This is a genomic window from Duganella alba, assembly GCF_009674495.1.
GTDB lineage: Bacteria > Pseudomonadota > Gammaproteobacteria > Burkholderiales > Burkholderiaceae_D > Rugamonas > Rugamonas alba.
Window position 1 is genome coordinate 1 of record NZ_WKJN01000039.1, and the last position, 47,273, is coordinate 47,273.

Sequence of the window (47,273 nt, forward strand, 5' to 3'; positions counted from 1 at the left end):
CGCCGGCCTCCGCCGATGCCACCGTCGGCGCCGCCCTGGCGCCTGCCGCTGCGGCGCTGCTCGCCAGCGACATCAGAGCCTTGCCCGGTCGCGGCGTGGCCGCGACGGTGGCGGGCACGCGCCTGCTGCTGGGCAGCACGCGGCTGATGCAGGAACAAGGCATCTCCCTGCAAGCGCTGTCTGCCCGCGCCGAAGAACTGGAACGCTCCGGCCACACCATCTCCTGGCTGGCCGACGCCGATGTCCATCGCCTCCTTGGCCTGCTGGCCTTCGGCGACCGCATCAAACCGCAAGCCCGCGCCGCCATCGCCGCGCTGCATGCGATGAATATCCACACCGTGCTGCTCACCGGCGACAACCAGGGCAGCGCCGACGCCGTCGGCAAGGAACTCGGCGTGCAGCGCATCGTCGCCAACATGCTGCCGGCCGACAAAGCCGCCGCCATCGCCGCGCTGAAACAGGACGGCGCCACCATTGCCATGGTCGGCGACGGCATCAACGACGCGCCGGCGCTGGCGGCGGCCGATGTCGGCATCGCCATGTCCAGCGGCACCGACGTTGCCATGCACGCCGCCGGCATCACGCTGATGCGCGGCGACCCGGCGCTGGTGGCGGCGGCCATCTCGATCTCGCGCCGCAGCTACAGCAAGATCCGCCAGAACCTGTTCTGGGCCTTCATCTACAACCTGATCGGCATACCGCTGGCCGCCTTCGGCCTGCTCAATCCCATGGTGGCGGGCGGCGCGATGGCGCTCAGTTCCGTCAGCGTGATCAGCAACGCGCTGCTGCTGCGGCGCTGGAAACCGGAGGACGCATCATGAACATCGGCCAAGCGGCAAGCGCCACCGGCATCTCCGCCAAAATGATCCGCTACTACGAAAGCATCGCCCTGATCCCGGCCGGCCGGCGCACCGACGCCGGCTACCGCATCTACGCCGACAATGACCTGCACACGCTGCGCTTCGTCAAACGCGCGCGGCTGCTGGGCTTCTCGCTGGACCAGATCCGCGACCTGCTGTCGCTGTGGCAGAACAAGGAACGCGCCAGCTCGGACGTGAAGACCATCGCCATGGGCCATGTGGCGGAACTCAACCAGCGCATCGCCGAACTGACGGAAATGCGCGACACGCTGCAAACCATGGCCAGCTGCTGCCACGGCGACCACCGGCCCGACTGTCCCATCCTCCAAAGCCTGGCTGATTAACGTATAATTCCGTCACGTTTTGGTGCTCGCGCGTCCGCCCGGAGGCGCAGTTAAACGGGAAACAGGGAGCCTTCGCCGGCCAACCTGTGCTGCCCCCGCAACGGTCAACAAGCGTCGTCCACGACGACAATCCGCCTCGCTACACCACTGTGCCTCGTGCATGGGAAGGTCCGGCGGATTCGCTTGCCAGCCCGGATACCGGCCAAACAGGTGGAAGTGCCGCAGGCATTTCTGTTCAATGCGCTCACGGGGAGGTGAGTGGATTGCTCCCGTAGTCGAATCATCTTGCTGCATCCAGATCGCGTGTGACGGCCTTGCCGTGATGCGCCGGATTCGCTACGCCAACCGAAAGACCAGAATGTTCAGTAAATCGATTGTCGCCCTGTCGGCCCTGTTGCCGCTGGCCGCCCATGCGGACCCCGTGCCCGATGACACCACCGTTGAAGTGCGCGGCCATTACGACAACGGCATCGGCACCTCCAACGCCGCCAGCCAGGGCGCGGTGACAGCGGAGTTGATCGCCAATCGCCCGGCCCTGCGCGCAGGTGAATTGCTGGAGTTTGTGCCCGGCGTGATCGTCACCCAGCATAGTGGCGATGGCAAGGCGAATCAGTACTTCCTGCGCGGCTTCAACCTCGATCACGGCACCGATTTCGCCACCTTCGTCGACGGCATGCCGGTCAATATGCGCACCCACGCGCACGGACAAGGCTACACCGACCTGAACTTCCTGATACCGGAACTGGTCGACCGCATCAACTACAAGAAAGGCCCGTACTACGCGGACGAAGGCGACTTCGCTTCGGCCGGCGCGGCGCACCTGACGCTGGCGAACAAGCTGAAAGAAAACACCGCCAGCGCCACGGTCGGCGAGAATCAGTATTACCGTTCGGTGGTCACCGGTTCGACGCCGCTTGGGGCGGGCAACCTTGTGTACGGCGCGGAGCTGGGCCACAACAACGGCCCGTGGGTGGAGCCGGAAGCGTTCCACAAAAGCCTGGGCGTGCTGCGCTACACGCAGGGCGCCAGCGACGACCAGTTCAGCGTCACCGGCATGTTCTACAAGGGCGCCTGGTACGCCAGCAACCAGATCCCGTTGCGCGCGGTGCGGAGCGGCGAGATCGATCCGTTTGGCGCCATCGATCCGAGCGACGGCGGGCGCACGTCGCGTTACAGCCTGTCGGCGGCCATGCGCAAGCGCAGCAGCGATACGCTGTTCCAGGCCAGCGCCTACGTGGTGCAATCGAGCCTGACGCTGTTTAACGACTTCACCTACTTCCTCGATGATCCGGTCAACGGCGACCAGTCGCGCCAGACCGAGAAGCGCCGCATGACCGGCTTCGATGTCGCGCAGACCTGGTTCAGCCACTGGGGCGGCCTGGATGTCAGCAACAAGGTCGGCGTGCAGGGACGCTACGATGACATCTCGCCGCTGGGCCTCTACAAGACGGCCAACCAGCAGACGCTGGCCGTCATCACCGAATCCAAGGTGAAGGAGGCCAGTGTAGGCGCCTATGCCGAGAACACCGTGCAGTGGCTGCCGTGGATGCGTACCACGGCCGGCCTGCGCTACGACCGCTATCGCTTTGACGTGGACAGCAACATCGCCGAGAACTCGGGCAAGGTCAACGCCAACACCACGTCGCCGAAACTGTCGGTGGTGCTGGGGCCCTGGGCCAGGACCGAATTCTTCGTCAACTACGGCGAAGGCTTCCACAGCAACGATGCGCGCGGCACCACCGTGCATCTGACGCCGAAGGAGCGCGAGCCTGTCGATCCGGTGACGCCGTTGGTCAAGACGCGCGGCGCGGAGATCGGCGCGCGCACCGAGTGGCTGCCCGGCCTGCAAAGCTCGATGGCGCTGTGGAAGCTGCGTTCGGAGTCGGAGCTGGTGTTCTCGGGCGACGCCGGCGATACCTCGGCCAGCCGTGGCAGCTACCGTTCGGGCGTCGAGTGGAACAACCACTACATCGCCAATTCCTGGCTGCTGTTCGACCTGGACATGGCGTACTCGCGCGCGCACTACACCGAGCATGATGCGGTGGGCGATTACATTCCCGGATCGCTGGGCAAGGTGGCGTCGTTCGGCGTGACGATGATGGATCTCGGTCCGTGGTCGGGCGCGTTCCAGATGCGTTATTTCGGACCGCGCCCGCTGATCGAGGATAACAGCCAGCGCTCGGCCACCACCGCGATTGCGTATGCGCGCGTGGGCTACAAGATCAACCGCCGCTGGACGGTACAGCTGGACGCCTTCAACCTGTTCGACCGCAAGGCCAGCGATGTGGACTACTACTATGCCTCGCGGCTGCCGGGCGAGCCGGCCGAAGGCGTGGACGATATCCACACCCATCCAGCCGAAGGCCGCACTTTCCGCCTGACCGCCAAGACCACCTTCTAACGCGCTCCGTGGTTTAAACGGCGGTGCTACCATGGCGCCCATGACGACTCCATACCAACTTTATTACTGGGACGGTCTGCAGGGCCGTGGTGAATTTGTCCGGCTGGCGCTGGAGGAAGCAGGCGTGCCATACGTGGACGTGGCGCGGCAGAAGAAGGGCATGCCGGCGCTGACGGCGAGCCTGGATGGCGACAAGGTCGCGCATCCATCGTTTGCGCCGCCGGTGCTGCAGGCGGGCGAACTGCTGATCGGGCAGACGGCCAACATCCTGCAGTTCCTCGGCGCGAAGCATGGCCTGGCGCCGCGTTCGCAGGAAGGCCGGCTGTGGGCGAACCAGCTACAGCTGACCATCGCCGACATCGTCGCCGAAGCGCACGATACGCACCATCCGATTTCCAGCAGCGCGTACTACGAGGATCAGAAGAAGGAAGCCAAGGCGCGCGCCAGGGATTTTCGCGAAGAGCGTATCCCGAAGTTCCTCGATTATTTTGAAGGCGTCATCCAGCGCAATGCGGGACGCGGCGGCTACGCGATCGGCTCGCGGCTGTCGTATGTGGATTTATCGCTGTTCCAGCTGATCGATGGTCTGGTGTACGCGTTTCCGAAAACGATGGCCAAGCTGGCGCCATCGTATCCCGGCCTGTTCGCGCTGCACCTCAACATATCCGAGCGCCCGAACATCGCGGCCTACCTCGCCTCCAAGCGCCGCATCGCTAACAACGAAACCGATATCTTCCGCCGCTATCCAGAGCTGGATAAATAATCAGGCGGCGCTGGTGACTGGGTAGCCGGCGTCGGCGATGGCGGATTTGATCGGCGCCAGCGGCGTTGCGCTGTCGATCTTGACCGATTTGCTGGCCAGGTCGATTTCCACCTTGGCGCCGGGGTCAATGGCCTGCACGGCCTTGGTCACGGCGCCCACGCAGTGGCCGCAGCTCATGTTTTCTACTTGCAGCTGATACATCGCGTACTCCTAAAACAGTTTCGATGCCTACACTCTAATCCTTCCCGTAGTGGGAAGGTCAAGCGGATTTTTGCTGGCATGATTGTCGGAGTTGAGCTTCTGGCCACTGGCGCGACCATGCGCCGTTCCACGGCGGACTCTGGATGCTGGTGGAGATCAATCCTGCGGCGGATCGTCCAGTCGGGCCAGGTCGAGGCTGACCAGGGCCCAGATGCCGCCGGCGTAGTCGGGCTCCTGCGACAGGGTTTCCACCTCGGACGGACGGATTTCGAAAGGCTTGCCTTGTTCGACCAACTGGCCGACGTGGCCGTAGATGGCCTTGGTGGCGTTGCTCATCGCTTTGTCGACGGTCTCGCCCGTAGTCACGCAGCCAGGGATGTCCGGCACTGTGACGCCGTATTTCTTGGCGCCTATCGTTCGCTGGATCAGGATAGGGATGTCCATGATGTCCGCGTAAAATCAATAACTTGGATGTCTAGTGTCATACAGCTTTCCACCAGTTTCAAGCACTTTCGTAGCGCTGCTTTTACCCCTCTGTTCGTGGCTTTTGAGCGATTGACATCCACTATTGCCTAAGATAACATTCTAGTTATGCCCTAAGGCATTTTAAAATTCAGTACAGAAACACCATTCACCACGGTCCCATACCCCCGTACCTGGTTAGGCTTTACCGCTTTTCAACCAATCACCTACAGGGACCACCATGAAATTCGTCAAACTCGCCGCACTTGCGGTCGCACTTGCCTACGGTAGCGCAGAAGCTGCTGTCATCACTTTCCAGACCGGTTATTCGAACGCTGGCGCGCAAACCACTGCGGAAGCCTATCGCAGCATCGTTGATGCGGCTGTTGCCAATTCGCCCTATGGCTCGAAAGTGTTGACGAACTACGACATCGTGTCGAACCAGTCGCTGTTCGGCGCCGGCGCCACCAACATCGCTTTCAAATCGACGATTAACTTCGGCGTCAGCACCGCCGGCACGTATTCGTTCCGCGCCGGGGTGGACTTCGGCAATGGCGGCGCCGTGTTCCTGGATGGCCAGGCGGTGGATCTGAAAACCGGCGATCTGTGGTGGGCGCAGAGCTACGTCAACACCAACTCGGTGCTGTCGGTCAGCGACAAGGCGTTGTCGGCTGGCAATCACACGCTGACCATCTACGGTCTGGAAGGCTGCTGCGACGGTGGCCAGCAGGTGCAGTACTCGGCCAACGGCGGCGCGTTCCAGAGCTTTAGCGCCAACACGCTGCAAGTTGCGGCCGTGCCGGAGCCGGAAACTTATGCACTGATGCTGGGTGGGCTTGGGGTGGTGGGGGCGATTGCCCGTCGCCGCCGTAATAAAAAGCTTGCTTGAACCCCTGACGAAAGGGTCTGACCCCGTTCGGGGTCAGACCCTGGCCGCAGCGGTGTGCGGGTTTTGCCGGTGCCGCGCGCTTTTACACCGCCCCAAAAAACTCAGCCCCGCCGGCATTGCTGCGGGCGGGGCTGAGAAACGAACTAAACTATTTAGCTGATTACAGGACTTCGCTGGCGTGATCCGCCAGGCGCGAGCGTTCGCCGCGCGCCAGTGTCACGTGGCCGCTATGCGACCAGCCCTTGAAGCGGTCCACCACATAGGTCAGGCCGCTCGAACCTTCCGTCAGGTACGGCGTATCGATCTGCGCGATATTGCCCAGGCAGATGATCTTGGTGCCCGGACCGGCACGCGTCACCAGCGTCTTGACCTGTTTCGGCGTCAAGTTCTGCGCTTCGTCGATGATCAGGAACTTGTTGACGAAGGTACGGCCACGCATGAAGTTCAGCGACTTGATCTTGATGCGCGAACGGATCAGATCCTGCGTCGCCGCACGGCCCCACTCGCCGCCGTCCGAATCGGACTTGTTGAGCACTTCCAGGTTGTCGTCAAACGCGCCCATCCACGGCGACATTTTCTCTTCCTCGGTGCCCGGCAGGAAACCGATGTCTTCACCGACCGGCACCGTCACGCGGGTGACGATGATTTCGTTGTAGAGCTTGGTTTCCAGCACCTGCGCCAGACCAGCCGCCAGGGCCAGCAGGGTTTTACCCGTACCAGCCTGACCCAGCAGGGTGACGAAGTCGCATTCCGGATTCATCAGCAGGTTCAGCGCGAAGTTCTGCTCGCGGTTGCGCGCCGTCACGCCCCAGACATTGTTCTTGTTGTGGCTGAAGTCGCGCAGGGTCTGCATGACGGCGGTCTTGCCGTTGATTTGCTTGACCTGGCCATAGAATGGCGCTTCGCCATTCTTCGGCTCCAGGAACACGAACTGGTTGACCAGCAGCGATGGCACGAACGGACCGGTGACGCGGTAGAACGTCGCGCTCTGGCCGTTCTTGTTCTCCTGCCACGACTCCAGATCCTTGCCATGCTTGGTCCAGAAATCGTCCGGCAGCTGGACGATGCCCGAGTACAGCAGATCGGTGTCTTCCAGCACGTGGTCGTTGAAGTAGTCCTCGGCCGGCAGGCCCAGCGCGCGCGCCTTGATGCGCATATTGATGTCTTTCGACACCAGCACGATGGCGCGGCCGGCCTGTTCGGCTTCCAGCGAGCGCACGACGGCCAGGATCTGGTTGTCGGCCTTGCCCACCGGCAGGCCCTGCGGCAGGTCGGCGGTCTGCATGCGGGTCTGGAAGTACAGGCGGCCCTTGGCGTCCTTGTTGCCCAGCTTGGACAGCGGGATGCCGTTCTCGATGGCGTCGTCGTCGGTGTTGGAGACCAGCGCGTCCAGCGTGCGCGAGACCTGGCGTGCATTGCGCGCCACTTCCGTCATGCCTTTCTTGTGGTTGTCCAGTTCTTCCAGCGTCATCATCGGCAGGTAGACGTCGTGCTCCTCAAAGCGGAACAGCGACGATGGATCGTGCATCAGGACGTTGGTGTCCAGCACGAACATCTTGGTGGTGCCGGTCTGGTCGGCGTGGCGGCTGGTGGACGACTTGATCGCCACCTCATTGGCCTTGTGCTTGGCCGGATGCGGCGCTTCATTGGTGATCGGCGTGACCTTGCCGCGTGGCGAAGGCTTGCCTTTGGCTTCGACCGCGTCGGCGGCGGCTTGCAGCACCGCGGGTGCGGCTTTCAGCACGGCGGCAACGGCCTTGGACTTGACCGGCGCCGGGGTCTTGGCGACCACGGGTTTTTTTGCAGGTGGAACGGCTTTGACGGTCGCCGCTTTCTTCGGCGTAGGGGCAGGCTCGGGCGCGATATCGGCCACTGCCGCGAGGGCAGGGGCCGGGCGTGGGCCGGTGGCCTTAGGGTAATCTTTTGCCAACAGTATAGTCGCTGGCTTACTTGGTATTTTTGGCAGTGGCATCAGGATCTCAATCGAAAGATATCTGGAGGAATCCGCCCATAGGAAAACGTCCCGATGGGGTGGATGCTGGGTAAAAGGGAAAAGTAGACTGCCGACGGGCGCTCATCAGGCCCGGTGAAGGTACCGCAAGGTGGCCGGATGGCCACCGAGGAGGGTAGAAATTACAGTGATGACTCAAAATGTTGATGTCGCTCGCTACAGGTTAAGCACACTGGAAGCGCGCATCCGAACAACTCAAGCCTGATGCGCCACAAATTCCAGCACTTCATCGACGTGACCAGCTACCTTCACGCCTCTCCATTCTTTCACCAATTGGCCCGCAGCGTCAATCACAAACGTGCTGCGCTCAATGCCACGGACAGTCTTACCGTACATTTGCTTCATCTTCATGACACCGAACTGCTGGCAGACCTGTTCTTCCGGGTCGGAAATCAGTTCGAACGGCAGGCCGAGCTTGGCGCGGAAGCCTTCGTGCGAGCGCAGCGAATCGCGGCTGATGCCGTAGATTTCGGTGCCGGCCGCCTGGAACTGCTCATACAGGTCGCGGAAGGCCACGTTTTCGGTGGTGCAGCCTGGGGTGTTGTCCTTGGGGTAGAAGAACAGCACGGTGTAACGCGCCGGGCGGCCAGACAGCTGGAAGGTCTGGCCACTGGTCATCGGCGCGGAGAAATCGGTTACTACATCAGCCACAGGCGTCTCCTAGAGGTTATTCGGCGCGGGCAGGGCCTTGAATGATCAGGCGGCCCGAACGTCCCGGCAGCTCGCCCCAGGTGATGGGGCAAACCGGCAGCGGCAGGTCGTGTATCTTCCGATGGTAGTCGGCCATGGACGCCAGTTGGTATCCTTGTGCTTGCCACCCTGCCAATAGCTGCTCGAATATGGGGGCGAGTTTCTGTCCTTCAAGCTCGGCGTGCAAAGTATAGACGTGGTCGCGCGTGGCGCCTTCGGTCAGCTTCAGCAGCAGCGCCGCGATATTGCCGGTGGTGATGGTCACGCCGTCGATCTCGCAGCCCAGCACTTCGTCCAGCGTCGGCAGCGTGGTCGGCATCTGGATGTGCCGGAGCACCTGCTTGCCGTCGGACAGGCGGTGCGGGCCGTCGGCCGGATTGGCCAGCGCGCCGTTTGCCGTCAGCACGCAGCGGCCGTCGGAGGCGTAGGCGTAGCCGGCGCTGTCGTGTTCATGGAAGGCGGCGTTGTTCATCTGCCAGCCGGCGGCGCCATGGGTCTTGGGCGCCACGCCGAACACCTGGGTGAAGCGGGCGGCGGCCTGGCGCATCATGCCGGTGGCCCAGCCGGCGCTGCTCTTGGCGACGTTGTCCTGCCACTTGACGTGGTCCCAGGTGTGGATGCCGCATTCGAAGCCGGCGTCCTGTACCGCGCGCATGTCGGCGGCGCAGTCCTTGCCGATGTCCGGACCGGGCAGCAGCACGCCGTACATCAGCGTCTTGATGCCGTAGTGCTCGACCACCGAGGTGCGCGAGACCTTGCTGAAGAAGCCCGGACGCAGCGCGCGGCGCAGCGCCCAGCCGGTATGGTCCGGTCCCAGCGAGAACAGGAAGGTGGCGCCGGCGTTGTGCGCCTTCAGCATGCGTACCAGGTTGGGGACGCCTTCACGGGTGCCGCGATAGGTGTCGACGTCGATCTTCAACACCATCAATGGTTTTTGATTCAATGCTTAGTCCATCAGTTTCTGTGCTTCGGCCACTTGGCCACGGTAGGCGTCGAAGATTTTCTTCAGCGCCTCGGCCATGGTGGTGGTGGGTTTCCAGCCCAGTTCTTCGCAGGTGTTGGTGATTTTCGGCACGCGGTTCTGCACGTCCTGGTAGCCGGCGCCGTAGTAGGCGCCCGAGGTGGTTTCGACGATCTGTACCTTGGCGGCGCCTTCGGCGTACTCAGGGTATTGCGGCGCCAGTTCCAGCATCATGGCGGCCAGTTCGCGGATCGAGAAATTGTTGACCGGGTTGCCGATGTTGTAGATCTTGCCGGTGGCGGCGCCGTTCTTGTTCTCGATGATTTTCATCAGCGCGTCGATGCCGTCGTCGATGTCGGTGAACGCGCGTTTCTGCGCGCCGCCGTCCACCAGCGAGATGTTCTCGCCACGCACGATGTGGCCGAAGAACTGCGTCACCACGCGCGACGAGCCTTCTTTCGGCGTGTGGATCGAATCGAGGCCGGCGCCGATCCAGTTGAACGGACGGAACAGGGTGAAGTTCAGGCCTTCCATGCCGTAGCCCCAGATCACGCGGTCCATCAGCTGCTTGGCGTTGGAGTAGATCCAGCGCGGCTTGTTGATCGGACCGCAGATCAGTTCCGAGTTCTCCGGATCGAACTCTTCGTCGTGGCACATGCCGTACACTTCCGAGGTCGACGGGAACACCAGGTGCTTGCCGTACTTGGCGGCCGAACGCACGATCGGCAGGTTGGCTTCGAAGTCCAGTTCGAACACGCGCAGCGGCGCCTTGACGTAGGTCGACGGCGTGGCGATGGCGACCAGCGGCAGGATCACGTCGCACTTCTTGACGTGGTACTCGACCCATTCCTTGTTGATGGTGATGTCGCCTTCGAAGAAGTGCATGCGCGACTTGTAGGACTCATTCTCCAGCAGGTCGGTGATACGGTCGGTGTTCATGTCCATGCCGTAGACATGCCAGTCGGTCGTTTCCAGGATGCGCTTCGACAGGTGATGGCCGATGAAGCCATTGACGCCGAGGATGAGTACTTTTTTCATGTGAGTGTGTCCAGGTAATGTTTAGTGCTGCCGCCGCTTCAAGCGCGCGCGGCCAGGCGAATAGCGAGCTGCTCCGCCGTGATGGGTTCACCATCGGCGGTCAATGCGGAAATCGTCAGCATGCGGCCATCGCCGCAAACGCCAAAGATGCAATTATCTACTACTGTCAAGCCCGGTGGCAAACTGAGCGAAACAACATTGCCAAAGTTGCCATGACCGGTGCCGGCGATGCGGGCGCGCTGGATGACGTAGCGTACCCCGTCGATGTCGGTAAAGGCGCCCGGATAGGGCGGCGCCACGGCGCGGTGCAGGTTGTAGACGTGCTGGGCCGGCCAGCTCCAGTCGATGCGGCCGTCCTCGGGCTTGCGGCCGCCGAAGTAGCCGCCCTTGCTCAAATCGTTGGGCAGGCGCGGCGCGGTGCCGGCCAGCAGCGACGGCAGCACGCGCCACAGCGCCTGCTCGGCCGCCACCTGCACCTTGCCGAACACTTCGTGCGCGGTGTCGTCGGGCAGGATCGGCACGTCCATCTGGGCCACGATGGCGCCGGCGTCCGGCTTGACGGTCATTTCGTGCAGCGTGGCGCCGGTGACGTTGGCGCCGTGCAGCACCGCCCAGTTGACCGGCGCGCGGCCGCGGTATTCCGGCAGCAGCGAGCCGTGCATATTGAACGCGGGCGCCACTTCCAGCAGGTCGGCCGGCAGCATGTGGCGGTAGTAGAAGCTGAACATCAGGTCCGGCCTGGCGGCCTTGACCTGTTCCAGCAGTTCCGGCGACCTGGCGTCGGCCGGCGTGATGTAGGGAATGCCTTCGGCCTGGCACAGTGAAATCACCGATTCGAACCAGATGTTTTCGCTGGCGTTGTCCTCATGCGTGACCACCAGCGCGACGTCGACGCCGCCGGCCAGCAGGACCTTGAGGCAGCGCACGCCCACATTGTGGTAGCCGAAGACGACGGCGCGCTGGCGTGCTGGGGTATCAGTCATGCGGGCGGCCCACGGTGCGTTTCTCGACGCCGGGCGGCAGCGCCGGCAGGTTGTCCTTCTGTTGCAGGATGGTCTGCACCACGTAGCGCGGACGCGCGCGCACCTGCTGGAAGATGCGGCCGACATACTCGCCCAGCAAACCGATGCCGAACAGGATGATGCCCATGAAGAAGAAGGTGATGGCAAACAGCGTGAACACGCCTTCCGCTTCCGCACCGAGGAACAGGCGGCGCGCCACCAGCACCACTACCAGCAGCGCCGACAGCAGCGACATCAGCATGCCCATCATCGAGTAGAACTGCAGCGGCACCAGCGAGAAGCCGGTGACCAGGTCGAAGTTCAGGCGGATCAGGCTGTACAGCGAGTATTTCGACTCGCCGGCCGCGCGCTCTTCGTGCTCGACCACGATTTCGGTCGGGTTGCGGGCGAAGCGGTAGGCCAGCGCCGGCACGAAGGTGTTGACTTCCGCGCACTGGTTCATCAGGTCGACGATGTTGCGGCCGTAGGCGCGCAGCATATTGCCCTGGTCGGTGATCTTGATGTTGGTGATGCGCTCGCGCAGGCTATTCATGGCCTTGGAGGCGTAGGTGCGCCAGGCCGAGTCCTGGCGCTTGCGGCGGATCGAGCCGACGTAGTCGTAGCCTTCGCGCATCTTGGCCACCAGGTTGCCGATTTCTTCCGGCGGATTCTGCAGGTCGGCGTCCAGCGTCACCATGATGTCGCCGCGCGACGCCTCGAAGCCGGCCAGGATGGCCATGTGCTGGCCGTAGTTACCGTTGAACAGCACCACGCGGGTGACGTCGGGACGCTGGCGGAACTGCTCGGCCAGGATCGACACCGAATTGTCGCGGCTGCCGTCGTTGACGAACACGATTTCGTAGCTGGCGCCGAGCGCGTCGAGCGCCGGGTACAGGCGCGCGAACAGCGCGGCCAGGCCGGCCTGCTCGTTGTAGATCGGGATGACGACGGAAATTTCCGGTTTGTTCAGGGAGACGCTCATTTGATCAGGATCGCTTTCACGGCTGCGACCGCGCGGTCGACGTCGGCAAAGGTCATGGCGTAGAACATCGGCAGGGTCACGGTCAGGTAGCCGAGTTTTTCGGCGACGGGGAACATGCCTTCCTTGAAGCCGCGCTCGCGGTACAGGGTGAACAGGTGGATCGGCGAATAGTGGTAGCCGGTACCGATGTTGAAGCGCTCCTTCATGGCGTTCATGAAGTCGGCGCGCGTGGCCGGACCGTGGTCCGGCAGGATGATCTGGAACAGGTGGTAGTTGCTGCTGTCGAACGCTTGCAGCGGCAGCTGGGCGCCGGACTGCGTTTCGAAGTCGGGACCGAAGGCCTCGTAGTAGCGGCGCGCCAGCGCGCGGCGGTGCGCGGTGATCGCTTCGATATTGGCGAACTGGCCCAGGCCGATGGCGGCCATGATGTCGCTCATATTGTATTTGCCGCCCAGGACATCGACATCGATGCCGTCGACGCCGCTGCGGGTCACGCCCTGCAGCCGGTATTTCTCGGCGATCTTTGCTTCTTCCAGGTTGTTCAGCACCAGCGCGCCGCCTTCACCGGTGGTGAGGTTCTTGTTGGCCTGGAAGCTGAACGAGACGAAGTCGCCGAACGCGCCGATGCGCTTGCCCTTCCATTCGGAACCGAAGGCCTGCGCCGCGTCTTCCACCACGCGCAGATTGTATTTCTTGGCGATCGCGTACAAACGGTCCATGTCGACCGGCAGGCCGGACAGGTAGACCGGGATGATGGCCTTGGTGCGCGGCGTGATCGCGGCTTCGATTTTATCGAGGTCGATGTTGCGGGTGATGGGGTCGATGTCGGCGAACACCGGCGTGGCGCCCACTTCGATGATGACGTTGGCGGTGGCCACCCACGAAATCGGCGTGGTGATCACTTCATCGCCGGGACCGATGCCGGCGATGCGCAGCGCGATTTCCATCGTGCAGGTGCCGGAGTTGAAGGTGCGTACCGGGCGGCCGCCGAAGTATTCCGACATCCGGGCTTCGAACGCCGCGACTTTCGGGCCGCTGGTGATCCAGCCCGAACGCAGGACTTCGCCCACGGCGGTAATGGTGGCCTCGTCGATCGTAGGCTTGGAAAAAGGCAGGAAGGGCTGTTCAGCACTCATGAGGTGATTTGCTCTCTTAATGTATTTTTATCTATAACGTATGGGCGCCATTCTAAATTGTTCGTCAGGTGCGCGCCAGCCATGCCACGCCGACCAGAATGACGAAAATGGCAAGCAGGCGCTGCACCGACAGCGCTTCGCCGAACAGATACCAGGCGCCGAAGGCGGTGACCACATAGCCCAGCGACAGCATCGGATAGGCCACCGACACGTCGACGCGCGACAGCGCGATAATCCACAGCACCACCGACAGCACGTAGCAGGTGAGCCCGCCGATAATGGGCAGCTGCGTGGCGACGCGCCAGCCGACGCTGAACAGATTGTCCAGCGTCAGGTGGATTTCGCCGACGTTGCGGGCGCCCGCCTTGAGCAGCAGTTGCGCCACTGCATTGAGCAGCACGCCGACAACGATGAAGCTAAAAGTTGCAATATTCATTTATGGTTTTATTCATTACAGATTGGTAATGACTAGCCGGCGGCTGTCTTCGGCCACCACGCGCATGGTCACGCCCTTGGTTTTCAGTTCGTCGTAGGCCTCGGGGCTGACGATGGCCAGCGCCTTGCGCTTCTGGGCGCTGTGCTGGTTCCAGCGCGCGATGAAGCCGTCGACGGTCGGGATGGCCAGTTCCGGCTGCTGGCGCAGGCCGAAGGTGAACTCATCCCAGTAATTGACCAGTGTAACCGTTCGGCGCAGATAGAAGGACATCGACTGTTCATACGTGGCGACCGAGTAGATTGGGGTGTCCGCCTGCAGCTCGGGCAGCATCTTGACGGCCAGATCCTTGCCGGCGCGCATATTACCGTAAGGCTCGAAGCCGAGCAGGATCAGCTGCACCGAGGCGAAGCCGGAGATGGCCAGCGTCAGCACGGTCAGGTCGCGGCGCAGCTGGCGCGCATGCAGCATGGCCAGCGCACCGCCGGCGGCGGCGATGATGACGGCCGCCAGCACCCACGGCTGGTAGGCTTCCAGCAGCGCGCGCTCGTCCGGATGCCGTCCCGGACCGCCGGCCAGGTGCGGCAGCGCCACCAGCCCGGCCACGCCGACCAGCACCAGCAGGCCGGCGGCGATCATGCGGTTCTGGCGCGAGGCGTGTTCCAGGTAGGTGGCGATCAGCAGGGCCAGCGCCGGGAACACCGGCAGGATGTAGCCCGGCAGCTTGGAGCTGGAATAGCTGAAGAAGAAGGTGATGAACACCGCCCAGATCACCAGCAGCAGCTTGGGCTGGAACACGCCCGGGGTGCGCTTGATGCCCTGGAACAGCGCCTGCGGCAGCAGGCCCAGCCACGGCATCAGGCCCGGAATCAGCAGCAGCAGGAAGTAATACCAGGCGCCTTCGCGGTGGTGGGTCTTGAGGAAGAAGCGTTCCCAGTGTTCATGGATGAAGAAGAAGTAGGGCTGTTCCGGATTCTTCAGCGCCACCAGCACGAACCACGGCGTGGCGACGGCGAAGAACAGCAGCAGGCCCTTGCCCAGGTGTAGACGTTTCCAAATTGCAATATCACGCGCCAGCGCGGTGTACAGCACCAGCACGGCGCCCGGCAGCACCAGGCCGATCAGGCCCTTGGCCAGCACCGCCAGCGCCATGCCGGCCCAGCAGACCAGCATCCAGTTGCGCTGCTCGCTGGCGGTGGCCTGGTCGCGCTGGGCGATCAGCATCGCGCACAGCACGATGGTCATCATGGCCGACAGGCTCATGTCCAGCGAATCGATCTGGCCGCAGGCCACCCAGAACAGGCTGGAACCCAGCGTCAGCGCGGCGTAGAAGCCGGCGCGCGGGCTGAACACGCGGTGCGCCGCATAGCCGGTCAGCAGCACGCCGCCCAGGCCGCACAGGCCGGTCCACAGGCGCGCCTGCCATTCGCCGAGGCCGAACAGGCCGAAGGACAGGGCGTTCATCCAGGTCTGCAGCGGCGGCTTCTCGAAATACTTGATGCCGTTCAGGCGCGTGGTGATCCAGTCGCCGGTGGCCCACATCTCGCGCGCCATTTCGGCGTAGCGGCCTTCATCGGGCGGCACCAGCGTGCGCACGCCCAGCACGTACAGCCAGACAATGGCAAACGCGGCCAGCAGCGACCAGACGACCTTCTTCGAATTGTACAGATCGTTCATCAGGCGCTGGTGCCCTCGTTGGTGTCGATCACCAGGGCCAGCGTGACCTTGCGGCCTTCGCCCATCAAAATGTTATAGGTGCGGCAGGCGGCCTGGCTGTCCATGCATTCGACGCCGATGCGGCGCATGGTCAGGGCGGCGGTCAGGCGCGGGTGGATGAAGCGCTGCCTGGCGCCGGTGCCGAGGATCACCACGTCCGGATTGTCTTCGCCGATCAGTGCGAAATGCTCTGCGGAAATAGACTCGAAGGTCGGCGCATTCCAGGCGCGCGGCGGCACTTCCGGCAGCACGATGAGGCTGTAGTTGTAGCGTTCGGCGTTGATTTCGACGCCGGTTTCATCGTAGCCGGTAACGGTCTGGTATTTTTGAGTATCGCTTTGGTGGAGCTTCATGTCGGAATGGCGGATGGAATCAGGAAAAAGAGCGGCAAAAGAAGCGTTATTGTAGCGTTTTCAAGGGGCGTCCGGCCTGAAAGGTTGATTAAATCGGCCCCTTTCGGCAGAATGGTTCTTTTCGCATTGCAGCAAGGGCCGCCACCGGCATTTTGGCAGGTCTCAGAAGTTTGCCTCACATAAACAGGATTTTATTTTGCGACCGATTCAAAAATCGAACAAACTGGCGGAAGTCTGCTACGAGATCCGCGGCCCGGTGCCGGAAAAAGCCCGGCAAATGGAGGAGGAAGGCCACAAGATCACCAAGTTGAACATTGGTAACCTCGCGGTGTTCGGCTTCGATCCGCCGGACGAGATCGTCCAGGATATGAAGATCAACCTGTCCAACGCGGCCGGCTACACCGATTCCAAGGGCATGTTCGCGCCGCGCAAGGCGGTGATGCACTACACCCAGGGCAAGAACATCGCCGGCGTGACCATCGACGACATCTACCTGGGCAACGGCGCTTCCGAGCTGATCGTGATGTCGATGAACGCCTTGCTGAACAACGGCGACGAGGTGCTGGTGCCGGCCCCGGACTACCCGCTGTGGACGGCGGCGGTGTCGCTGTCGGGCGGCACGCCGGTGCACTACGTCTGCGACGAGCAGCAGGAATGGTATCCGGACATCGAGGACATGCGCCGCAAGATCACGGCCAACACGCGCGCCATCGTCGTCATCAACCCCAACAATCCGACCGGCGCGCTGTACCCGGTCGAGCTGCTGCTGCAGATCATCGAGCTGGCGCGCCAGCACGACCTGATCATCTATGCCGATGAAATCTACGACAAGGTGCTGTACGACGGCGCCGAGCACGTGTCGATCGCCTCGCTGGCGGACGACATCCTGTTCGTCACCTTCAACGGCCTGTCGAAAAATTACCGCGCCTGCGGCTACCGTTCCGGCTGGATGGTGGTGTCGGGCGAAAAGTCGCACGCCAAAGACTATATCGAAGGCCTCAACATGCTGGCCTCGATGCGCTTGTGCGCCAACGCTCCGGGGCAGTTTGCGATCCAGACTGCGCTCGGCGGCTACCAGTCGATCCACGACCTGGTGGGACCGGGCGGGCGCCTGTTGAAGCAACGCGATCTGGCCTACAAGCTGCTGACGGAGATTCCCGGCGTCACTTGTGTCAAGCCGAAAGCGGCGCTGTACATGTTCCCGCGTCTTGATCCGAAGATCTATCCGATCGCGGATGACCAGCAGTTTGCCTACGAGCTGCTGGCCGAAACAAAAGTGCTGATCGTCCAGGGCAGCGGCTTCAACTGGATCGCGCCGGATCACTTCCGCGTCGTGTTCCTGCCGAACTCGGACGATATGGTGGAAGCCTTCGGCCGCATGGCCAAGTTCATGGAAAGCTACCGCAAGCGCCACGGCGCCAGCTTCTAAGTCAGATCTCTGGAAACACATATGAAACCAATCAAAGTAGGCTTGTTAGGCGTCGGCAATGTCGGCGGTGGCACGTTCGATGTGCTGGAACGCAATCAGGAAGAAATCCGCCGCCGCGCCGGCCGCAGCATCGAAGTCGTGGCCGTGTCGGCGCGCAACCTGGAGCGCGCCAAGGCGCGCACCGGCGGCAAGGTCAAGGTGGTGGCCAGCCCGTTCGACATCGTCAACGATCCGGACATCGACATTGTCGTCGAGCTGATCGGCGGCTACGACCAGGCCAAGGACCTGGTGCTGCAGGCGATCGCCAACGGCAAGCACGTGGTCACCGCCAACAAGGCGCTGCTGGCCGTGCACGGCAACGAGATTTTCGCGGCGGCGCAAGCCAGGGGCGTGATGGTGGCGTTCGAAGCGGCGGTGGCCGGCGGCATCCCGATCATCAAGGCGCTGCGCGAAGGCCTGACCGCCAACCGCATCGACTGGCTGGCCGGCATCATCAACGGCACCACCAACTTCATCCTGTCCGAAATGCGGGACAAGGGCCTGGACTTCGCCACCGTGCTGAAGCAGGCGCAGGAACTGGGCTATGCGGAAGCCGACCCGACCTTCGATATTGAAGGCGTGGACGCGGCGCACAAGGCCACCATCATGTCGGCCATCGCCTTCGGCATTCCGGTGCAGTTCGACAAGGCGCACGTGGAAGGCATCTCCAAGCTCAACGCGGTCGACATCCGCTACGCCGAGCAACTGGGCTACCGCATCAAGCTGCTGGGCATCGCCAAGCGCGCCAAGGTCAACGGCGTGGAGGGCGTGGAACTGCGCGTGCACCCGACGCTGATTCCAGCCAAGCGGCTGATCGCCAACGTCGAAGGCGCGATGAACGCGGTGCTGGTGCAGGGCGACGCGGTCGGCGCCACGCTGTACTACGGCAAGGGCGCCGGTTCGGAGCCGACCGCCTCGGCCGTGATCGCCGACCTGGTCGACATCACCCGCCTGGCCACGGCCGATCCGGAACACCGCGTGCCGCACCTGGCGTTCCAGCCGAACGCGATGACCAACATCGAGATCCTGCCGATGTCGGAAATCACCACCAGCTACTACCTGCGCATGAACGTCAGCGACGAGCCGGGCGTGCTGGCCGACCTGACGCGCATCCTGGCCGACGCCGGCATTTCGATCGACGCCATGCTGCAGAAGGAGCCGGCGGAAGGCGAAACCCGTACCGACATCATCTTCCTGACGCACCAGACGCAGGAGAAAAACGTCACCGCCGCCATCGCCAAGATGGAAGGGCTGTCGACGGTCGGCGGCAGCGTCACCAAGATCCGCCTGGAAAACCTGAGCTAAAAAAAATCCGGTCAGCGTCTACGCACGCTGACCGGAAAAGGGTTCTTCCTACGGTTTAAAGCTGGCTACTCAGGTCTTACTTCGAAGCGACGGTCAGCTCGCTCTTCACTTCTTTCACGCCCGGCACGGCCGATGCGACCTGGATGGCCTTGGTGCCGACGTCGGTGCTGGCGACCGAGCCGCTCAGGGTCACGACGCCATCAGCGGTGGTCACGCCGATTTGCTTTTGATCTGCCAGGGAAGCCTTGATTTTGCTGGTGATGGCTTCGTCATTCGTGGCGGTGCCGGCCTTGGCGGCGCCAGCCATTGCTGCATCCTGTTGGCCAGCGGCGAATGCGGTTCCGGTAGCGGCAGCAGCGGTCAGGGCGGCGGCTACCATCAGGCGGGCGATCAGTTTGTTGGTCATCATGATTTGCTTCCTTTATCGAGTTTGAGGATAAAACGTCGGTGACGTTACCCACTCCTTTGCAAACCCCGTGCCAGCTCCGATTTCCCCTTATCTTTCAACGACTTAATAAGAATTTTCCGTGAGGAATGATGACGTTGCGGCCATATTGCCCGGAATCTGTCGGGAAATGGCGACGGTGCCCTGTCACGGTATGTTAAGTCATTGATTTTTAAGCGGTTCGTCCTGTCGCTCCACGGCGACATCGCCGCGGAAGAGACTTGCATCCAGATTGTGTTTCTGCAGCAGGCGGTAGAACTCCGTGCGGTTGCGCTCGGCCAGGCGGGCGGCGTCGGCAACGTTGCCATCCGCCAGTTTCAGCAGCTGTACCAGGTAATTGCGCTCGAAGCGCAGGCGCGCCTCGGTGTAGCTGAGCACCTCCAGCGACGGCACGCGCAGCGCGCGCTGCACCAGCGACAAGGGGATCAGCGGCGCCGTGGCCAGCGCGCAAACATGCTCGACCACGTTGTACAGCTGCCGCACATTGCCCGGCCAGGATGACATGGTCAGCGCCTCCAGCGCGTCCGGCGCGAAGCCGCGCACGGTCTTGTCGTACTTGGCGGCCAGCGTTTGCAGGAACTGGTTGGCCATCGGCGCCACGTCCTCGCGCCGCTGGGCCAGCGGCGGCAGGGTCAGCGTGATGACGTTGAGGCGGTAATACAAATCTTCGCGGAACTGGCCTTCGCGCATGGCCGCGTCGAGGTCGCGGTGGGTGGCCGACAGGATGCGCACGTCGACCGGCTTGGCCACGTCCGACCCCAGCTGGCGCACCACGCGCTCCTGCAGCACGCGCAGTAGTTTCACTTGCAGCAGCAGCGGCATATCGCCGATCTCGTCGAGGAACAGGGTGCCGCCGTCGGCCGCCTGCACCAGGCCCTCGCGCGCGCCGACCGCGCCGGTGTAGGCGCCCTTGACGTGGCCGAACAGTTCCGACTCCAGCAGCGCCTCGGGAATCGCACCGCAGTTGATGGCGATGAACGGCGCCTTGGCGCGCCGGCTGGCGCGGTGGATGGCCTGCGCCAGCAACTCCTTGCCGGTGCCGCTCTCGCCGCGTATCAGCACGCTGGCGTCGGAGGCGGCCACCAGCCGGGCTTCGGCCAGCAGCTCGTCCATGCACTGGCTGCGGCTGATGATGGCCGAGCGCCAGTCCTCGTCGCCGTCGGTGGCGTGGGCGGCCGGCGCGGCCAGGCTCAGGGCCTGGGCGATGCGCTCCAGCAGCGTCTTGGCGTCGAACGGCTTGGTCAGGTAGGCGTAGGCGCCCAGCGTGGTGGCTTCCACCGCGTCGGGAATGGTGCCGTGCGCGGTCAGCAGGATCACCGGCAACGCCGGGTAGCTGCGGCGGATCTCCTGGAACAGCCACATGCCGTCGCGGTCCGGCAGGCGGATGTCGCTGATCACCAGACGTGGCAGCTCCATCGACAGCCGCGCCAGCGCCGCCTCGGCGCTACCGACAGCGGTGACGCGGTAGCCGTTGGCGGTCAGCCGCATCGACAGCAGGCGCAGCAGGTCGTCGTCGTCATCGACCAGCAGCAGATGGGCGCCCTGGCCCTGGGGCGTGGTGGTCGTCATTTGGTCACCTGTGGTCCGGCTGCCGGACGAACCGGCAGCGTGCGTTCAATGGCTTTCAAGCCTTCCAGCATCTCGCTCAACTGGTCGATGCGGCGCTGATTTTCCTTTTGCTGCGCGGCCAGCTTGTCGGCGTGGTCGTACAGGCGGCGCGTTTCGGCGCAATTGCTGGACAACATCTGCGCCAGCGGCCGGAACGGCGCGGCGTCGGCGTCGGGCGAGGTGGCCACGCTGTCGAGCAGCGCCTGCGCGCGCGCCAGGTCGCCGCCGCCGCGCGTCAGCATCAGCGCCATGCCCATCTGGATCGCCACGCGCGGGCTGCGCTGTTGCAGGCCGAGGCCGCTCAATTCCTTGACCAGCTCGCCCTGGCTCATGCGCCGCAGCGACTGGTGATAACTGAGCAGCGGCCCCACCTCGTCGGGCGGCGGCGGTGGCGGCGTGACGACTTCCACCACTGGCGGCGGCGCCGGCGCGGGCGCCGGCGTGTCGGGAATCGGGGAGTTGAGCGTGCAGGCCGTCAGCGACAGGCACAGCAGCAGCAGGACGGCGGTGAGATTATGTTTCATAAGGCAGTTCAATGCGGAAGTGGGCGCCCCGCGCGGAGGGCATCAGTTGTAACGCGCCGCCATGCGCGGCCACGTATTCCTGGACGATGGACAGGCCGATGCCGTTGCCGCGGCGCGCGCCGGGCGGCTGGCGCTGTCCCTGGTAAAACGGTTCGAAGATGTGGGCGGCGTCGTCCGGCGCCACGCCGGGGCCCTGGTCGACGCAGTCGAGCAGCAGCTTGCCGTCCAGCTCGCCGATGCGGAACGAGATCAGCCCTTGTGGTGGACTGAAGCGCAACGCATTCGACAGCAGGTTGCCGACCGCGATCGCCATCTTGTCGGCGTCGATGGCGATCGGCCGCGCCTTGCCTTCGGTGGCGACGGTGAGCCGGGCGGCCTGCCATTGCAGGCGCTGGCTGTCGATCGCCTGGGCCAGCAGGCTGTCCAGGTCGACCGGCTGGCGTTGCAGGTGCTGGGCGTCGAAGGCGGCGGCGTTGTAGCGCAGCAGCGCTTCGATCTGCGACTGCAGGGCCGCCGTGTTCTGGTTGAGGATGCCGGCGATCTCGCGCTGGTTGGGCGACAGCGCGCCGGCCACGCCGTCCTCCAGCAGCGCCACGCCTTCGCGCAATGCCGCCAGCGGCGTCTTCAGCTCGTGCGAGATGTGGCGCAGGAAGCGCGCCTTGTCCGCCTCCAGCCCGGCCAGGCGCTGGCGCAGCCAGTTCAGCTGCTGGCCCACGCGTTGCAGGTCGCTGGGGCCGCGCACGGCGATCGGCTGGTCGTAGCGGTTCTCACCGAGGATGTCGATGGCCTGCTCGATCTGCGCCAGCGGCCGCGACAGCCACAGGCCGAAGCCGGACGCCAGCACCGCCGCCAGCAGGATCGAGGCGATCACCTGCGCCTTGAGGATGGCGCGGCGCTGGTCCAGTTCGGCCAGCAGCTCGGTGTTGCGGCGTTCGACTTCCTGTTTGACTTCCTCGGCCAGCTGTTCGTTCACCACCGGCAGCGGCGCCAGCGCCTTTTCCAGCGCCTGCTGGCGCGCGCTGTTGCGCGCGCGCGAAGGCATTTGCAGGATGTCCCATGCCTGTTCGCCGCTCTGGCGCCAGCGCTCGAACAGCGTGGGCGGCGTGTTGGGCAGGGCGGCCGCCACCGCGTCCAGCGACACGCGGGCGTCGCGCCAGGCGTCGGCATAGCGTTTGCGGAAGGCGGGATCGTCCAGCACCAGGTACTGGCGCGCGCTGCGCGTCATGGCGACGCTGCGCTCCGCCAGTTGCTGGGTATTTTCAGTGAGCGCCAGGGCGTGGTGTCCGCTGTCGCGGCTGTGGAAGGCAAGACGGTCCAGCGTCCACAGGGCATGCAGCGAGGCGGCGCTCAGCAGCACGGCAATCAGCAAAAAGACACCCAGCAACAACTGGCGAAACGAGAGTTTCGAGAGCATCAGGGCTTAAAAGTTGGCCATATTAACGGAATAATAAGGCCAAACAGCCGCGATAGCCTGTTCGATTGGGCGCGGGGGAAACGCTCAGGAGGCGGGGCCGACGTCCATGCCGTCGTAGGATTCCAGCTGGTGTTGGTCGGCGAACTTGTAGAACTCCTGGTTGCGGGCGTGCAGCGTGTCGACCGTGTGCTGCTCGACTTTTTCGATATGCAGCCACCACAGCGCCGGCGTGCCCGATTCCGGCTTGGAGTCGTAGATGCCGACGATCTGGTAGCCCTGGGCCTTCAGCGGCACTTGCGCGGCTTCCAGCTTGGCCTTGTCGGCGTCGGCGAAAAAGTAACCCCACAGCAGCGGCTTGCTGATATCCCACGGGGCGTTTTGTTTCATGTCGTCGAACAGCGCGACCATTTCTTCTTTGGTAATCATGTTATTCCTTGTTGCGCCGGTAAAAACGGGGGGCGGCGCGTTCTATGTGAGACAGTAGTTCAATATTGTCGATGTGATCGCGGATCGACAAGTCTATTTTGTACGGCAGCAGGAGGTCGTCCAGCGCGGTATCGATCTTCAATAACGTGGGCAGCGACAGGTTGTCCCCTTCGAGGCACAGATCTATATCCGAACCGCGTCTGAAGGTTCCCTTCGCCCGCGAGCCATACAGTATAACTTGTCCGACCTCGGGGAAACTGGCAAAGACCTCGTTGATCTGTTTGATAACCTCGGGCTTCAGGCCAAATTTCAGCGTTTCAGACTCCATGGGATAGCTCCGCCATTTTGGCTTCCAACGCCACAAACAATGTGAAATAGCGTTCCACGACCAGGGCGCCAATCGCGTCCGCTGTTTCCTTGTTCCATGCCAATTCATGGGTGAACTCGAATGCCTTGATCAAGCCTTGTTGTTCAAGTTCGTTTAATTCACCTTGTCGATGAATTTCTTTAGCTGTGCGAGTGCGCGCCGGTAATTCGACAGGCGTTGCAGCCAGCGGATATCTTGCTCGCTCATGATAAAACCTGAGGTTGGCGTGGATAGCGCTATTTTACCGCGTTGAAGGTGATGCGGGCTGTCAGGCCGGGGCCGGGAACGGCGTCGTCGAGGGCGATGGCGGCGTTATGCAGGGAGGCGATGTCGTGGACGATGGCCAGGCCGAGACCGTGGCCGCCCGGATTGCGTTCCAGCGTGGCGGCGGCGCGGTAGAAGGGGGCGAACACGCGTTCGCGCTCGGCGGTGGCGATGCCGGGGCCGTTGTCTTCCACTTCCAGCGCCACGCCGTCGGTGTCTTCCAGCACGCGTATTGTCACCGTGCCGCCGGGCGGCGTGTAGCGCAGCGCGTTGTCGACCAGGTTGGCCAGCATCTCGTGCAGCAGCAGGGACTGTCCGTGCACCACACCATCCTGCTCGGCTTCCAGCGACAGGTCGATATGCCTGGCCACCGCCGCCATCGCCAGTTCCAGTCCGACCTGACGTGCGATGGCGCGCAGCGCGACCGGCGCCGTCTGCTCGGCGCCCTGGTCGCGGTGTTCGATGCGGGCCAAGGTCAGCAGCCGGTTGGCGAGGTTGACGGTGGAGTCGGTGGTGGCCGCCATGCTGTGGACGATCTCGCGCAGCGCGGCCTTGCTCAGTTCCGGATCGGCGCCGGGACGGTCGCATTCGCGCAGCGCCAGTTCGGCCTGCGTCTTCAGTACCGTCAATGGCGTGCGCAGCTGGTGCGAAGCGTCGGCGATGAAGCGCCGCTGGCTGTTGATCAGCAGGTGCATGCGCGAGCGGGAGCTGTTCAGCGCCGCCACCAGCGGTCGCACTTCCTTGTGCACCAGCGCCGGATCGACATCGGAGGCGTCGTTCGGGCCGCGCGTCTCCACCGCGGTTTTCAGCTGCATTAGCGGCCGCAGCACGAGGCGCACGGCGAACCACACCAGCAGCGCCACCGCCGCCAGCAGCAGGGCCTGCCACGTCAGCGTGTCGAACAGGATCTGGTTGGACAGCACGCGCCGCGCTTCCAGCGTTTCGCCGACCTGGATCAGCGCGATGCCGCGCATCGAATCGTCGTACACCGGCTGCAGCAGCGCGGCGATGCGCACCGGCTGGCCGTTGTAGTTGGCGTGATAGAAGCGCACCAGCGCCGGATAGGCCTCCGAGCGCGGCACGTTGACCGGCACCGGCGGCAGGTCGGCGTAGCCGGACACGGTTTCGCCGGCGATGCCGGTGACCTTGTAGTAGATGCGGCCCAGCGTGTCGGTCTCGAAACTGTCCAGCGCCACGTAAGGCACGTCCGCCACCACCTTGCCGTCCACCACCGACACCCGCTCGGCCAGCGCGCGCGTGGAGGCCAGCAGCGAACGGTCGTAGGCGGTATCGGCGGCGTCCAGCGCATTGCGGTAGACCGAGACCGTGTTCAGCGCCACCAGCACCAGCAAGGGCCCCAGCAGCCAGCGCAGCAGCTGGCCGCGCAGGCTGCCCAGCATGTCGGATGGCGCGGTCATGCGCGTCAGGCCGGAGCGCCGACGGCGGCGCGCGGCTGCAGCAGGTAGCCGATGCCGCGCAGCGTGGTGATGACGGCGGCATCCGGTCCGGCGATGTCGAGCTTCTTGCGCACGCGGTGGATGTACAGATCTATCGCGTCGATGCCGGCGTCGTCGCCCAGCGAGAACACTTCGTCGAACAGCTTTTCCTTGGACACGGCGCGGCCGGTGCGCGTGATCAGCGTCTCCAGCACCGCGTGTTCGCGCGGCGTCAGCGCCAGCGGATTGCCGGCATAGCTGAACATGCGCGTGACGGTGTCGAAACTGAGCGCGCCGCAGTTGTGCACCAGCGCCTCGTTGCCGACGCTGCGGCGCAGCAGCGCCTTGACGCGTGCTTCCAGTTCCGCCAGTTCGAACGGCTTGGCGAGATAATCGTCGGCGCCCAGGTTCAGTCCTTGCACGCGGTCTTCCAGGCCGCCGCGCGCGGTGAGGATCAGCACCGGCGTCTTGGCGCGCGCGCCGCCGCGTGCGCGCAGGCGCTTGAGCACATCCAGCCCGTCCATGCGCGGCAAGGTCAGGTCGAGGATGACCAGCGCGTAGTCCTGCGTGTGCAGCAGGGCGTCGGCGTCGGCGCCGTTGTCGGCGCACTCCACCGCCAGATGCGCGTCGCGCAGCGCCTTGGCCAGCCAGTGCTGCAATTCGGTGTGGTCTTCAACTAACAATATGCGCATAGGGTCTTGCCAGTTCGCTTAAATAAGTGCAGGGTAAGGCCAGCATCATGGCGCGCCGGCGCATAAAAGTGAAGTGTCTCCGGCGATTGTGGTGACCAGGAGACATTGAAAGGCAATTGAAAGATTGACCCTCCTATAGTGGAACCCTGATCGCAAAGATCAGATAACACATATAACTATATCTGGAGACAATTTGATGAAGAATACCCCGTTGACCCTCGCGGTCCTGGCGCTGTGCACGGCCGCCGGCAGCGCGCAAGCGCAATCCAACGTCCAGGTCTACGGCCTGCTCGACGTCGGCATGGAAACCGCCACCAACCAGACGCCGACCGGCGGCAGCATGACCCGCGTGATCTCCGGCGGCATGAACACCTCGCGCTGGGGCCTGCGCGGAAGCGAAGACCTGGGCGGCGGCCTGAAAGCCGTGTTCAACCTCGAAGGCGGCATCCTGATGGACACCGGCGCGCAGGACGGCGCGCTGTTCAAGCGCCAGGCCAACGTCGGCCTGGAAGGCGCCTTCGGCCGCGTGGTGGTGGGCCGTTCGTTCACCACCGTGTACGACACCGTGATCGGCTTCGATCCGATGGGCTTCGCGCCGTTCTACTCGTGGGCCACCTCCGGCCCGGCCACCGGCCCAAGCAAATACGGCTTCACCACCCAGTACGACAACATCATCAAATACGCCGGCACCTTTGGCGACTGGCGCATCGGCGCCAACTACGCCGCCGGCGAGCAGACCACCGGCGCGCAGGACAGCGCCAAGACCGGCTTCAGCACCGTGTACAAAATCGGCGGCGCCAACCTGATGGCGACCTGGGAGCGCAACAACGGCAATACCTTGCCGGCCACCGGCAACCGTGACAAGAACACCGTGTGGCACGTCGGCGGCAGCTACGAAACCGGCCCGGTCAAACTGTGGGCCGTGCTGCGCGATTACAAACTGGTGGCCGGCAAGGCGCTCACCACCGACGTCGACGCCACCACCACCTGGGCCGGCATCGCCTACAAGACCGGCGGCGCCACCACGCTCACCGGCGCGGTCTACCACGTCAACGTCAAGAATGTCGCCGCCGGCAAGGACTCCGACCCGACCATGTACGTGGCGCGCTACCGCTACGCGCTGTCCAAGCGCACCGACCTGCACGTGACGGCGGCCTACGCCAAAGCGAAGAACGGCCAGCTCACCGGCCTGTCGCGCGATGACCCAGGCTACGGCACCACCCAGCGCGGCCTGACCATCGGCATGCAGCACCGCTACTGATGAAAATCCTGCTGTCACTGCTCTGCGCACTGCTGTTCGGTGCGGCGGTCCAGGCGGCAGGCCTGGAGTGCGTGGTGCCGTCCAAACCGGGCGGCGCGATGGACCTGACCTGCAAGCTGGCGCAGAAAGGCCTGGCCGGCCTGCGCGAAGCGCCGAATCCGCCGCCGTCGGATATGCATATCAGCTATCTGCCGGGCGGAATCGGCGCGGTGGCGTGGCACTCGCTGGTGTCGGGCCGCCGCACCGAGCCGAATACGCTGGTGGCGTTTTCCGGCGGCTCGCTGCTCAATCTGGCGCAGGGCAAGTTCGGCAAGGTAAAACCATCGGACGTGCGCTGGGTGGCGGCGCTGGGGGCGGACTACGGCATGATCGCCGTGCGCGCCGACTCGCCGTACAAGACGCTGCGCGACCTGGTGGCCGCATTGCAGGCCAATCCGCAGAAGGTATTGATCGGCATGTCCGGCACCATCGGCAGCCAGGACTGGCTGAAGATGGCGCTGCTGGCGAAGAGCGCCGGCATCGATCCCAAGGCCTTGCGCTTCGTCGCGCTGGAGGGCGGCGGCGAAGCCTTTACCGCCATGCACGCCAACTTTGTGCACGTAGTGTCGGGCGACGCCAGTGAGGCGTCGCTGTACGCCAGCGGTAACACGCGTGTGCTGGCGGTGCTGTCCGAACAACGCCTGCCCGGCGTGCTGGCCAACGTGCCGACCGCGCGCGAGCAGGGCTTCGACGTGGTGTGGCCGATCATCCGCGGCGTGTGGATGGGGCCTCACGCGTCGGAAGCCGAGTACAAGCAATGGGTCGCGCACTTTGACCGTGTGCTGGCCAGTCCGCAGTTCGCGCAGATGCGCGCGGCTTCGGGCCTGTATCCCTTCGGGCTGACCGGCGATGCGCTGGCGGCCTATGTCAAGAAAGCCGTGGACGACTACGGCAAGCGCGCCGCCGAACTTGGCCTGGTGCGCTGATTGAATAACCTTTGGAGATTACGATAATGTTGAAAACGACTTTGGCCGCTGCATGCGCCACGCTGTTTGCCGGTTCCGCGCTGGCGCAAGTGCCGGCCGGCTATCCAGCCGACTACCAGAAGATCATCGACGGCGCCAAAAAGGAGGGCAAGCTGGTGATCTACGGCGCCACCGACAGCAAGGCCACGCAGCCGCTGATCAAGGACTTCAGCGCCATGTATCCAGGCATTACGGTCGAATACAACGACATGAATTCCACCGAGGTGTACAACCGCTTCATCTCCGAAGTGGCGGCCGGCGGCAACACCGCCGACGCCATGTGGTCGTCGGCCATGGACCTGCAAATGCGCCTGGCCTCGGACGGTTACGCGCTGGCCTACAAATCGGTGGAAGCGTCCAAGATCCCCGGCTGGGCGATCTGGGACGACAAGGCCTACGGCACCACCTTCGAGCCGGCCGCCATCGTCTACAACAAGCGCCTGGTCGACGCCAAGGAAGTGCCGCAGACGCACGCCGACTTCACCAAGCTGATACAGCAGCCCAAGTTCAAGGACAAGGTCACCACCTACGACATCGAAAAATCCGGCGTCGGCTTCATGTTCATGACCCAGGACGCGCGCGAGAATCCGAAGTTCCAGGATCTGGAAAACGCCTTCGGCATGGCCAAGGTGCGCGTGCAGTCGTCCACCGGCACCATGATGGAGCGCATTTCGTCCGGCGAGAACCTGATCGGCTACAACGTGCTGGGTTCCTACGCGCTGGTGCGCGCCAAGACCGATCCGTCGATCGGCGTGGTGCTGCCGAAGGATTACACGCTGGTGATGTCGCGCGTCTTCTTCATTAACAAATCGGCGAAGAACGTCAACGCCGCCAAGCTGTGGCTGGACTACATGCTGTCGCATCGCGGCCAGACCATCATCGCCAACGACTCCAAGCTGTTCGCGATCCGCGCCGACGTCACCGGCGAGACCACGTCGGCGGAGCTGATCAAGCAAATTGGCAAGGACAACATCAAGCCGGTGCCGGTCCATCCTATCCTGCTGCAATTCCTGGGGCCAGCCAAGCGCATGGCCTTCCTCAAGCAGTGGAAAGAAACCGCAGGCAAGAAGTAAGAGACAATCACCATGCAAACACTCGCTCACTCCGGCCGGCCAGGTATCAACTGGCCGCGCGGCGTGGTCGTAGCGCTGGCTGCCTGCGCTATCTTCCTGCCGCTATTCCTGATCTTCTATCAAAGCTTTTTGAATGCGCCATTCTTCATGCCGGCCAAGGAGTTGGGCCTGGACGCCTACCGCTTCATCTTTGAAGATCCCGATTTCGCCATCGCCTTCAAGAACGCCTTCTACCTGGCGGCCGGCCTGGCCATCATCGCCGTGCCGCTGGGCGGCATGCTGGCCTTCCTGATGATACGTACCGACCTGCCGGGCAAGGGCTTCATCGCGCCGCTGCTGCTGGTGCCGATCTTCGTGTCGCCGATGGTGATGGGCTTCGGCTACGTGGTGTCCATGGGACCGGTAGGCTTCTACTCGCTGTGGGCCAAGGACATTCTCGGTTTCATCCCGTGGAATATCTATTCCTTCACCAGCATCGTCATCATCGCCGGCCTGACGCACGTGCCGCACGTCTACCTGTACGCATCGTCGGCGTTGAAGAGTCTTGGTTCGGACGTGGAGGAAGCGGCGCGCGTGGCCGGCGCCTCGCCGCTGCAGGTGATGTTCAACGTCTCGCTGCCGATGATCACGCCGGCGTTGGCCTACGCCGGCGTGCTGGTGTTCTTCCTCGGCTTCGAAGTATTCGGCCTGGTGCTGGTGCTGGGCGATCCGGAAGGCCACATGGTGCTGGCCACCTATCTGTACAAGCTGACCAACAAGCTTGGCACGCCATCGTATCACCTGATGGCCGCCGTTGCCGTCTGCCTGGTGATGGTGACCATGCCGCTGGTGATGGTGCAGCGCTGGCTGCTGAAGTCGGCCAACAAATTCGTCTCGATCAAGGGCAAGGGCGCGCGTTCCAAGGCCATGCCGCTGGGCCGCTGGAAGTGGCTGGCGTTCGCGCTGATCTTCGGCTGGCTGATGTTCACCATTATCATGCCGATGTCGGGTATCGTACTGCGCTCCTTCGTCCAGTACTGGGGCGAGGGCGTCAAGCTGGCCGACGTGCTGACCCTGCAGCACTTCCGCGAAATCATGGAGCAGCCGGCGCTGATGCGCGGCATCCTGAACACGGTGCTGATCGGCGTGATCGGCGGCGCCTGCGCGGTGATCTGCTACTGCGCCATTGCGCTGGCCATGCACCGCAAGCCGGACATGATCACCCGCTTCCTCGACTACAGCGTGCTGGTGCCGCGCGCCGTGCCCGGCCTGCTGGCCGGCCTGTCGTTCCTGTGGGTGTTCCTGTTCGTGCCGAGCTGGCTGGATGGCGCCTTGAAAGGCATGGACAACGGCGCGGCGCTGTGGCTCAGCGAGAACGCCATCCCGGTGCTGCGCTCCCTGCGCTCGACCATCTTCGCCTTGTGGCTGGCGTATTCTGTGGTGTGGCTGGCCTATGGCATGCGCCTGATCTCGACCGCCTTGCTGCAAGTGGGGCCGGAGCTGGAAGAGGCGGCGCGCGCGGTCGGCGCCACCCGTGGCCGGGTCACGCGCGACGTCACCGTCCCGCTGATCAAATACGGCCTGCTGGGCGCCTGGCTGATGGTGTTCCTGATCTTTGAGCGCGAATATTCGACCGGCGTCTACCTGCTGTCGCCGGGCACCGAGGTGATCGGCGCGATGCTGGTGTCGCTGTGGGCCACCGGCTCCACCGACCTGGTGGCGGCGTTATCGTTCATCAACATCTCGCTGGTGGCGATCGGCCTTGGCGTCGCGCTGCGCTTCGGCGTGAAGCTGCACAATTAAGAGAACATATTATGAAACGAGACATCATGACCAATGAACTGACCGTCAACGACCTGCACCTGGACTACGGCAGCGGCGCCAGCGCCAATCCGATCCTGAAGGGCGTGTCCATGCACCTGCAAAAAGGCGAAGTGGTGGCGTTGCTGGGGCCTTCGGGCAGCGGCAAGACCACGCTGCTGCGCGCGGTGGCCGGTCTGGAAAGCCCGAAGGCAGGCGCCATCAACATCGGCGACCGCAATGTGTTCGACGGCGCGCGCGGCTTCGAGATGCCGGCCGAGCAGCGCAACCTGGGACTGGTGTTCCAGTCCTACGCACTGTGGCCGCACAAGACCGTGTTCGACAACGTGGCCTATGGCCTCAAGCTGCGCAAGCTGGGCGCCAGCGAGATCAAGGACAAGGTCAACGACGTGCTGAAGAATCTCGGCCTCGGCCACCTGGGCGAGCGTTATCCGCACCAGCTATCGGGCGGCCAGCAGCAGCGGGTGGCGATCGCCCGCGCGCTGGTGTACAACCCGCCGGTGATCCTGCTGGATGAACCGCTGTCCAACCTGGACGCCAAGCTGCGCGAGGAAGCGCGCGCCTTCCTGCGCGAGCTGATTGTGCGACTGGGCCTGTCGGCGTTGATGGTGACGCACGACCAGGCCGAGGCGATGGCGATTTCGGACCGCATCCTGCTGCTCAACAACGGCAAGATCGAGCAGCAAGGCACGCCGCAAAGCATGTACGAAACGCCGGACACGCTGTTCACCGCGGAGTTCATGGGCAGTAACAACCGCCTGCCGGCGCGTGTGGCGCAGCGCGATGGCGCGCAGGTGCAGCTGGAGATCAATGGCGCGCGCCTGCAAGCCAGCGCGCGCGGACCAGGTGGCGGCGATGGCGTCACCATCATCCGCGTCGAGGAAGTGAGAATCAGCCCGACGCCGGCCGACAACGCCATTGAGCTGCCGCTGCTGACCTGCATGTACCTGGGCGACCGTTTCGAGTGCCTGTTCAAGAGCGAGGGCGGAACGGAAATCAGCGTGCGCGCCTATTCCAAGTACCGCCTGGAACCGGGCCGCTACTGGCTGCAACTGCCGGCCGACAAGCTCTGGGTGTTCTGAGGCCGCTCAGCGCGCGCAACCGCCCTCGCATATAATGCCTTTTTGATTTATGGCAATGTTACGAGATGACGAAGGCTGCGGTCTGGATGGTCGATGCGAACGCGGTGACGGAGGCCGGGCTGCAACACTGGCGCGGCTGGCTGTCGGCCGACGAGATGGCGCGCCACCAGCGCTTTGTCCGCGCGCAGCGGCAACGTCAGTTTGTCGTTGGCCGCGTGATGTTGCGCATGGCGCTGGGCCGCCTGCTCGGCGTGGCGCCGCAGGAGATCCGCCTGGAAGAACGCGTCGGCAATGCGCCGCGCCTGATCTCGCCGGCGCTGAAGGGCGCTACGCCCGGCTTCAGCATTTCGCATAGCGGCCGCTGGGTGGCGTGTGCGGTTAGCGCACAAACGGCGCTGGGACTCGATATTGAAATGATGGACCCGGCGCGCGACCTGCATGCGCTCGCGGCCCAGGCTTTCGACAGCGGCGAGATGGCGCAATGGGAGCGCATGCAGGGACTGCCCGACGGGCAGCGCGTTGAAGGCTTTTATCGCTTGTGGAGCGAAAAGGAAGCGCGCTTCAAGCTGGCCGTCGTCGGCGGCGGCCATTGCATAGCGCTGCCGCACGCCGAGTTGTCGATCGCGCTGTGCAGCGAGCAGTCGCTCGAACGGCCGCCGCTCATCGAAGTCATCACCCTCGAATAAATCCGCCGCCCGGCAGCGCTAGTCGTTCAGGCTCCAGACATACTGCATTTTGGTCCACGACTGCTGCGGTGCGCCGTCCACGGTGCCGGGTTTGAACTTGCACAGGCTCAGGCCGGCCTGAGCGGCGCGGTCCAGGTCGCGGAAGCCGCTGGATTTTTCGATGCGCGAGTCGGCCACCTTGCCGTCGGTGCCGATCAGCAAGGCCAGCATCACGGTGCCGGTGTCGCCGTTGCGCAGCGCGTTCTTCGGATAATCAGGCTTGGCGCAGGCTTGTGCATCCACCACGGCCGCGGTCACCACTGGCGCTGGCCGCGCCTGCGGCGTCCTGGCGCCGGCTTCGGCCACGCCGCCCATCGGCGGCTGCGCCGGCGGCTGGTCAGTCATGGGCCGCGCCGTGACGGATGGCTGCGATTCAATCACCACATCGGTCGGCGGCTGCGGCACGACGATGTCCGGCCGCGCCAGTTGCGGCTCCTCCACCTGCGGTTCACGCTCCTTCGGCTTGGGCGCCTCGGCCGTCTGCACCAGCTCGACTTCCGGCGGCGCGGACCGGAACACCGTCAGCTTCGAGCCATGCAGGAATACCGCCAGCAATGCAACGTGCAGCAGAACGACGGTACCCATGCCGGTCAGATTCTTCTTTTGGTTCATGATTGCTCCTTGGTGGTGGATGTATTGCTATGTGTTGGAAGTATACTATTCCATGATATAGCAAAATAAAAGCGTTTTTTGAGCAATGGCTCTGTGATATCCTTGGCGTCATGAATGCTTGGGAGTAGAAAATGAAGAAAATACGTGTGCTGCTGGCGGATGATCACCCGATCGTGATGACGGGCTTCGCCATGTCGCTGGAAGGGCAGGGGCTGGAGGTGGTGGCGCAGGCGCGCACGCCGGCGGAGGCGCTGGCGCAGTTCCAGCAACTGAAGCCGGACGTGGCCGTGCTCGACATCCGCTTCGGCGAACAACTGACCGGACTCGACGTGGCGCGGCAGATCCTGGCGCACACGCCATCCGCCGCCATCGTCTTTCTCAGCCAGTTCGACCAGGACAGCCTGATCAAGGAAACCTACCGCCTCGGCGGCCGCGCCTTCATGACCAAGGATTGCGATCCGGCCGACCTGGCGGCGGCGGTGCGGCGCGCGCATGAGGGCGAGCTGTACTTCCTGCCGCACATCGCCGAACGGCTGGCCAACCTGTCGGTGCGCGGCGACGCGTCGCCGCAGTCGCAGCTCGACGAGCGCGCGCTGGAAATCTTCACGCTGATGGCGGAAGGCCTGACCAACGCGGAGATCGCCGAGAAGCTGGACGTCTCCACCAAAACCATCAGCAACATCAGCCAGGCGGTGAAGGAAAAGCTGGGCGTGCACCGGCCGGCCTATATCACGCGGCTGGCGGTCAAGCATGGGCTGATTGAGCCTTGAGGCATTGGCACTGGCGCCACTGGAGCGTGCGCACGCGCCTGATGGCGATGACAGCGCTGCCGCTGGCCTACCTGTTCTGCACCTTCGTCTGGTACGCCTACCAGTCGCGCCTGAGCGAGGTGCGCGAGGAGATGGCCGAGCGCGGCCCGCTGGTGGCCAAGGTGCTGGCCGACAGCAGCGAGTTCAGCCTGGTGTCGCGCCGCTATGACGATCTGAAGCTGACCATCAACGGCCTGCTGCGCGCCGATCCGAGCATCTACCGCATCGAGGTGCTGGACGCCCAGCGGCGCGAACTGGTGCACGCGGCCGCGCGTACCGGCGGCGTTGAGCCGCAGCTCGGCTACTACGAGGCGCCGGTGCTCAAGCGCCTGATGTGGGTGGCGATGCTGGGACCGGACGGCAAGCCGTATCGCAAGGACGGGCCGTCCGGTGCCAGCGGCATGACGGTGGAGACCATGGGCTATGTGCGGGTGACGATGTCGCCGTCGGCGCTGCTGCTCAAGCAGACGCGCAGGTTTTATGTCGAGCTGCTGGTCGGCAGCATCGGCTTGCTGGCCTGCATGCTGCTGGCGTGGCAACTGGCCAAGGGATTGAACGCGTCGCTGTACGCGTCGATGCAGGCGCTGCGCGAGGCCGACGCCGAGAAGCGCCGGCTGATCCGCAAGGTCAACACGGCGGTGGAGGACGAGCGCCAGAGCATCGCGCTGGAAATCCACGATGAACTGAACGCGACGCTGATCGCGGCGCGGCTGGAGGCGCAGCGCATCGCCGACCTTAGTCTGGAAGGCGAGGTACGCGACAAGGCGCAATCCATTATCAAGCTGACCCTGGGCTTGTACAACAGCGGACGCCAGCTGGTGCGCCGCCTGCGGCCGGAAGTGCTGGACATGCTGGGCCTGGACGGCGCGGTGGAGGAGATGGTCCGCCACTACGACAGCGTGCGCAGCGGCTGCCGTTTCGATCTGCAGGCGAAAGGCGACTTCTCGAAGATGGAAAGCGGCATTGCTATCTCCGCGTACCGGATCGTGCAGGAAGCACTGTCCAACGTGGTCAAGCATGCACGGGCGACGCACGCCGAGGTGACGCTGGCGCTGGAAGAGGGCGAGTTGCGCATGCGGATCCGCGACAACGGCTCCGGTTTCGATCTGGCACAGGCGTCCTCCGGCATCGGCCTGGTCGGCATGCGCGAGCGCGTGTATGCCTTCAACGGCCGGATCACGGTCGATACCGGGCTGGCGGCCGGCACGTGTATTCATATTGTCATGCCAATTCGATAAAATTTCTCTTTGAATGTAAACGATTCTCATTTAATATTCGTATTTGGGAATAATTCTCATTCAATAAAATAGGGGAATCAGGGAAATGCGCGTCAAGGTAATGGTGGTGGCGCTGGCCGGAGTCATGGCTGGCTGGGCGGTACATGCGGAAGAAACCGATCCGATCGAGCAGGTCGTGATCACCGGCGACAAGCTGAAACGCACGGAGATCGACAGCAGCGCCAGCGTCGGTGCGCGCAATCGCCGGCAGATCGCGGAGTCCGGCATGACCTCGCTGGACGAGGTGGCCGCGCAGATGGCCAACGTCGGCACCGCCGAAAACCTGTCGATCCGCGGCGTGCAGGCTTACGGCCCGACCGGCGGCGGTGGCAAGACCATCACGCTGGTGGTGGACGGTGTGCCGCAGGACGGCTTCGGCCAGGACATCGCCAACCTGAGCGTGTGGGACGCCGACCGCGTGGAAGTGCTGCGCGGTCCGCAGTCGACCAACCAGGGCCGCAACTCGCTGGCCGGTGCGGTGGTGCTGAAAACCCGCGACCCATCCGACGTGCGCGACTTCAGCTACCGCGTCAGCGCCGGCAACCAGAATGCACATCGCGTGGCGCTGGCTGGCGGCGGCGCGATTGTCGACGAGGTACTGGCCGGCCGCATCACGCTGGAACAGCGCAAGCGCGACGGCGATGTCTACAATCCGACCCGCGACGACAAGCGCTCCAACCACGACGACGGCCATACGCTGCGCGGCAAGCTGCGCATCACGCCGTGGGGCGACAACTACCAGGCGCTGGTGACGCTGGTGGACGACAAGCAGGAGCAGGGCTACAACACGGTGGAGGCTGTGAAGGTGCCGGCATCGGCGCGCGAAAACTTCTCCAACGAGCCGCGCAACACCGAGAACCACACGCGTTCCGCCGCGCTGGAGCAGACCTTCCGCGCCTTCGGTTCCGACATCACGTTGCTGACCACCTATTCGCACAACCGCTACACGCGCATCCAGGATTATGACGGCACGGAGCTGAAGCAGGGCTACCGCGACGGCGAGAACATCGATCGCCAGTGGGTGCAGGAAGCGCGCGCCAATTTCGACACGCAGGTGTTCGGCAACAAGCTGAAAGGCGTGGTCGGCCTGTATTACTCGCAGCAGTACTACGCGGGCGACGATCTGTTCACGGTGCCGGTGTCGTATGTGCTGGGACTGACCGGGCAGTGCCGCGTGCAGGCCACCTGCGACGCCCTGTACGGCGCGGACTTCATCAACCGCCGCCAGATGCAGGACAACGCCAGCAAGACCCGCGCAGTCTACAGCGAGGCCGATTACGTGGTCGGCAAGATGACGCTGACCGCCGGCATCCGTTTCGACGGCGAGCGCCAGAACCGCATCCTGCAATCGGAAACCAACGGCACCTCGGCGCTGGCGAAGCAGGTCTACACGCAGCTGATCCGCGGCGGCATCTTCGCGCCGGACAGCGTGCAGGATCTGAGCACCGACAACTCGGTGTGGCTGCCCAAGTTCGGCGTGCGCTATGCGCTGGCGCCGGAATGGGGGGCCGGCCTGACCGCGCAGCGCGGCTACCGCACCGGTGGCGTCGATTACAGCTACCAGCGCGGCTCGCACTCCTACGGTCCGGAATATACCAAGAACTACGAGGCCTCGCTGAAAGGCGCGATGGACAACGGCCTGGTGGTGTCGGTGAACGCGTATCGCGTCAACTGGACCGACCAGCAGGTTGACGTCGGCGCCAACTCGCTGGATACCTACTTCGTCAACGCCGGCAGCTCGCGCTTGCAGGGGCTGGAGGCGGAACTGCGCGGCAAGGTGGCGCGCAACCTGGAACTTTTCGGCGCAATGGGCCTGGCGCGCACCAGGTTCATCGACTTCGTGGCGCCGGCCGGCGACTACAGCGGCCACCAGTTCGCGCGTTCGCCACGACAGACGCAGTCGGTGGGCTTCAGCTGGACGCCGGGGCGCTGGATGCTGAACATGAACCTGCAACACGCCAGCGGCACCTTCATGGATGCGGAAAACGTCGACCGCAACGACGGCCACACTCTGCTGGGCGGCAAGGCGACCTATGAAGTGTCCAAGGGCGTGACGCTGTTCGCCTATGGCAGCAACCTGACCAACCAGACCTACATCACCGCCAACAAGCTGGTGTCGGTGACCGGCCGCTATAACGTGGCGCTGGGCGCCGCGCGCCAGTTCGGCTTTGGCGTGCAGGGCGCGCTGTAACGGAGGATGAGATGAACTGGATCTGCATCGGTGTCGCGGCGCTGGCCGCGCTGAATCTCTATCTGGCGTCGCCGCACCAGACCCTGTGGCCGGCGGCCTTGCGGCGCCAGGCTTTCCTGCGCTGGCTGGCGGTGCCGCTGGCGGTGGGCTCGGTCGCCACGGCGGTCGATACCTATGGCGGCTGGTGCGGCGTGTGCATCGCGCTGTCCGGCTTCATGACCATGCTGGTGGCGCTGCCATATCTTGATGCGTGGCGCAGGAAGGGAGCGCGCCATGTGGGGTAAGTCGACCGCCGCTGTCTTCCTCGGCATGCCGCTGTCGGTGCTGGTGGTCGGCTTTGCCGCGTTGCTCAGTCATGACCAGGCCAGCACCACGTTGCCATGGCTGCTGTTGTTCTTCCTGGTGTGGATAGCTGTGATGACTTGCACCTTCCTGTTCAGGACCGGGCTGCGCGCCTGGCTGTGGATGGGCGGCCTGACCATTGCCGGCTACGCAGCGCTGCATTTTCTCAAGGCCAGCGGCCTGGTAAGGATCGCCGCATGAAGTCCTCCACTTTACGTACCTTTATCGCGGTGCATACCTGGGTGGGACTGGTGGCGGGCTTCTGCCTGTTCATCGCCTTCTATGCCGGCGCTGTGACGCTGTTCCATGAGGAGCTGCATGCATGGGAGACGCCGCTGCCGCAGGCGGCGGCGCCGCAGCGCGATCCGCAGTTGCTGATCGACGCCGTGCTGCAAGCCAATCCGAAGGCGAAGGAGAACTTCTACGTGCGCATGCCGTCGCAGTTCGAGCCGGAAATGGTGCTGGAATTCGATGAACGCCACTTCCGTCTGGACGCCGGCGGCAAGCTGGAAGAATTCCGCGAACGTTCGCAGCTGGTGGATTTCGTCTACCGCCTGCATTACACGGCCGGCCTGCCGCGCAGCTGGGGCATTTATGTGTTGGGCGTGGTGTGCATCCTGTACGGGCTGGCGCTGGCCAGCGGCGTGATCATCTACGCGCCGACCTTCTTCAAGGACTTGTTCGCGCTGCGCATCGGCAAGAACATCAAGCGCATGTGGCAGGACGCGCACAACGCCATCGGCATGCTGTCGCTGCCGTTCCACGTGATGTATGCGTGGAGCGGCGCGGTGCTGGCGCTGGGGATCATCCTGCTGGCGCCGTTCCAGTACCTGATCTTCGACGGCAAGCTGCTGCAGCTGGTGGGGCCGGACATCACTGCCGCCGCGCCGCCCAGGGCCGCAGGCGTGGCCGCGCCGCTGGCGCCGGCCTTGCAACTGCTGGCCGAAGTGCGCCGCGCCGCGCCGGGCATCGACATCGAAACGCTGGTCTACCACCGGGCCGGCGACGCCAACGCGCAGATGCAGGCCTATGGCCACATGCACCAGCAGACCGTGGCCGACATGGGCGCGGTGGTGCTGAACGCCAGCAGCGGCAAGCTGCAACGGGTGGTGATGCCGGAGAATTTCAGCGCCGGCACGCGCTTCCTGCGCAGCTTGCAGGCGCTGCACTTCGGCAGCTTCGGCGACCTGGCGGTCAAGTGGACTTATTTTGTGCTGGGTGTCGGTGGCGCCTTCCTGTTCTACAGCGGCAACCTGCTGTGGATCGAAGCGCGCCGCAAGCGCCAGAAGCTGGTGCAGCCGCGCAGCGGCAAGCTGATGGCGCAGGCCACGCTGGGCATCTGCCTGGGCTGCGTGGCCGGCGTGTCGGCGGTGTTCCTGGCGAATAAACTGGCGCCGGCGGGACAACTGCCGCTGTGGGAGGAGCGCAGCTACTACGCGCTGTTCTTCGGCTGCGTACTGTGGGCCTTCGTCCGTCCGCCGGCGCGCGCCGCGCACGAGCTGCTCACGCTGTGCGCCGTGCTGACGCTGGCGGTGCCGCTGGCGCACTGGTGGCACACGGGCCTCAACCCGCTGCTGGCGCTGGTGCAGGGCGACGGCGTGGTGACCGGCGTCGCCATCGTCGCCATGCTGTTCGCCGCGCTGTACTGGAAGATGGCGCGCGCCGCGCTGCACCGCGGCCGCCACGGCGACCCGCACAGCGTGTGGTCGCTGCGGCAGGCGCCATCGGCGCAGGAAGCCATACAGCAGGCGGCTTGATCCTGCTCACATGCCGCGCGCTTCACCGCATGCCGGACGGCGACGGCATGCGGTTATAATCCGCTCAATCTTTCCGGAAACTTCATATTGAACGGATACGCATTCCCATGAGCCAGCCCAATCAGTTCTCCCTGCTGAAGCAGCGCCGCTTCGCGCCGTTTTTCTGGACCCAGTTCCTCGGCGCGTTCAATGACAATCTGTTCAAGACCGCGCTGGTGGTCATCATCACCTTCGATGCGCTGAGCTGGACCACGCTGGACCCGTCCACCATCTCCAACCTGATTCCCGGCCTGTTCATCCTGCCGTATGTGCTGTTCTCGGCCACCGCCGGCCAGCTGGCCGACAAGTTCGAGAAGTCCGGGCTGACGCGCTTCGTCAAGTGGCTGGAAGTGGCGATCATGTGCGTGGCCGGCATCGGCTGGGTGACCCATCACCTGTGGCTGCTGGTGGCGGCGGTGGTGGGCATGGGCGTGCATTCGACGCTGTTCGGTCCCGTCAAATACGCCTACCTGCCGCAGCAGCTCAAGCCGGAGGAACTGGTCGGCGGCAACGGCGTCACCGAGACGGGCACCTTCGTCGGCATCCTGATGGGCGAGGTGCTGGGCGCGGTGCTGGTGGTGCAGCAGCCGCACGGCCTGATGCTGGAGGCGCTGGCCACCATCTTTGTCGCGGCGCTGGGCCTGGCCGCCGCCTACCGCATTCCCGACTCGCCGGCGCCGGCGCCGGAGCTGAAGATCAGCTGGAACTTCGTCGGCGAATCGATCCGCAATATCAATTTCTCGCGCAAGAACCGCACGGTGTTCCTGTCCATGCTGGGCAACTCGTGGTTCTGGTTCTACGGCGCGCTGGTGCTGGCGCAGTTCCCGGTGTACGCCAAGGATTACCTGCACGGCGACCACGGCGCCTTCGTGCTGCTACTGACGGTGTTCTCGCTGGGCGTGGGCAGCGGCTCGCTGCTGTGCGAGCGCCTGTCGGGGCGCAAGGTGGAGATCGGCCTGGTGCCGTTCGGCTCGATCGGCCTGACGGTGTTCGGCATCGACCTGTATTTCGCCAGCCTGGGCTACAGCACCACGGCGGCGGCCGGCGTGCACCTGGACGCCCTGGCGCTGCTGGCGCAGCACGGCATGTGGCGCATCCTGTTCGACGTGCTGATGATCGGCATGTTCGGCGGCTTCTTCATCGTGCCGCTGTTCGCGCTGATCCAGACCCGCTGCGATCCGGCGCACATCTCGCGCACCATCGCCGGCATGAACATCCTCAACGCGCTGTTCATGGTGGCGGCGGCCGGCCTGGCGATCGTGCTGCTGGGGCAGGGCATGACCATTCCGCAGCTGTTCCTGGTGACGGCGCTGCTGAACGCCGTGGTGGCGGTCTACATCTTCTCGCTGGTGCCGGAATTCCTGATGCGCTTCCTGGCCTGGCTGCTGATCCATACCGTGCACCGCGTGTACACGGTCGACGCCGAGCGCATTCCGGCCGAAGGTGCGGCGGTGCTGGTGTGTAACCACGTCAGCTACGTCGACGCCATCGTCATCGGCGCGGCGGCGCCGCGGCCGATCCGCTTCGTGATGGACCACCGCATCTTCAAGCTGCCGCTGCTGGGCTGGATCTTCCGCACCGCGCGCGCGATTCCGATCGCGCCGGCCAAGGACGACCCGTGGCTGATGGAGAAGGCCTACATCGATATCGCCCAGGCGCTGCACGAAGGCGAGCTGGTGTGCATCTTCCCCGAAGGGCAACTGACGCGCACCGGCGACATCAACGACTTCAAGGGCGGCATCGCCAAGATCGTCGAACGCAGCAAGGTGCCGGTGATTCCGATGGCGCTGCGCGGCCTGTGGACGCATCTGCTGAGCCGCAACCGCGAGAACGTGTTCGGCCGCGCCTTCCGCGCCGGCATGCGCTCGCGGCTGGAACTGGCGGTCGGCGCGCCGGTGGCGCCGCAGGACGTGACGCCGGACGATTTGAAGCAGCGCGTGGCGGCGCTGCGCGGCGACTGGAAATAAGGGCGAATTCGCCAAAAAAGTCCATGTCATAGTGGTTAAAAAATGTAACTTACCATCGCTTACAAATTACATGTCCGTCTTGACAAGTTTTCTTTAGACTGCGGTGCGGCGCCTCACGAGGGCGTTGTCTACCACCAGGGAAAACTACATGACAAACCAATCATACTCCGCGCTGGCGATGGCCAGCCTGCTCGCACTGAGCGCCTGCGGCGGCGGCTACGACGCCAGCTACACCTCACCGCCGGCGCCGCCGCCCACGCCGGTGGCCTCCACCATCACGGTCGATTTCACCAAGGGCATCGAAGGCTGGACGCCGGGCGTGGCCGACTACGGCGATCCCGACGAGCCAAGCGAAACCGGCTACGGCTGGTCCAAGCTGCCGGCGCCGCTGGAAGGCAAGGGCTATTTCCTGACCGTCCACAACAACAGCGACGACGTGCTGACCTATGTGAAGCACCAGGTGGGCGGCTTCGCGCCGGGCGCGAAGTACAACCTGAGCTTCTCGATGACCTACGCCACCGACGCCTCCGCCGACTGCGCCGGCGTCGGCGGTTCGCGCGGCAATGACATCTTCATGGTTGCCGCGGCGGCCGGTGACGAGCCGAAGACCGTCAAGCAGGCGGACGGCCGCTATCGCCTGAACCTGGACCGCGGCAACAACGCCGAACCGGGGACGCAGGGCAAGGTGCTGGGCCGGCTCGGCATCGAGGGCCTGGGCTGCAACGGCGGCGAATGGGCGCAGGCGACGCGCGCCTCGACCGAGGCCATCCCGGTCACCGCCGACAAGGATGGCAAGCTGTGGATCGTGCTGGGCGCCGATTCCGGCTATGAAGCCACCAACGCCTGGTTCCTGCTGGGCGCCACGGTCCAGGTCAAGCCGCAGTAATCAGCGCGCCGCCTGGACCTGTTCGCGGTTCTGCCGCGCGCCGGCCAGGCGGACGATTTGCTCCAGTTCCACCGGCTTGACCAGGTGATGGTCGAAGCCCGCCTCCACGGTGCGCCGGCGCGCGTCGCCCTGGCCCCAGCCGGTCAGGGCCAGCAGCAGGATGCGCTCGGCGCCCGGCTTCTGGCGGATCGCGCGCGCCGTCTCGTAGCCGTCCATGCCGGGCATGCCCAGGTCCATGATGATCATGTCCGGCGCCTGCCGCTCGACGGCGGCGACGGCGGCCATGCCGTCGTACACGGCGTGCACGTCGAAGCCGTCGATTTCCAGCAGCGCCGCCAGCGAATCGGCGGCGTCCTGGTTGTCGTCCACCACCAGCACCTGCATCCTGCGGCCGTCGGTGCTGGCCTGCTGCGCCAGCGGCACCGCGTGGCGCGCGCCGGCGCTGTCGAGCACCGGCAGGCGGATCACGAATTCGCTGCCCTGGCCGGGGCCCGCGCTGTAGGCGTCCACCGAGCCGCCATGCATTTCGGCGAACTGGCGCGACAGGCTCAGGCCGATCCCCAGGCCGCTGGAGAACTGGCCGTTGACCGTATTACTTTGTTCGAACATGCGGAAGATGCGGCCGATCGCCTCGGCCTCCAGGCCGATGCCGTCGTCGCGCACGGTCACCAGCAGCTGGCCGTCGTCGGCCGCCGCCCGCACCAGCACGTGGCCGCCCTGCGGCGTGAACTTGACCGCGTTGGACAGGATGTTGGCGACGATCTGCACCAGCCGCGCGTAGTCGACATGCAGCATGATCTCGCTCGGCGGCAGCTGCCAGGCGATGTGGATGCGCTTGGCGTCGGCCGCCTGCTGGCACAATTCGCTGACGTGGCTCATCACCGCGCCCAGCGACACCACCTGCTGCTGCAGGGTGATCTTGCCGCTGGTGATGCGGGCGACGTCGAGCAGGTCGTCCACCAGCCGGGTCAGCAGGCGCACCTGGCGCTCGACCATGTCGCGGATGCGCGCCACCGGCGCCGCGTCCGGATACAGATGCGTCAGCAGCGACACCGAGGTGCGGATCGGCGCCAGCGGATTGCGCAGCTCGTGTCCCAGGCTGGCGAGGAATTCATCCTTGCGCCGCGCCGCCTCGCGGATCTGGTACTGCTTGTTGCGCGCGCGTAGCGTGGCGTGCAGCGCGGTGATCAGGGTCAGCGTGCGCACCGGGCGTTCCATCAGGCTCAGGTTGCCCAGCCCGGCCACCGCCTGCCGCACCACCGGCGAATCGGCGCCGTTGTGCGTCAGCAGGATGATCGGCAGGTCCGACCATTCGGGCTGGTGCGCCACGCATTGCTGCAGCAGCTGGAAGCCGCCGCGCGGCAGCGCTTCCTCCACCGTCAGCACGGCGCCGGCGCCGCGCTCCAGTTCCTGCGCCAGTTCCGGCAGGGTGGCGCAGACATGGCTGTCGATGGCGGCCATGGCCAGCACCTTGGCCGCCAGCGGCGCATCCTGGCCGGTGGGGGCGTAGATCAGGATGCGCGTTTCCATGCTCAACCCGGCTGCGGTCCGACGGGACCGGGGCCGTGATAGGTCGGCACGCCGGTCAGCACGCCGTGGAATTCCTTGAGCACCGGCCCCACGCGCAGGCCGTCCCGGCCCAGTTCGAAGCGGCGCAGCGTGCGCTCGTGCGCGCTGCCGCGTTTCTTGAACACCGAGATGGCCTGGCGCACTTCGCCTTCGGCCTCGAAGTAGCGCAGCATGATGACGTTGTCGGCCAGGTAGCTGGCGTCGATGGCGTTGCTCATGTGGCCGCCCACCATGCCTTGCTGCACGCCGACGATGATGCTGACCACGCCGCGCTGGCCGAGGAAGGTCAGCAGCTCATGCAGATGGGTGATCAGGAAGCGCTCGTCCGGCACCGCATTCAGGTAGCCGTTCAGGCTGTCGATGACGACGATGCGCGCGCCTTGCTCCACCGAGCGCATCACGGCGCTGGCGAATTCGCCCGGCGCCAGTTCGGCCGGATCGATCTGCTGCACCATCAGCAGCCCTCGGTCGAGGGCGCCGGTCAGGTCGAGGTTCAGATTGCGGCAGCGGTTAAGCAGGTTGTTGCGCGCCTCCTCAAACAGGAACATTGCGCATTTTTCGCCGCGCTGCGTGGCGGCGTGCACGAACTGCGTGGCCAGCGACGACTTGCCGGTGCCGGACGGGCCGGAGATCAGCGTGCTGCTGCCTTCCTCCAGGCCGCCGCCGGTCAGCGTGTCGAGCAGGCGCAGGCCACTGGAGCGCTGGTCGCGGCTGGTGGTCTCGCGCGAATGCGCCGCCACCAGGCGCGGATAGACGTACAGTCCGCCCTTGATGATCTTGTAGTCGTGGGCGCCGCCGCGGAAGGCCACGCCGCGGTACTTGACCACGCGCAGCCGGCGCCGCTCGGCGCCATAGGACTGGTCGGCCAGTTCCAGCGTCAGCACCGCGTGCGCCACGCTGCGCACCTGCAGGTCGGTGGACAGGGCGGTGCGGTCGTCGAGCAGGATGGTGGTGCAGTTGCGGCTGCTCAGGTACTGTTTGAGCGCCAGCACTTGGCGGCGGTAGCGCAGCGGGCTTTCGGCCAGCAGCTGCAGCTCGGACAGCGAGTCGAGCACCACGCGGCGCGGCTTGTAGGTGTCGATCGCCTTCAGGATGCGCTGGGTGGTGGTGCCGAGTTCGATTTCCGACGGATGGAAGATGGTGTACTGCTGGTCCGGATCGAGCGCCCGTTCGTCGGGAATGATTTCCTCGATGTGGATGCCGTCCATGCCCCAGCCGTGCGACTGCGCCACGCTGCGCAGCTCGACCTGGGTTTCGGCCAGCGTGATGTACAGCGTCGATTCGCCGCGCCGCACGCCCTCGTTGAGGAACTGCAGCGCCAGCGTGGTCTTGCCGGTGCCCGGTTCGCCTTCGATCAGGTACAGGCGGTCGCTGGTCAGGCCGCCGGCCAGCACGTCGTCGAGGCCGGGTACGCCGGTGGAGAGGAAATCGGTGGTCTGGCTGTTTTGTTCTTCCATTTGGTGGGCAGTCCCGGACGAGGATTGATGTCCAGGACATGCTACCTGAAACCGCTAACGGCGAGCGCGCTGCTGAATCCCTTGCTGCTTGTGGCGGTACATGGCGCGGTCGGCGCGCGCCAGCAGCAGCTCGATGTCCTGCGGGTCGTCCGGGTGGTGGACGGCGATGCCCAGGCTGGCGCTGAGGGTGACGCTGGTGGTTTTCAGCGTGAACGGCTGGCGCAAGGCCGGCAGCAGCTTGTCGGCCGCTTCCTGCGCCGATTCGTCGTCGGCCAGCATTTCCAGGATGACGACGAATTCGTCGCCGGCCAGGCGGCCCACGGTGTCGGTCTTGCGCACCGCGCCGCGCACGCGCTCGGCGAACTGGCGCAGCAGCTCGTCGCCTTCCTCGTGGCCGTAGCGGTCGTTGACCTGCTTGAAGCGGTCGAGGTCGAGGAAGAACACGGCGCAGCGCTGGCCGGAACGGTTGGCGCGTTGCAGCGCCTCCGGCAGCGCCTTCATCAGCGCGCGGCGGTTGGGCAGGCCGGTCAGGGTATCGCGCAGCGCCATTTCCTCCATCGAGGCGAACAGCGACTTGCGTTCGCTGATGTCGTGCAGGAAGGCGATGAACAGGTGGCCGCTGCTGCGCGGCACATAGGCCAGCGAGCACTCCACCGGCAGCTCCTGGCCGGCGCGGTTGTGCAGCATCAGCTCCACGCGCCGGCTCGGGATGGTGGCGCCATCGCCGTACTCGGCCAGCGTGCGCATGTCGCGCTCGTAGGCGCGGCGCAGCAGCGGCGGCAGCATCATCGCCGCCAGCGGCTGGCCGATCACTTCCGTGCGGGTCCAGCCCAGCAGCTTTTCGGCCTGGCGGTTCCATTCGCGCACCACGCCGCCCGGATCGAGGGCGATGAAGGCGTCGTGGGCGTTGTCCAGGATCGCCCGCAGTTCGGCGGCGCGCTCCTGCAGCAGTTGCTGCGTGCTTTGTTCCTGGCCCAGCGCGCGTTCCAGCTGCAGCGCCTTGCGGGCGATTTCGCGGGTGCGCTCGGCCACCGTGGATTCCAGTTTTTCATTCAGGCCGCGCAGGGCGTCCAGGTGGATCTGCTCGGTGCGCAGCATTTCCGCCAGCGCGTGCGACAGCACCTGCACTTCATGGAAGGCGGCGACCGGCTGGAGCGCCGGCAGCGTCGGCGCGCCGGCCGGCGCCGCCAGCTGCGCCTCGATGGCGCGGCTCAAGGCGTTCAGCGGCCGGG

Annotated in this window: 45 protein-coding genes and 1 riboswitch; of the genes, 21 read left to right on the plus strand and 24 right to left on the minus strand. The window is 64.6% G+C overall.

The features are described 5' to 3' along the window. From GJ695_RS26040 to GJ695_RS26055, 4 genes are all read left to right on the plus strand, one after another. On the plus strand, positions 1-821 hold an 821-nt coding region (locus GJ695_RS26040), incomplete at its 5' end, for an HAD-IC family P-type ATPase (RefSeq protein WP_154369953.1). Continuing rightward, positions 818-1,204, plus strand: coding sequence for a Cu(I)-responsive transcriptional regulator (cueR, locus tag GJ695_RS26045; RefSeq protein WP_154369955.1), 387 nt, complete (start codon positions 818-820; stop codon positions 1,202-1,204). The genes GJ695_RS26040 and cueR, both read left to right, overlap by 4 nt. A gap of 4 nt (positions 1,205-1,208) precedes the next feature. After that, positions 1,209-1,425: riboswitch (cobalamin riboswitch) on the plus strand. Between the two features lie 137 nt (positions 1,426-1,562). After that, entirely contained in the window at positions 1,563-3,605 is a 2,043-nt protein-coding gene (locus tag GJ695_RS26050; RefSeq protein WP_154369956.1) for a TonB-dependent receptor, read from the plus strand. Positions 3,606-3,645: 40 nt separating this feature from the next. Continuing rightward, positions 3,646-4,368, plus strand: coding sequence for a glutathione S-transferase (locus GJ695_RS26055; RefSeq protein WP_154369958.1), 723 nt, complete (start codon positions 3,646-3,648; stop codon positions 4,366-4,368). On the opposite strand, the gene GJ695_RS26060 is transcribed toward GJ695_RS26055, so the two are convergent. Both GJ695_RS26060 and GJ695_RS26065 read right to left on the minus strand, forming a co-directional pair. After that, positions 4,369-4,569, minus strand: a complete 201-nt coding sequence (locus GJ695_RS26060) for a heavy-metal-associated domain-containing protein (RefSeq protein ID WP_154369960.1) — start codon at positions 4,567-4,569, stop codon at positions 4,369-4,371. 156 nt (positions 4,570-4,725) lie between these two features. Beyond that, positions 4,726-5,013 carry a type II toxin-antitoxin system HicB family antitoxin gene (locus GJ695_RS26065; protein ID WP_154369962.1) on the minus strand — a complete coding sequence of 96 codons (288 nt, stop codon included), beginning with the start codon at positions 5,011-5,013 and terminating at the stop codon, positions 4,726-4,728. 259 nt (positions 5,014-5,272) lie between these two features. Between GJ695_RS26065 and GJ695_RS26070 the strand changes: the two genes are divergently transcribed. Beyond that, positions 5,273-5,920 (plus strand): CCXG family PEP-CTERM protein, encoded by a 648-nt coding sequence (locus GJ695_RS26070; RefSeq protein ID WP_154369964.1) that lies wholly within the window; start codon positions 5,273-5,275, stop codon positions 5,918-5,920. A 160-nt stretch (positions 5,921-6,080) separates the two neighbouring features. Here GJ695_RS26070 and GJ695_RS26075 read toward each other — a convergent pair whose 3' ends face one another. The 10 genes from GJ695_RS26075 to GJ695_RS26120 all read right to left on the minus strand — a co-directional run bounded on the left by GJ695_RS26075 (position 6,081) and on the right by GJ695_RS26120 (position 16,241). Further along, the gene (locus GJ695_RS26075; RefSeq protein WP_154369966.1) at positions 6,081-7,892 is read right to left on the minus strand and encodes a PhoH family protein; all 1,812 of its coding nucleotides are present in this window, start codon (positions 7,890-7,892) and stop codon (positions 6,081-6,083) included. Positions 7,893-8,126: 234 nt separating this feature from the next. Next, complete coding sequence (locus GJ695_RS26080) at positions 8,127-8,582, minus strand: peroxiredoxin (protein ID WP_166455056.1); 456 nt, start codon at positions 8,580-8,582, stop codon at positions 8,127-8,129. Between the two features lie 16 nt (positions 8,583-8,598). Beyond that, positions 8,599-9,546 carry a polysaccharide deacetylase family protein gene (locus tag GJ695_RS26085; protein ID WP_154370040.1) on the minus strand — a complete coding sequence of 316 codons (948 nt, stop codon included), beginning with the start codon at positions 9,544-9,546 and terminating at the stop codon, positions 8,599-8,601. A gap of 21 nt (positions 9,547-9,567) precedes the next feature. After that, positions 9,568-10,620 (minus strand): bifunctional UDP-4-keto-pentose/UDP-xylose synthase, encoded by a 1,053-nt coding sequence (locus tag GJ695_RS26090; RefSeq protein WP_154369968.1) that lies wholly within the window; start codon positions 10,618-10,620, stop codon positions 9,568-9,570. A gap of 38 nt (positions 10,621-10,658) precedes the next feature. Beyond that, entirely contained in the window at positions 10,659-11,603 is a 945-nt protein-coding gene (locus GJ695_RS26095) for a formyltransferase (protein ID WP_154369970.1), read from the minus strand. Then, positions 11,596-12,603 (minus strand): glycosyltransferase, encoded by a 1,008-nt coding sequence (locus GJ695_RS26100; protein ID WP_154369972.1) that lies wholly within the window; start codon positions 12,601-12,603, stop codon positions 11,596-11,598. Before GJ695_RS26100 ends, GJ695_RS26095 begins: the two co-directional genes overlap by 8 nt. Continuing rightward, positions 12,600-13,739, minus strand: coding sequence for a DegT/DnrJ/EryC1/StrS family aminotransferase (locus tag GJ695_RS26105; RefSeq protein WP_154369974.1), 1,140 nt, complete (start codon positions 13,737-13,739; stop codon positions 12,600-12,602). Before GJ695_RS26105 ends, GJ695_RS26100 begins: the two co-directional genes overlap by 4 nt. 64 nt (positions 13,740-13,803) lie before the next feature. After that, complete coding sequence (locus GJ695_RS26110; protein ID WP_154369976.1) at positions 13,804-14,175, minus strand: SMR family transporter; 372 nt, start codon at positions 14,173-14,175, stop codon at positions 13,804-13,806. A 15-nt stretch (positions 14,176-14,190) separates the two neighbouring features. Further along, on the minus strand, positions 14,191-15,849 hold the full coding sequence (locus tag GJ695_RS26115; protein WP_154369978.1) for a glycosyltransferase family 39 protein: 1,659 nt from the start codon (positions 15,847-15,849) through the stop codon (positions 14,191-14,193). Further along, complete coding sequence (locus tag GJ695_RS26120; protein WP_154369981.1) at positions 15,849-16,241, minus strand: Mth938-like domain-containing protein; 393 nt, start codon at positions 16,239-16,241, stop codon at positions 15,849-15,851. Before GJ695_RS26120 ends, GJ695_RS26115 begins: the two co-directional genes overlap by 1 nt. 196 nt (positions 16,242-16,437) lie before the next feature. On the opposite strand from GJ695_RS26120, the gene GJ695_RS26125 reads away from it, so the two are divergent. Then, positions 16,438-17,670, plus strand: a complete 1,233-nt coding sequence (locus GJ695_RS26125; protein ID WP_154369983.1) for a pyridoxal phosphate-dependent aminotransferase — start codon at positions 16,438-16,440, stop codon at positions 17,668-17,670. 21 nt (positions 17,671-17,691) lie between these two features. After that, complete coding sequence (locus GJ695_RS26130; protein WP_154369985.1) at positions 17,692-19,014, plus strand: homoserine dehydrogenase; 1,323 nt, start codon at positions 17,692-17,694, stop codon at positions 19,012-19,014. Positions 19,015-19,090: 76 nt separating this feature from the next. Here the strand turns inward: GJ695_RS26130 and GJ695_RS26135 are convergent, their stop codons facing one another. The 8 genes from GJ695_RS26135 to GJ695_RS26175 all read right to left on the minus strand — a co-directional run bounded on the left by GJ695_RS26135 (position 19,091) and on the right by GJ695_RS26175 (position 26,190). Next, the gene (locus tag GJ695_RS26135) at positions 19,091-19,423 is read right to left on the minus strand and encodes a BON domain-containing protein (protein ID WP_154369988.1); all 333 of its coding nucleotides are present in this window, start codon (positions 19,421-19,423) and stop codon (positions 19,091-19,093) included. Positions 19,424-19,621: 198 nt separating this feature from the next. Beyond that, positions 19,622-21,028, minus strand: coding sequence for a sigma 54-interacting transcriptional regulator (locus GJ695_RS26140; RefSeq protein WP_154369990.1), 1,407 nt, complete (start codon positions 21,026-21,028; stop codon positions 19,622-19,624). Further along, positions 21,025-21,591: a hypothetical protein gene (locus GJ695_RS26145; RefSeq protein ID WP_166455057.1), complete on the minus strand. Its 567-nt coding sequence runs from the start codon at positions 21,589-21,591 to the stop codon at positions 21,025-21,027. The genes GJ695_RS26140 and GJ695_RS26145 overlap by 4 nt, the downstream gene beginning before the upstream one ends. Continuing rightward, the gene (locus GJ695_RS26150) at positions 21,581-23,005 is read right to left on the minus strand and encodes a sensor histidine kinase (protein ID WP_154369992.1); all 1,425 of its coding nucleotides are present in this window, start codon (positions 23,003-23,005) and stop codon (positions 21,581-21,583) included. Before GJ695_RS26150 ends, GJ695_RS26145 begins: the two co-directional genes overlap by 11 nt. A gap of 84 nt (positions 23,006-23,089) precedes the next feature. Further along, the gene (locus GJ695_RS26155) at positions 23,090-23,431 is read right to left on the minus strand and encodes a ribonuclease E inhibitor RraB (RefSeq protein ID WP_154369994.1); all 342 of its coding nucleotides are present in this window, start codon (positions 23,429-23,431) and stop codon (positions 23,090-23,092) included. Position 23,432: 1 nt separating this feature from the next. Beyond that, on the minus strand, positions 23,433-23,759 hold the full coding sequence (locus tag GJ695_RS26160) for a nucleotidyltransferase domain-containing protein (protein ID WP_154369996.1): 327 nt from the start codon (positions 23,757-23,759) through the stop codon (positions 23,433-23,435). Positions 23,760-24,034: 275 nt separating this feature from the next. After that, a complete protein-coding gene (locus tag GJ695_RS26170) occupies positions 24,035-25,480 on the minus strand; it encodes a sensor histidine kinase (RefSeq protein WP_154369999.1) in 1,446 nt (481 codons plus the stop codon). Positions 25,481-25,485: 5 nt separating this feature from the next. Next, a complete protein-coding gene (locus tag GJ695_RS26175; RefSeq protein WP_154370001.1) occupies positions 25,486-26,190 on the minus strand; it encodes a response regulator in 705 nt (234 codons plus the stop codon). Between the two features lie 196 nt (positions 26,191-26,386). On the opposite strand from GJ695_RS26175, the gene GJ695_RS26180 reads away from it, so the two are divergent. The 6 genes from GJ695_RS26180 to GJ695_RS26205 all read left to right on the plus strand — a co-directional run bounded on the left by GJ695_RS26180 (position 26,387) and on the right by GJ695_RS26205 (position 33,096). Next, positions 26,387-27,451, plus strand: coding sequence for a porin (locus GJ695_RS26180; RefSeq protein WP_154370003.1), 1,065 nt, complete (start codon positions 26,387-26,389; stop codon positions 27,449-27,451). Further along, entirely contained in the window at positions 27,451-28,416 is a 966-nt protein-coding gene (locus GJ695_RS26185) for a tripartite tricarboxylate transporter substrate binding protein (RefSeq protein WP_208023370.1), read from the plus strand. Before GJ695_RS26180 ends, GJ695_RS26185 begins: the two co-directional genes overlap by 1 nt. Before the next feature lie 23 nt (positions 28,417-28,439). Further along, entirely contained in the window at positions 28,440-29,528 is a 1,089-nt protein-coding gene (locus GJ695_RS26190; protein ID WP_166455069.1) for an ABC transporter substrate-binding protein, read from the plus strand. Between the two features lie 12 nt (positions 29,529-29,540). Beyond that, the gene (locus GJ695_RS26195) at positions 29,541-31,310 is read left to right on the plus strand and encodes an ABC transporter permease (RefSeq protein WP_154370008.1); all 1,770 of its coding nucleotides are present in this window, start codon (positions 29,541-29,543) and stop codon (positions 31,308-31,310) included. A gap of 11 nt (positions 31,311-31,321) precedes the next feature. Next, the gene (locus tag GJ695_RS26200) at positions 31,322-32,410 is read left to right on the plus strand and encodes an ABC transporter ATP-binding protein (RefSeq protein ID WP_229260338.1); all 1,089 of its coding nucleotides are present in this window, start codon (positions 31,322-31,324) and stop codon (positions 32,408-32,410) included. Between the two features lie 65 nt (positions 32,411-32,475). Beyond that, on the plus strand, positions 32,476-33,096 hold the full coding sequence (locus GJ695_RS26205; RefSeq protein WP_154370011.1) for a 4'-phosphopantetheinyl transferase family protein: 621 nt from the start codon (positions 32,476-32,478) through the stop codon (positions 33,094-33,096). An 18-nt stretch (positions 33,097-33,114) separates the two neighbouring features. Here GJ695_RS26205 and GJ695_RS26210 read toward each other — a convergent pair whose 3' ends face one another. Continuing rightward, the gene (locus GJ695_RS26210) at positions 33,115-33,747 is read right to left on the minus strand and encodes an energy transducer TonB (protein WP_154370013.1); all 633 of its coding nucleotides are present in this window, start codon (positions 33,745-33,747) and stop codon (positions 33,115-33,117) included. 131 nt (positions 33,748-33,878) lie between these two features. Here GJ695_RS26210 and GJ695_RS26215 point away from each other — a divergent pair, with 131 nt between their 5' ends. From GJ695_RS26215 to GJ695_RS26250, 8 genes are all read left to right on the plus strand, one after another. Next, positions 33,879-34,517, plus strand: coding sequence for a response regulator transcription factor (locus tag GJ695_RS26215; RefSeq protein WP_154370015.1), 639 nt, complete (start codon positions 33,879-33,881; stop codon positions 34,515-34,517). Beyond that, positions 34,514-35,794, plus strand: a complete 1,281-nt coding sequence (locus tag GJ695_RS26220) for a sensor histidine kinase (RefSeq protein WP_229260340.1) — start codon at positions 34,514-34,516, stop codon at positions 35,792-35,794. The genes GJ695_RS26215 and GJ695_RS26220 overlap by 4 nt, the downstream gene beginning before the upstream one ends. Positions 35,795-35,879: 85 nt before the next feature. Continuing rightward, positions 35,880-38,024 (plus strand): TonB-dependent receptor, encoded by a 2,145-nt coding sequence (locus GJ695_RS26225; RefSeq protein ID WP_154370016.1) that lies wholly within the window; start codon positions 35,880-35,882, stop codon positions 38,022-38,024. A gap of 11 nt (positions 38,025-38,035) precedes the next feature. Next, the gene (locus GJ695_RS26230) at positions 38,036-38,308 is read left to right on the plus strand and encodes a hypothetical protein (RefSeq protein WP_154370018.1); all 273 of its coding nucleotides are present in this window, start codon (positions 38,036-38,038) and stop codon (positions 38,306-38,308) included. After that, on the plus strand, positions 38,298-38,567 hold the full coding sequence (locus GJ695_RS26235) for a hypothetical protein (protein ID WP_154370021.1): 270 nt from the start codon (positions 38,298-38,300) through the stop codon (positions 38,565-38,567). The genes GJ695_RS26230 and GJ695_RS26235 overlap by 11 nt, the downstream gene beginning before the upstream one ends. Next, entirely contained in the window at positions 38,564-40,123 is a 1,560-nt protein-coding gene (locus GJ695_RS26240) for a PepSY-associated TM helix domain-containing protein (protein WP_154370023.1), read from the plus strand. Before GJ695_RS26235 ends, GJ695_RS26240 begins: the two co-directional genes overlap by 4 nt. 107 nt (positions 40,124-40,230) lie before the next feature. Beyond that, the gene (locus GJ695_RS26245; protein ID WP_154370026.1) at positions 40,231-42,129 is read left to right on the plus strand and encodes an MFS transporter; all 1,899 of its coding nucleotides are present in this window, start codon (positions 40,231-40,233) and stop codon (positions 42,127-42,129) included. Between the two features lie 148 nt (positions 42,130-42,277). Continuing rightward, on the plus strand, positions 42,278-43,015 hold the full coding sequence (locus tag GJ695_RS26250; protein ID WP_154370028.1) for a hypothetical protein: 738 nt from the start codon (positions 42,278-42,280) through the stop codon (positions 43,013-43,015). Here GJ695_RS26250 and GJ695_RS26255 read toward each other — a convergent pair whose 3' ends face one another. The 3 genes from GJ695_RS26255 to GJ695_RS26265 all read right to left on the minus strand — a co-directional run. Continuing rightward, entirely contained in the window at positions 43,016-44,545 is a 1,530-nt protein-coding gene (locus GJ695_RS26255; RefSeq protein ID WP_154370030.1) for a hybrid sensor histidine kinase/response regulator, read from the minus strand. 2 nt (positions 44,546-44,547) lie between these two features. Next, the gene (locus GJ695_RS26260; RefSeq protein ID WP_154370032.1) at positions 44,548-46,041 is read right to left on the minus strand and encodes an ATPase domain-containing protein; all 1,494 of its coding nucleotides are present in this window, start codon (positions 46,039-46,041) and stop codon (positions 44,548-44,550) included. Between the two features lie 54 nt (positions 46,042-46,095). Continuing rightward, on the minus strand, positions 46,096-47,273 hold a 1,178-nt coding region (locus GJ695_RS26265; RefSeq protein ID WP_154370035.1), incomplete at its 5' end, for a sensor domain-containing diguanylate cyclase.

Bases quoted from the DNA above. Each gene is read 5' to 3' on its own strand.
- GJ695_RS26085 (WP_154370040.1), bottom strand. From the start codon at position 9,546: ATGGTGTTGAAGATCGACGTCGACACCTATCGCGGCACCCGTGAAGGC.
- GJ695_RS26090 (WP_154369968.1), bottom strand. From the start codon at position 10,620: ATGAAAAAAGTACTCATCCTCGGCGTCAATGGCTTCATCGGCCATCAC.
- GJ695_RS26160 (WP_154369996.1), bottom strand. From the start codon at position 23,759: ATGGAGTCTGAAACGCTGAAATTTGGCCTGAAGCCCGAGGTTATCAAA.
- GJ695_RS26135 (WP_154369988.1), bottom strand. From the start codon at position 19,423: ATGATGACCAACAAACTGATCGCCCGCCTGATGGTAGCCGCCGCCCTG.
- GJ695_RS26070 (WP_154369964.1), top strand. From the start codon at position 5,273: ATGAAATTCGTCAAACTCGCCGCACTTGCGGTCGCACTTGCCTACGGT.
- GJ695_RS26210 (WP_154370013.1), bottom strand. From the start codon at position 33,747: ATGAACCAAAAGAAGAATCTGACCGGCATGGGTACCGTCGTTCTGCTG.
- GJ695_RS26150 (WP_154369992.1), bottom strand. From the start codon at position 23,005: ATGCTCTCGAAACTCTCGTTTCGCCAGTTGTTGCTGGGTGTCTTTTTG.
- GJ695_RS26115 (WP_154369978.1), bottom strand. From the start codon at position 15,849: ATGAACGATCTGTACAATTCGAAGAAGGTCGTCTGGTCGCTGCTGGCC.
- GJ695_RS26140 (WP_154369990.1), bottom strand. From the start codon at position 21,028: ATGACGACCACCACGCCCCAGGGCCAGGGCGCCCATCTGCTGCTGGTC.
- GJ695_RS26155 (WP_154369994.1), bottom strand. From the start codon at position 23,431: ATGATTACCAAAGAAGAAATGGTCGCGCTGTTCGACGACATGAAACAA.
- GJ695_RS26065 (WP_154369962.1), bottom strand. From the start codon at position 5,013: ATGGACATCCCTATCCTGATCCAGCGAACGATAGGCGCCAAGAAATAC.
- GJ695_RS26145 (WP_166455057.1), bottom strand. From the start codon at position 21,591: ATGAAACATAATCTCACCGCCGTCCTGCTGCTGCTGTGCCTGTCGCTG.
- GJ695_RS26100 (WP_154369972.1), bottom strand. From the start codon at position 12,603: ATGAGCGTCTCCCTGAACAAACCGGAAATTTCCGTCGTCATCCCGATC.
- GJ695_RS26255 (WP_154370030.1), bottom strand. From the start codon at position 44,545: ATGGAAACGCGCATCCTGATCTACGCCCCCACCGGCCAGGATGCGCCG.
- GJ695_RS26095 (WP_154369970.1), bottom strand. From the start codon at position 11,603: ATGACTGATACCCCAGCACGCCAGCGCGCCGTCGTCTTCGGCTACCAC.
- GJ695_RS26075 (WP_154369966.1), bottom strand. From the start codon at position 7,892: ATGCCACTGCCAAAAATACCAAGTAAGCCAGCGACTATACTGTTGGCA.
- GJ695_RS26130 (WP_154369985.1), top strand. From the start codon at position 17,692: ATGAAACCAATCAAAGTAGGCTTGTTAGGCGTCGGCAATGTCGGCGGT.
- GJ695_RS26185 (WP_208023370.1), top strand. From the start codon at position 27,451: ATGAAAATCCTGCTGTCACTGCTCTGCGCACTGCTGTTCGGTGCGGCG.
- GJ695_RS26105 (WP_154369974.1), bottom strand. From the start codon at position 13,739: ATGAGTGCTGAACAGCCCTTCCTGCCTTTTTCCAAGCCTACGATCGAC.
- GJ695_RS26240 (WP_154370023.1), top strand. From the start codon at position 38,564: ATGAAGTCCTCCACTTTACGTACCTTTATCGCGGTGCATACCTGGGTG.
- GJ695_RS26180 (WP_154370003.1), top strand. From the start codon at position 26,387: ATGAAGAATACCCCGTTGACCCTCGCGGTCCTGGCGCTGTGCACGGCC.
- GJ695_RS26170 (WP_154369999.1), bottom strand. From the start codon at position 25,480: ATGACCGCGCCATCCGACATGCTGGGCAGCCTGCGCGGCCAGCTGCTG.
- GJ695_RS26175 (WP_154370001.1), bottom strand. From the start codon at position 26,190: ATGCGCATATTGTTAGTTGAAGACCACACCGAATTGCAGCACTGGCTG.
- GJ695_RS26260 (WP_154370032.1), bottom strand. From the start codon at position 46,041: ATGGAAGAACAAAACAGCCAGACCACCGATTTCCTCTCCACCGGCGTA.
- GJ695_RS26060 (WP_154369960.1), bottom strand. From the start codon at position 4,569: ATGTATCAGCTGCAAGTAGAAAACATGAGCTGCGGCCACTGCGTGGGC.
- GJ695_RS26250 (WP_154370028.1), top strand. From the start codon at position 42,278: ATGACAAACCAATCATACTCCGCGCTGGCGATGGCCAGCCTGCTCGCA.
- GJ695_RS26205 (WP_154370011.1), top strand. From the start codon at position 32,476: ATGACGAAGGCTGCGGTCTGGATGGTCGATGCGAACGCGGTGACGGAG.
- GJ695_RS26120 (WP_154369981.1), bottom strand. From the start codon at position 16,241: ATGAAGCTCCACCAAAGCGATACTCAAAAATACCAGACCGTTACCGGC.
- GJ695_RS26195 (WP_154370008.1), top strand. From the start codon at position 29,541: ATGCAAACACTCGCTCACTCCGGCCGGCCAGGTATCAACTGGCCGCGC.
- GJ695_RS26200 (WP_229260338.1), top strand. From the start codon at position 31,322: ATGAAACGAGACATCATGACCAATGAACTGACCGTCAACGACCTGCAC.
- GJ695_RS26055 (WP_154369958.1), top strand. From the start codon at position 3,646: ATGACGACTCCATACCAACTTTATTACTGGGACGGTCTGCAGGGCCGT.
- cueR (WP_154369955.1), top strand. From the start codon at position 818: ATGAACATCGGCCAAGCGGCAAGCGCCACCGGCATCTCCGCCAAAATG.
- GJ695_RS26235 (WP_154370021.1), top strand. From the start codon at position 38,298: ATGTGGGGTAAGTCGACCGCCGCTGTCTTCCTCGGCATGCCGCTGTCG.
- GJ695_RS26245 (WP_154370026.1), top strand. From the start codon at position 40,231: ATGAGCCAGCCCAATCAGTTCTCCCTGCTGAAGCAGCGCCGCTTCGCG.
- GJ695_RS26230 (WP_154370018.1), top strand. From the start codon at position 38,036: ATGAACTGGATCTGCATCGGTGTCGCGGCGCTGGCCGCGCTGAATCTC.
- GJ695_RS26050 (WP_154369956.1), top strand. From the start codon at position 1,563: ATGTTCAGTAAATCGATTGTCGCCCTGTCGGCCCTGTTGCCGCTGGCC.
- GJ695_RS26110 (WP_154369976.1), bottom strand. From the start codon at position 14,175: ATGAATATTGCAACTTTTAGCTTCATCGTTGTCGGCGTGCTGCTCAAT.
- GJ695_RS26215 (WP_154370015.1), top strand. From the start codon at position 33,879: ATGAAGAAAATACGTGTGCTGCTGGCGGATGATCACCCGATCGTGATG.
- GJ695_RS26225 (WP_154370016.1), top strand. From the start codon at position 35,880: ATGCGCGTCAAGGTAATGGTGGTGGCGCTGGCCGGAGTCATGGCTGGC.